This window comes from Mycobacterium sp. THU-M104 (assembly GCF_049197365.1).
Taxonomy (GTDB): Bacteria; Actinomycetota; Actinomycetes; order Mycobacteriales; family Mycobacteriaceae; genus Mycobacterium.
In genome coordinates this window covers 1-50,219 of record NZ_JBMIOP010000144.1, presented here as the reverse complement: position 1 = coordinate 50,219, position 50,219 = coordinate 1, and the positions used below count along the sequence as shown (strand labels likewise).

The 50,219-nt window shown below is 69.2% G+C and carries 49 protein-coding genes, 1 tRNA gene and 2 pseudogenes; 14 read left to right on the top strand and 38 right to left on the bottom strand.

Annotation, left to right across the window (positions count from 1 at the left end):
- Positions 1 to 1,790, bottom strand: a 1,790-nt coding sequence (gene uvrB, locus ACOJVU_RS12310; RefSeq protein WP_421530024.1) for an excinuclease ABC subunit UvrB, incomplete at its 3' end; no start/stop codon positions are given.
- Positions 1,791 to 1,971: 181 nt separating this feature from the next.
- Here uvrB and ACOJVU_RS12305 point away from each other — a divergent pair.
- A complete protein-coding gene (locus tag ACOJVU_RS12305; protein WP_421530034.1) occupies positions 1,972 to 2,418 on the top strand; it encodes a DUF402 domain-containing protein in 447 nt (148 codons plus the stop codon).
- Positions 2,419 to 2,445: 27 nt separating this feature from the next.
- On the opposite strand, the gene coaE is transcribed toward ACOJVU_RS12305, so the two are convergent.
- The 6 genes from coaE to polA form a co-directional block, all read right to left on the bottom strand.
- Entirely contained in the window at positions 2,446 to 3,690 is a 1,245-nt protein-coding gene (coaE, locus tag ACOJVU_RS12300; RefSeq protein ID WP_421530023.1) for a dephospho-CoA kinase, read from the bottom strand.
- Positions 3,691 to 3,702: 12 nt separating this feature from the next.
- Positions 3,703 to 5,148, bottom strand: a complete 1,446-nt coding sequence (rpsA, locus tag ACOJVU_RS12295; protein WP_421530033.1) for a 30S ribosomal protein S1 — start codon at positions 5,146 to 5,148, stop codon at positions 3,703 to 3,705.
- A 333-nt stretch (positions 5,149 to 5,481) separates the two neighbouring features.
- Complete coding sequence (locus tag ACOJVU_RS12290) at positions 5,482 to 5,874, bottom strand: PIN domain-containing protein (protein WP_421530032.1); 393 nt, start codon at positions 5,872 to 5,874, stop codon at positions 5,482 to 5,484.
- Positions 5,871 to 6,098: a type II toxin-antitoxin system VapB family antitoxin gene (locus tag ACOJVU_RS12285; protein ID WP_421530022.1), complete on the bottom strand. Its 228-nt coding sequence runs from the start codon at positions 6,096 to 6,098 to the stop codon at positions 5,871 to 5,873. Before ACOJVU_RS12285 ends, ACOJVU_RS12290 begins: the two co-directional genes overlap by 4 nt.
- 246 nt (positions 6,099 to 6,344) lie before the next feature.
- Positions 6,345 to 6,776, bottom strand: a complete 432-nt coding sequence (locus ACOJVU_RS12280; RefSeq protein ID WP_421530021.1) for a DMT family transporter — start codon at positions 6,774 to 6,776, stop codon at positions 6,345 to 6,347.
- A gap of 22 nt (positions 6,777 to 6,798) precedes the next feature.
- The gene (gene polA / locus ACOJVU_RS12275) at positions 6,799 to 9,474 is read right to left on the bottom strand and encodes a DNA polymerase I (protein ID WP_421530031.1); all 2,676 of its coding nucleotides are present in this window, start codon (positions 9,472 to 9,474) and stop codon (positions 6,799 to 6,801) included.
- A gap of 135 nt (positions 9,475 to 9,609) precedes the next feature.
- On the opposite strand from polA, the gene ACOJVU_RS12270 reads away from it, so the two are divergent.
- On the top strand, positions 9,610 to 10,068 hold the full coding sequence (locus ACOJVU_RS12270) for a Zn-ribbon domain-containing OB-fold protein (protein ID WP_421530020.1): 459 nt from the start codon (positions 9,610 to 9,612) through the stop codon (positions 10,066 to 10,068).
- Entirely contained in the window at positions 10,065 to 11,267 is a 1,203-nt protein-coding gene (locus ACOJVU_RS12265; protein ID WP_421530019.1) for a lipid-transfer protein, read from the top strand. Before ACOJVU_RS12270 ends, ACOJVU_RS12265 begins: the two co-directional genes overlap by 4 nt.
- 34 nt (positions 11,268 to 11,301) lie before the next feature.
- Here the strand turns inward: ACOJVU_RS12265 and ACOJVU_RS12260 are convergent, their stop codons facing one another.
- On the bottom strand, positions 11,302 to 11,913 hold the full coding sequence (locus ACOJVU_RS12260; protein ID WP_421530018.1) for an ANTAR domain-containing response regulator: 612 nt from the start codon (positions 11,911 to 11,913) through the stop codon (positions 11,302 to 11,304).
- 126 nt (positions 11,914 to 12,039) lie between these two features.
- On the opposite strand from ACOJVU_RS12260, the gene ACOJVU_RS12255 reads away from it, so the two are divergent.
- From ACOJVU_RS12255 to cydC, 7 genes are all read left to right on the top strand, one after another.
- Positions 12,040 to 12,113 (top strand) — tRNA-Leu (locus ACOJVU_RS12255).
- A gap of 59 nt (positions 12,114 to 12,172) precedes the next feature.
- A complete protein-coding gene (locus tag ACOJVU_RS12250) occupies positions 12,173 to 13,504 on the top strand; it encodes an adenylate/guanylate cyclase domain-containing protein (protein ID WP_421530017.1) in 1,332 nt (443 codons plus the stop codon).
- 29 nt (positions 13,505 to 13,533) lie between these two features.
- Positions 13,534 to 14,136: an HdeD family acid-resistance protein gene (locus ACOJVU_RS12245; RefSeq protein WP_421530030.1), complete on the top strand. Its 603-nt coding sequence runs from the start codon at positions 13,534 to 13,536 to the stop codon at positions 14,134 to 14,136.
- 94 nt (positions 14,137 to 14,230) lie between these two features.
- Complete coding sequence (locus tag ACOJVU_RS12240) at positions 14,231 to 15,703, top strand: cytochrome ubiquinol oxidase subunit I (RefSeq protein ID WP_421530016.1); 1,473 nt, start codon at positions 14,231 to 14,233, stop codon at positions 15,701 to 15,703.
- A gap of 47 nt (positions 15,704 to 15,750) precedes the next feature.
- Entirely contained in the window at positions 15,751 to 16,791 is a 1,041-nt protein-coding gene (gene cydB / locus ACOJVU_RS12235; protein WP_421530015.1) for a cytochrome d ubiquinol oxidase subunit II, read from the top strand.
- A gap of 101 nt (positions 16,792 to 16,892) precedes the next feature.
- A complete protein-coding gene (gene cydD / locus ACOJVU_RS12230) occupies positions 16,893 to 18,482 on the top strand; it encodes a thiol reductant ABC exporter subunit CydD (RefSeq protein ID WP_421530029.1) in 1,590 nt (529 codons plus the stop codon).
- Complete coding sequence (gene cydC / locus ACOJVU_RS12225; RefSeq protein WP_421530014.1) at positions 18,469 to 20,124, top strand: thiol reductant ABC exporter subunit CydC; 1,656 nt, start codon at positions 18,469 to 18,471, stop codon at positions 20,122 to 20,124. Before cydD ends, cydC begins: the two co-directional genes overlap by 14 nt.
- A 21-nt stretch (positions 20,125 to 20,145) precedes the next feature.
- On the opposite strand, the gene ACOJVU_RS12220 is transcribed toward cydC, so the two are convergent.
- From ACOJVU_RS12220 to ACOJVU_RS12175, 10 genes and pseudogenes are all read right to left on the bottom strand, one after another.
- Entirely contained in the window at positions 20,146 to 20,991 is an 846-nt protein-coding gene (locus ACOJVU_RS12220) for an acyl-CoA thioesterase II (RefSeq protein WP_421530028.1), read from the bottom strand.
- A 201-nt stretch (positions 20,992 to 21,192) separates the two neighbouring features.
- Positions 21,193 to 22,611 (bottom strand): pyruvate kinase, encoded by a 1,419-nt coding sequence (gene pyk, locus ACOJVU_RS12215; RefSeq protein WP_421530013.1) that lies wholly within the window; start codon positions 22,609 to 22,611, stop codon positions 21,193 to 21,195.
- An 89-nt stretch (positions 22,612 to 22,700) separates the two neighbouring features.
- Positions 22,701 to 23,069 (bottom strand): DUF2752 domain-containing protein, encoded by a 369-nt coding sequence (locus ACOJVU_RS12210; protein WP_421530012.1) that lies wholly within the window; start codon positions 23,067 to 23,069, stop codon positions 22,701 to 22,703.
- 61 nt (positions 23,070 to 23,130) lie between these two features.
- A pseudogene (locus tag ACOJVU_RS12205) lies at positions 23,131 to 23,571 on the bottom strand (NINE protein).
- A 240-nt stretch (positions 23,572 to 23,811) separates the two neighbouring features.
- Complete coding sequence (locus ACOJVU_RS12200) at positions 23,812 to 24,876, bottom strand: prolipoprotein diacylglyceryl transferase (RefSeq protein ID WP_421530011.1); 1,065 nt, start codon at positions 24,874 to 24,876, stop codon at positions 23,812 to 23,814.
- On the bottom strand, positions 24,873 to 25,685 hold the full coding sequence (gene trpA / locus ACOJVU_RS12195) for a tryptophan synthase subunit alpha (protein WP_421530010.1): 813 nt from the start codon (positions 25,683 to 25,685) through the stop codon (positions 24,873 to 24,875). The genes ACOJVU_RS12200 and trpA overlap by 4 nt, the downstream gene beginning before the upstream one ends.
- The gene (gene trpB / locus ACOJVU_RS12190; protein ID WP_421530027.1) at positions 25,682 to 26,944 is read right to left on the bottom strand and encodes a tryptophan synthase subunit beta; all 1,263 of its coding nucleotides are present in this window, start codon (positions 26,942 to 26,944) and stop codon (positions 25,682 to 25,684) included. The genes trpA and trpB overlap by 4 nt, the downstream gene beginning before the upstream one ends.
- Before the next feature lie 44 nt (positions 26,945 to 26,988).
- On the bottom strand, positions 26,989 to 27,807 hold the full coding sequence (gene trpC / locus ACOJVU_RS12185; protein WP_421530009.1) for an indole-3-glycerol phosphate synthase TrpC: 819 nt from the start codon (positions 27,805 to 27,807) through the stop codon (positions 26,989 to 26,991).
- Between the two features lie 100 nt (positions 27,808 to 27,907).
- Positions 27,908 to 28,576, bottom strand: coding sequence for a TIGR02234 family membrane protein (locus ACOJVU_RS12180; protein ID WP_421530008.1), 669 nt, complete (start codon positions 28,574 to 28,576; stop codon positions 27,908 to 27,910).
- Entirely contained in the window at positions 28,573 to 30,102 is a 1,530-nt protein-coding gene (locus ACOJVU_RS12175) for an anthranilate synthase component I (protein WP_421530007.1), read from the bottom strand. Before ACOJVU_RS12175 ends, ACOJVU_RS12180 begins: the two co-directional genes overlap by 4 nt.
- A 111-nt stretch (positions 30,103 to 30,213) precedes the next feature.
- On the opposite strand from ACOJVU_RS12175, the gene ACOJVU_RS12170 reads away from it, so the two are divergent.
- The gene (locus ACOJVU_RS12170) at positions 30,214 to 30,672 is read left to right on the top strand and encodes a peroxiredoxin (RefSeq protein ID WP_421530006.1); all 459 of its coding nucleotides are present in this window, start codon (positions 30,214 to 30,216) and stop codon (positions 30,670 to 30,672) included.
- A 28-nt stretch (positions 30,673 to 30,700) separates the two neighbouring features.
- Here the strand turns inward: ACOJVU_RS12170 and ACOJVU_RS12165 are convergent, their stop codons facing one another.
- The 10 genes from ACOJVU_RS12165 to hisD form a co-directional block, all read right to left on the bottom strand.
- On the bottom strand, positions 30,701 to 31,798 hold the full coding sequence (locus tag ACOJVU_RS12165; RefSeq protein WP_421530005.1) for a calcium:proton antiporter: 1,098 nt from the start codon (positions 31,796 to 31,798) through the stop codon (positions 30,701 to 30,703).
- 62 nt (positions 31,799 to 31,860) lie between these two features.
- Positions 31,861 to 32,466, bottom strand: a complete 606-nt coding sequence (locus tag ACOJVU_RS12160) for a class I SAM-dependent methyltransferase (protein WP_421530004.1) — start codon at positions 32,464 to 32,466, stop codon at positions 31,861 to 31,863.
- Positions 32,467 to 32,560: 94 nt separating this feature from the next.
- On the bottom strand, positions 32,561 to 32,908 hold the full coding sequence (gene hisI, locus ACOJVU_RS12155) for a phosphoribosyl-AMP cyclohydrolase (protein ID WP_421530003.1): 348 nt from the start codon (positions 32,906 to 32,908) through the stop codon (positions 32,561 to 32,563).
- A complete protein-coding gene (hisF, locus tag ACOJVU_RS12150; RefSeq protein ID WP_421530002.1) occupies positions 32,905 to 33,690 on the bottom strand; it encodes an imidazole glycerol phosphate synthase subunit HisF in 786 nt (261 codons plus the stop codon). The genes hisI and hisF overlap by 4 nt, the downstream gene beginning before the upstream one ends.
- A 1-nt stretch (position 33,691) precedes the next feature.
- Positions 33,692 to 34,492, bottom strand: coding sequence for an inositol monophosphatase family protein (locus ACOJVU_RS12145; protein WP_421530001.1), 801 nt, complete (start codon positions 34,490 to 34,492; stop codon positions 33,692 to 33,694).
- A gap of 8 nt (positions 34,493 to 34,500) precedes the next feature.
- A complete protein-coding gene (gene priA, locus ACOJVU_RS12140; protein ID WP_421530000.1) occupies positions 34,501 to 35,235 on the bottom strand; it encodes a bifunctional 1-(5-phosphoribosyl)-5-((5-phosphoribosylamino)methylideneamino)imidazole-4-carboxamide isomerase/phosphoribosylanthranilate isomerase PriA in 735 nt (244 codons plus the stop codon).
- Positions 35,236 to 35,237: 2 nt separating this feature from the next.
- Entirely contained in the window at positions 35,238 to 35,858 is a 621-nt protein-coding gene (gene hisH / locus ACOJVU_RS12135) for an imidazole glycerol phosphate synthase subunit HisH (protein WP_421529999.1), read from the bottom strand.
- On the bottom strand, positions 35,855 to 36,487 hold the full coding sequence (gene hisB / locus ACOJVU_RS12130) for an imidazoleglycerol-phosphate dehydratase HisB (protein ID WP_421529998.1): 633 nt from the start codon (positions 36,485 to 36,487) through the stop codon (positions 35,855 to 35,857). The genes hisH and hisB overlap by 4 nt, the downstream gene beginning before the upstream one ends.
- Positions 36,484 to 37,617, bottom strand: a complete 1,134-nt coding sequence (locus tag ACOJVU_RS12125; protein ID WP_421529997.1) for a histidinol-phosphate transaminase — start codon at positions 37,615 to 37,617, stop codon at positions 36,484 to 36,486. The genes hisB and ACOJVU_RS12125 overlap by 4 nt, the downstream gene beginning before the upstream one ends.
- Positions 37,614 to 38,930, bottom strand: coding sequence for a histidinol dehydrogenase (hisD, locus tag ACOJVU_RS12120; RefSeq protein ID WP_421530026.1), 1,317 nt, complete (start codon positions 38,928 to 38,930; stop codon positions 37,614 to 37,616). The genes ACOJVU_RS12125 and hisD overlap by 4 nt, the downstream gene beginning before the upstream one ends.
- 104 nt (positions 38,931 to 39,034) lie before the next feature.
- Between hisD and ACOJVU_RS12115 the strand changes: the two genes are divergently transcribed.
- Positions 39,035 to 39,457 carry a nitroreductase family deazaflavin-dependent oxidoreductase gene (locus ACOJVU_RS12115; protein WP_421530025.1) on the top strand — a complete coding sequence of 141 codons (423 nt, stop codon included), beginning with the start codon at positions 39,035 to 39,037 and terminating at the stop codon, positions 39,455 to 39,457.
- Positions 39,458 to 39,576: 119 nt separating this feature from the next.
- Here the strand turns inward: ACOJVU_RS12115 and nadC are convergent, their stop codons facing one another.
- Genes nadC through nadA form a run of 3 tightly spaced genes read right to left on the bottom strand, consistent with a single transcriptional unit; the run spans position 39,577 to position 43,069 of the window.
- Positions 39,577 to 40,437, bottom strand: a complete 861-nt coding sequence (nadC, locus tag ACOJVU_RS12110; RefSeq protein ID WP_421529996.1) for a carboxylating nicotinate-nucleotide diphosphorylase — start codon at positions 40,435 to 40,437, stop codon at positions 39,577 to 39,579.
- A complete protein-coding gene (locus ACOJVU_RS12105) occupies positions 40,434 to 42,023 on the bottom strand; it encodes an L-aspartate oxidase (RefSeq protein ID WP_421529995.1) in 1,590 nt (529 codons plus the stop codon). Before ACOJVU_RS12105 ends, nadC begins: the two co-directional genes overlap by 4 nt.
- Entirely contained in the window at positions 42,020 to 43,069 is a 1,050-nt protein-coding gene (nadA, locus tag ACOJVU_RS12100) for a quinolinate synthase NadA (protein ID WP_421529994.1), read from the bottom strand. Before nadA ends, ACOJVU_RS12105 begins: the two co-directional genes overlap by 4 nt.
- Positions 43,070 to 43,114: 45 nt before the next feature.
- Here nadA and ACOJVU_RS12095 point away from each other — a divergent pair, with 45 nt between their 5' ends.
- A complete protein-coding gene (locus ACOJVU_RS12095) occupies positions 43,115 to 43,840 on the top strand; it encodes an NUDIX hydrolase (RefSeq protein WP_421529993.1) in 726 nt (241 codons plus the stop codon).
- Between the two features lie 100 nt (positions 43,841 to 43,940).
- Positions 43,941 to 45,281, top strand: a complete 1,341-nt coding sequence (locus ACOJVU_RS12090; protein WP_421529992.1) for a lipase family protein — start codon at positions 43,941 to 43,943, stop codon at positions 45,279 to 45,281.
- Here the strand turns inward: ACOJVU_RS12090 and ACOJVU_RS12085 are convergent.
- The 7 genes and pseudogenes from ACOJVU_RS12085 to ACOJVU_RS12055 all read right to left on the bottom strand — a co-directional run.
- Positions 45,276 to 45,890 carry a DUF2567 domain-containing protein gene (locus ACOJVU_RS12085; protein ID WP_421529991.1) on the bottom strand — a complete coding sequence of 205 codons (615 nt, stop codon included), beginning with the start codon at positions 45,888 to 45,890 and terminating at the stop codon, positions 45,276 to 45,278. The two genes, ACOJVU_RS12090 and ACOJVU_RS12085, sit on opposite strands and share 6 nt — an antisense overlap.
- Entirely contained in the window at positions 45,887 to 46,114 is a 228-nt protein-coding gene (locus ACOJVU_RS12080) for a hypothetical protein (protein WP_421529990.1), read from the bottom strand. The genes ACOJVU_RS12085 and ACOJVU_RS12080 overlap by 4 nt, the downstream gene beginning before the upstream one ends.
- 12 nt (positions 46,115 to 46,126) lie before the next feature.
- Entirely contained in the window at positions 46,127 to 47,173 is a 1,047-nt protein-coding gene (gene bioB, locus ACOJVU_RS12075) for a biotin synthase BioB (protein WP_421529989.1), read from the bottom strand.
- Between the two features lie 72 nt (positions 47,174 to 47,245).
- Positions 47,246 to 47,755: a 2'-5' RNA ligase family protein gene (locus ACOJVU_RS12070; protein WP_421529988.1), complete on the bottom strand. Its 510-nt coding sequence runs from the start codon at positions 47,753 to 47,755 to the stop codon at positions 47,246 to 47,248.
- Positions 47,755 to 48,435, bottom strand: a complete 681-nt coding sequence (gene bioD / locus ACOJVU_RS12065) for a dethiobiotin synthase (RefSeq protein ID WP_421529987.1) — start codon at positions 48,433 to 48,435, stop codon at positions 47,755 to 47,757. Before bioD ends, ACOJVU_RS12070 begins: the two co-directional genes overlap by 1 nt.
- Positions 48,432 to 49,592, bottom strand: a complete 1,161-nt coding sequence (locus ACOJVU_RS12060; RefSeq protein WP_421529986.1) for an 8-amino-7-oxononanoate synthase — start codon at positions 49,590 to 49,592, stop codon at positions 48,432 to 48,434. The genes bioD and ACOJVU_RS12060 overlap by 4 nt, the downstream gene beginning before the upstream one ends.
- 157 nt (positions 49,593 to 49,749) lie before the next feature.
- Positions 49,750 to 50,219 (bottom strand): annotated as a pseudogene (locus ACOJVU_RS12055) (PE-PGRS family protein); the annotation flags it as partial.

Genomic DNA, 50,219 nt, shown 5'->3' with positions numbered 1-50,219 from the left:
TGTTTGGCCCGCCGCCGCTCGGTCTCGTCGATGGCCTCTTTCATCGAATCGGTGATGGTGTCGGCATACATGTGCACTTCCCCGGAGACGTTGCGGGCGGCGCGCCCGATCGTCTGGATCAGGCTGCGCGACGAGCGCAGAAACCCCTCCTTGTCGGCGTCGAGGATCGCCACCAGCGCCACCTCCGGCAGGTCCAGGCCCTCGCGGAGAAGGTTGATGCCCACCAGCACGTCGTATTCGCCCAACCGCAGCTGGCGCAGCAGTTCGACGCGGCGCAACGTGTCGACCTCGGAGTGCAGGTAGCGCACCCGGATGCCCATCTCGAGCAGATAATCGGTGAGGTCCTCGGCCATCTTTTTGGTCAGGGTGGTCACCAGCACCCGCTGGTCGGCGTCGGTGCGTTTGCGGATCTCGCCGATGAGGTCGTCGATCTGGCCCTTGGTCGGCTTGACCACCACCTTGGGGTCCACCAGGCCGGTGGGGCGGATCACCTGCTCGACGAACTCGCCGCCGGACTGACTCAGCTCGTAGGGGCCGGGCGTCGCCGACAGGTACACCGTCTGCCCGATCCGGCCGGCGAACTCCTCCCAGGTCAGCGGTCGATTGTCGACTGCGGAGGGCAACCGGAACCCGTATTCCACCAGATTTCGCTTGCGGGACATGTCGCCCTCGTACATGCCGCCGATCTGCGGCACGGTGACGTGCGACTCGTCGATGACGAGCAGGAAGTCCTCCGGGAAGTAGTCCAGTAGCGTCGCCGGCGCCGAACCCGCCGGCCGGCCGTCGATATGGCGGGAGTAGTTCTCGATTCCGGAGCAGAAACCGACCTGGCGCATCATCTCGATGTCGTAGTTGGTGCGCATCCGCAGCCGCTGGGCCTCCAGCAGCTTGCCCTGCCCTTCCAGCTCGGCGAGCCGCTCGGCGAGCTCCTCCTCGATGGTGCGGATCGCCTGGGACATCCGCTCGGGACCGGCCACATAGTGGGTGGCCGGGAAGATGCGCAACGAGTCGACCTGGCGGATCACCTCACCGGTCAGCGGATGCAGGTAGTACAGCGCCTCGATCTCGTCGCCGAAGAATTCGACCCGGACCGCCAGCTCCTCGTAGGACGGGATGATCTCCATCGTGTCGCCCCGCACCCGGAACGAGCCACGGGTGAACGACAGGTCGTTGCGGGTGTACTGGACGTCGACCAGCAGCCGCAGCAGGGCGTCGCGGGCCACCTCGGTGCCGACCTCCAGTTCCACGGAGCGGTCCAGGTAGGACTGCGGCGTCCCCAGGCCATAGATGCACGACACCGACGCCACCACCACCACGTCGCGTCGCGACAGCAGCGACGACGTCGCGGAGTGCCGCAACCGCTCGACGTCGTCGTTGATGGAGCTGTCCTTCTCGATGTAGGTGTCGGTCTGCGCGATGTAGGCCTCCGGCTGGTAGTAGTCGTAGTACGACACAAAGTACTCGACAGCGTTGTGCGGAAACATCTCTCGCAGCTCGTTGGCGAGCTGCGCGGCCAGCGTCTTGTTCGGCGCCATCACCAGGGTGGGCCGCTGCAGCCGCTCGATGAGCCAGGCGGTGGTTGCCGATTTACCCGTGCCGGTGGCGCCGAGCAGCACCACGTCGCGTTCGCCGGCCCGGATGCGCCGTTCCAGCTCGTTGATGGCCGCCGGCTGATCGCCGGCCGGTTCATGCGGACTGACCACCTCGAAGCGCGCCCCGCTGCGCACCACGTCCTCGACCGCACGGTATTGCGAGTGCGCGACGACCGGGTGCTCGGTAGCAAAAGCCATATGACCAGGGTAGAGCGACCCACCGACATCTGGCCGCCGCGATCCGCGGACCGGCTGTCCCGTCGCTGGTCCGGTCCAATGATCAGCTCGTGCCGCGGACCGTTAGGGTCAAACCATCCACGCGCCCAAGCACGAGACGTTCGACCTGATCGCCCGCACCAACACCGACCCCAAGGGCATGGTGCGGGCCGTCGACGAGTACGCGGTGCACCCGTGGGGCCTGTATGTCGCCCGGCCCACCCCGGGCCGGGCCCAGTTCTCCTACCTGGAGTCATGGCTGCTGCCGTCACTGGGGCTGCGCGCCACCGTGTTCCACTTCAATCCCGGCTACGAACGCGACCAGGACTACTACCTCGACGTGGGCGACTGCGTCCCCGGCCCGCAGGTGTGGCATTGCGAGGACCACTACCTCGACATCGAGGTCCGCACCGGGGCGCGGGCCGCGCTGCTCGATGTCGACGAACTGCTCGACGCGGTCCGCCATGGCCTGCTGAGCCCGGAGGCCGCCGAGCGGGCGGTGCGACACGCGGTGGACGCAGTCGACGGGCTGGCCCGCAACGGCTATGACCTGTCCCGCTGGGTGGCCGGCAAAGGCATGCGCCTCACCTGGCGCGGGCGTTCACGATGACTTCTCCGCGCAGCACCGCCAGGACCACTAGCGCCCGGATCGAGGCCGCCAGCCGACACCCTCGGCCCACTCCCATGCCCGCGGGTAGGCGTCGAAGAGCCAGGGCTGCATGGCGTCGGCGTAGCGCGCGACGTCCCCGTGCGCGCTGTTGTCGGCCGCACGCGTGACGCCCAGGTACTCCTCGCGCACCCCGGGGTCGGCCACCAGCCAGTCGGCGAACAGCAGGGCGAACTGCTGTCCAGGCCAGCCGTCCACCCGGATGTGCACGGTGGTCGGCCGGCCGGGATCGGCCGAGGCGTGAATCCGCTTCTGCCACAACGCCGGATCGTCGCTGTGATCGAAACACTCCATGGTGCTGCGGGCCTCGGCCCGCGGAACGTCGCCGGTGATGTCCTCGATGCGCGGGTAGCCGGCAGACAACAACGGCACGGCGAGCTCGTCGGCCACCGCGAGCGACTCGACGGTGATCTGCATGTCGATGACGTCCGTGGCGTACCAGGCGGGATCCCCGGACAACACCGTGGACCCGACGTGGTCGACCCGCAACGCCTTGTGGCCGCACGTGGTCTTCAGGCGGTTGGCGATCCGCCGAGCCTGTTCCGGCCACGTCGGGTCGGCCGGTACCAACCGCGCGGGGGCGCGCACGGTTCGGCGCGCGGTCAGGTTGTGGGCGAACGGCAGGATCCGGTCATTCCAGACGTCGCGAGCCCGTCGCTTCAGGTCCGCCGGATTGCCGGAGTTGTCCAGCCAGACATCGGCGACCGCGCGGCGCTGCTCGTCGTCGGCCTGCGCGGCGATCCGGGCGCGGGCGTCCTGTTCGGCCATGCCGCGCTGCTCCACCAGCCGCCGCACCCGCACCTCGACGTCCGCGTGCACCACGACGACCAGCGGGAACAGCGGGGCCATCCCGGATTCCACCAGCAGCGGTATGTCCTCGATGACAACAACGTCACCGGAAGCATCCGCCACCCCCGCAATGATCTCCGCGCGCCGCCTGGCGACCAGCGGGTGCACGATCCCGTTGAGTGTCGTGCGCGCGTCGTCGTCACGAAAAGCCTTGGCAGCTAAGGCCGGGCGGTCCAGTGCGCCGTCGGGCAGCAGGATGTCCGCCCCGAATGCGGCGACGAGGTCGGCCAGGCCTTCGGTGCCAGGTTCGACCACCTCGCGCGCGATCACGTCCCCGTCGACGATGACCGCGCCGCACTGGGCGAACGTGGCGGACAGCGCCGACTTGCCGGCGCCGATGCCGCCAGTCAACCCGATGCGCAGCATCAGCGAGCGCTGTCAGGCGTTGCCGGCGAGCTTTTCCCGCAGGGCGGCCAACTGGGCGTCGCTGGCCAGCGACCCGCCAGCGGACTTCGCCGAGGACGTATCGGTGCCCGGCGACTGGTCGCCACCGGCGTGACCGGCCTCCTCGGCCGCGGCGAACTTCTCCATCTGCGCGGTGTGCATCTTGTGCTGGCGCTCGGCCTCGGCGTAGCGGGCCTCCCACTCGGCGCGTTGCTTGTCGAATCCCTCGAGCCACTCGTTGGTGTCGGCGTCGAAGCCCTCCGGGAAGATGTAGTTGCCCTGCTCGTCGTAGCTGTCGGCCATGCCGTACTTCGCCGGGTCGAATTCCTCGGTGTAATCCTCGTTGGCCTGTTTGAGCGACAACGAGATCCGACGGCGGTCCAGGTCGATGTCGATGACCTTGACCATCGCGTCGTCGCCGACGGAGACCACCTGGTCGGGCACCTCGACATGGCGCTCGGCCAGCTCGGAGATGTGCACCAGGCCCTCGATGCCCTCCTCGACGCGGACGAACGCGCCGAACGGCACCAGCTTGGTGACCTTGCCCGGCACGATCTGACCGATGGCGTGGGTGCGGGCGAAGTGGCGCCACGGGTCTTCTTGGGTCGCCTTGAGCGACAACGAAACCCGCTCGCGGTCCATGTCGACGTCGAGCACCTCGACGGTGACCTCGTCGCCGACCTGGACCACCTCCGACGGGTGGTCGATGTGCTTCCAGGACAGTTCGGAGACGTGCACCAGACCGTCGACACCGCCGAGGTCGACGAACGCGCCGAAGTTGACGATGGAAGAGACCACACCCTTGCGGATGGTGCCCTTCTGCAGCGCGTTGAGGAATTCGCTGCGCACCTCGGACTGGGTCTGCTCGAGCCAGGCCCGCCGCGACAGCACCACGTTGTTGCGGTTCTTGTCCAGCTCGATGATCTTGGCCTCGATCTCCTTGCCGATGTAGGGCTGCAGATCGCGGACTCGGCGCATCTCGACCAGCGAGGCGGGCAGGAAGCCGCGCAGCCCGATGTCGAGGATCAGGCCGCCCTTGACGACCTCGATGACGGTGCCCTTGACGGCCTCGTCCTTCTCCTTTAGCGCCTCGATGGTGCCCCAGGCGCGCTCGTACTGCGCGCGCTTCTTGGACAGGATCAGCCGGCCCTCTTTGTCCTCCTTGGTGAGAACCAGGGCCTCGACCTCGTCGCCGACGGAAACGACCTCGCTGGGGTCGACGTCGTGCTTGATGGAGAGCTCGCGGGCGGGGATCACGCCCTCGGTCTTGTAGCCGATGTCGAGGAGGACCTCGTCCCGGTCAACTTTGACAATGGTGCCTTCGACGATGTCGCCATCGTTGAAGTACTTGATCGTTTTGTCGATGGCGGCGAGAAAATCCTCGCTGGAGCCTATGTCGTTGACGGCTACTTGCGGCGAGGTGACGGCGGGACTCGGCATGTGGTGGGTTGCTCCGGACAGGTTGGGTCGTAGGGACAAAATCGCAATTTTACCTCCACGAGGCTACTCGACAGGGCGCACGCTGGACAAACCGGTTAGTGCCCGCATTAGGTCAGGGGCGCATCTGGTGCCGTCCTCTTGGCAGTGATCCCCCGGGCGCTACATCGAGTCGCTGATCAGCGGCGGTACTTGCCCGCCCCGTGCAGGGCTCCTGATACGACGTGGCGGCCGCCGCCCCGCGCTGGCAGGGCGAAAGCTGGCAAGCAATTGACGCTCGACGCGGTAGGTGATGCGCGGCACGATGGCCTTGAGGATTCAATCCTGCTTGGCAAGTCACGACAGCTCCAGTACTTGGAAGCCTGGCCGAACAGCCGCTATCCGCTTGTAGTCGCGGTCCCGGTGCAACACGCCGACCTCGTGGTGGATTGCAGTTTCGGCGATAAAGAGGTCGGGGATCGGCGTTCGGTGCCACATGCCGCGGTGGTGGGCTAGGTCGCGCTGAAGCCGGCGAACTCGCTCGAAGATGTCCGCGGGCGCGCGAAGCACATGGTAGGCACGCAACGACGTCTGCTGGTTGTCGTAGTCTGTCGCCGACCGGGCCGAATACAACCATTCGAGTTCACCGATATCACAGATAGCGAGGTCGGCTAGATCAATGCCCGCTGGTGGCGTCTCGCCGGCGAGGAGTCGCACGTGAGCACTCTTGTCGAGAATCCACGTCGTCATCGCCATGCCTCATCCGACAGCAGCACATCGACGTCTATGTGCTTGCCGGCGTGCGCGATGTGCTCGACGATCCGTCCGCGCCTCGCCGCCGCGGACTCCTCGGCCCGGGTCACCAATTGACGGAGTGCGCGCTCGACAGTTGCCCGCAAGGTTTCCCCGGTGATGGCCTGGGCGGCTTCTACGAGATCTTCGTCAAGCTCGATTGTGGTCCTTTTTACCGACATAATGTACATATTATCAAATCATATGTACATATAGCGGTGATCCCCGTCAGACTTCAGGCTCCGTCCGGCGTGGGACACCGCGGGCCCGCACGCCCCGATCTGGACCCAACGGCCATCCTTCACCGGTGGTGCACCTCCTCGTCGCTGTGAGCCGGTCAACTGTGAGCAGTATCGGCTACGACACCGACAATTTTGCCGGCGAGTTCGGTGCGGGTGAATACCCGCACCACGACTGCGCGATCCTCGTCAGAACCTGGCGATCAGGACGACCCCGCACACCATGAGCGCGCCCCCGACAGCCCGCCAGAGGTTGATGGGGTGGGGATCGAGCCGCAGCCAGCCGAAATGGTCGACAACCAAGGACATGATGAGCGCCGACGTGACCGTGATGCCCATGAACGTTCCGGCCCCGACCCTGTTGACCAGCGTGAGGCCCGCGTAGACCTGGACGGCACCGACGAGCCCGCCGATGACCGCCCACCAGGGCATCGACGCGACGTCCTCGGCGCTCGGCAGCGGCCTGCGCATGATCAGGAACGCCGCCACGAAGAAGACCGTGATCACCGCGAACGACACCGCCGAGGCCAGCCACGGGTTGATGAGATGCTTGAAAAGCTGCCCGTTCATGGCGGCGCCGCAGGTCTGCAACGCGCCGCCGAGAACGATGAGCGGAATCATCCAGATCGGGTTCAGGGGGCTCCTAATGCGCGGCGGCATCCCACGAGCGACCGTAGCCCACCGACACCTCCAGGGGGACGTCCAGCGGGTAGGCGCCGCCCATGTGCTCGCGCGCCAGCGCCTCGACCCGTTCGCGCTCGCCGGGGGCGATCTCGAACAGCAGCTCGTCGTGTACCTGCAGCAGCATCCGCGACGACAGGCCGGCCTCCTTGAGCGCCTTGTCCATGCGGATCATCGCCACTTTGATGATGTCGGCCGCGCTGCCCTGGATCGGCGCGTTCAGCGCGGCGCGTTCGGCGGCCTCCCGCACCTGACGATTGCTGCTGTCCAGTTCGGGCAGGTAGCGCCGGCGGCCGAACACGGTGGAGGTGTAGCCGTCCTTGCGGGCTTGTTCGACGACGGCATGCAGGTAGTCGCGCACCCCGCCGAAGCGGGCGAAGTACTGGTCCATCTGGACCTTCGCCTCCTCGGTGGAGATTTTGAGCTGAGCGGACAGCCCGTAGGCGCTCAGCCCGTAGGCCAGCCCGTAGGACATGGCCTTGACCCGGCGGCGCAACTCGGCGGTGACCTCCTCGATCGGCACGCCGAACGCGCGGGAGGCCACGAACGAATGCAGGTCCTCACCGGTGTTGAACGCCTCGATCAGTCCCTCGTCGCGGGACAGGTGCGCCATGATCCGCATCTCGATCTGGCTGTAGTCGGCGGTCATCAGTTCGGCGAACGGCCCGTCCGGGCCGTTCCCGACGACGAACGCCTCACGGATCTGGCGGCCGGCGTCGGTGCGGATCGGGATGTTCTGCAGGTTGGGTTCGGTCGATGACAGCCGGCCGGTCGCCGCGATCGTCTGGTTGAACGTGGTATGGATCCGCCCATCGGCGGCCACCGCATTCAGCAGCCCGTCGACCGTCACCTTCAGCCGGGTGACGTCCCGGTGGGCCAGCAGGTGCTGCAGGAACGGGTGGCCGGTCTTTTCGAAAAGACCCTGCACAGCGTCCGCATCCGTGGTGTAGCCGGTCTTGGTCCGCTTGGTCTTGGGCATGCCCAGCTCGTCGAACAGCACGACCTGCAGCTGTTTGGGCGAGCCCAGGTTGATCTGCTTGCCGATCACGGCGTAGGCAGCCTCGGCGGCGCCGCGGATCTGGTCACCGAACCGGCTTTGCAAATCGTGCAGCATGTCCAGGTCCACGGCGATGCCGGCGCGTTCCATCTCCGCGAGCACCTGCTGCACCGGCAACTCCATGCCGGCCAGCAGTGTGATGGAGTCGATGCGTTCCAGCTCGGCGTCCAGCGCGTCGGCGAGGTCCATCACCGCCCGGGCGCGCACGATCAGGGCCTCAACGGCCTGCTCGTCGACGGCCTCGACGTCATCGAGAAGTGACAGTTGCTGCTGCTCAGCGGTTTCCGAGCGCAACTCACGCCGCAGGTAGCGAAGCGAGAGGTCGTCCAGGGTGAAGCTGCGCTGTCCCGGGCGTACCAGGTAGGCCGCCAGCGCGGTGTCGGAGGTGACACCGCGCAACGTCCACCCCCGGCCCACGAGGTCGTGCAGGGCCAGTTTCGCCTCGTGCAGCGCCTTGGGCTGGGCCGGGTCTGCCAGCCAGGCCGCCAGCGCGGCGTCGTCCTCGGGGGTCACCGCCGTGGTGTCGATGAAGCAGCCTTCCCCGTCGGCGGCGGCGATCGCCAGCGCGGTGGCGTCCCCGCCGTGCGGAAGATGGGTGCCTGCGACGGCCAGCCCGGCCCGACGCCCATCGTGGGCGTGCCCGGCCAGCCACCGCCCCACCGTGCCGGGCTCCAGCGCGCCGCCGTGCACGTCGAAACCCTCGTCGACTTCGGGCTCGACCGCGGCCAGGGTGTCGAACAGCCGGTCCCGCAGCACCCGGAACTCGAGGTCGTCGAAGAGCCGGTGGATGTGGTCGCGATCCCATGGCTGCAGCCGTAGCGTGTCCGGCGTCTGGGCCAGCGGTACGTCGCGCACCAGCTCGGTGAGTTCGCGGTTGCGCACCACGGAGGCCAGGTTGGCCCGCAGCGCGTCGCCCACCTTGCCGCGCACCGCATCGACGTTGTCGACCAGGCCCTGCAGCGAGCTGTATTCGGTGATCCACTTGGTGGCGGTCTTCTCCCCCACCCCGGGAATGCCGGGCAGGTTGTCGCTGGGGTCGCCGCGCAGCGCGGCGAAGTCGGGATACTGCGCGGGTGTGAGCCCGTACTTCTCGACGACGGCCGCGGGCGTGAAGCGGGTCAGTTCGCTGACCCCCTTGCGCGGGTACAGAACGGTCACGTCGTCGGTGACCAGCTGCAGGGAGTCACGGTCCCCGGTGACCACCAACACCCGGTAGCCCTCGTCAGCCGCCTGGGTGGCCAGCGTCGCGATGAGGTCGTCGGCCTCGAACCCGGGCTCGGCGACGACTGTGATGCCCAGCGCCCCCAGCACTTCCTTGGTGATGTCGATCTGGCCCCGGAATTCGTCGGGGGTCGCCGAGCGGTTGGCCTTGTATTCGGGATAGCGCTCGGACCGGAACGTCTCCCGGGACACGTCGAACGCCGCGGCGATATGCGTCGGCGCCTCGGCGCGCAGCAGGTTGATCAGCATGGCGGTGAAGCCGTACACCGCGTTGGTGGTGAGCCCGCCGCGGGTTTTGAAGTTCTCGGCGGGCAGCGCGTAGAACGCCCGGTACGCCAGCGAATTGCCGTCGAGCAACATCAGCGTCGGCCTGGTCGTGTCCTCGCCGACGGTACTCACGGCTCACACTCTAGGCATCCGGGGTGACGCGGCCCCGCCCCGCCGCAGAACTGCAACACGTTTCAGTTTCATGCCCGCCCTGGGTACGCTGGCACGGTGTCAGAGGTCATCCGCCAAGAACCGGCGATCGATGGATGGTTTGCCACCGACAGCTCCGGCAACGCCTATCTGATCGGCTCCCGGTGCCCCGACTGCGGCACCTACGTCTTCCCGCCTGCCCCATCGGAGGGCCGGACCGACAACTGCCCCAACCCGGCGTGCACCGGCGACACGCTGGAGTCGGTCGCGCTGTCGAGGCGGGGAACGCTGTGGAGCTACACCGAGAACCGGTATGCCCCGCCCCCGCCCTATCCCGCCACGGACCCCTTCGAGCCGTTCGCCATCGCCGCGGTGCAGCTGGCCGACGAGGGACTGATCGTGCTGGGCAAGGTCGTCGAGGGCACACTGGCGGCCAACCTGAAGGTCGGCATGGAGATGGAGCTGACCACGATGCCGCTTTACGTTGACGACAACGGCGTCGAGCGCGTCGTGCACGCGTGGAAGGTCGGCTTGTGACTACGCCCGAACCCGTCTACATCCTGGGCGCCGGGATGCACCCCTGGGGCAAATGGGGCCGCGACTTCACCGAATACGGGGTGCTCGCCGCTCGGGCCGCTCTCGGCGAAGCGGGCCTGGACTGGCGCCAGATCCAGCTGGTGGCCGGCGCGGACACCATTCGCAACGGCTACCCGGGCTTCATCGCCGGGTCGACGTTCGCGCAGAAGCTGGGGTGGACCGGGATCCCGGTCAGCTCCAGCTACGCCGCGTGTGCCAGCGGCTCGCAGGCCCTGCAGAGCGCCCGCGCCCACATCTTGGCCGGCTTCTGCGACGTCGCGCTGGTGATCGGCGCCGACACCACCCCCAAGGGCGCGTTCGCCCCGGTCGGCGGGGAACGCAGGAACGACCCCGACTGGCAGCGTTTTCACCTGATCGGGGCGAGCAACCCGGTGTATTTCGCGCTGCTCGCGCGGCGACGCATGGACGTTTACGGCGCCACGCTCGAGGACTTCGCGCAGGTGAAGGTCAAGAACTCCCGGCACGGACTGCAGAACCCCAACGCCCGGTACCGCAAAGAGGTGTCGGTCGAGGAGGTGCTGGCCAGCGCGGTGGTCGCCGACCCGCTGCGGCTGCTGGACATCTGCGCGACCTCCGACGGCGCCGCAGCCCTGGTCGTGGCCGGCGCCGACTTCGCGCGCAAGCACCTCGGCTCGCTCGACGGCGTGCCGTCGGTGCGCGCGGTCAGCACGGTGACCCCGCGCTACCCCCAGCATCTGCCCGAATTGCCCGACATCGCAACGGATTCCACGGCGGTAGCGCCGGCTCCGGAGCGGGTGTTCAAAGACCAGATCCTCGATGCGGCCTACGCCGAAGCGGGCATCGGCCCCCAGGACGTCAGCCTGGCCGAGGTCTACGACCTGTCCACCGCGCTGGAGCTCGACTGGTACGAGCACTTGGGGTTGTGCCCTCGAGGTGAAGCCGAGGCACTGCTGCGTAGCGGCGCGACGACCCTCGGCGGCAGGGTCCCGGTCAACCCCTCAGGCGGCCTGGCCTGCTTCGGTGAAGCCATCCCCGCCCAGGCGATCGCGCAGGTCTGCGAGCTGACCTGGCAGCTGCGGGGTCAGGCGACGGGCCGGCAGGTGGAGAACGCCACGGTCGGCATCACCGCCAACCAGGGGCTGTTCGGGCACGGCTCCTCGGTGATCGTGGCCCGCTGACCTTCGCTCGCCGAAAGAAGTTCGCCGGCGGAAACTAGTCCTGGGTGTCGAGGGTTTCCAGCACCACTTCGGCGACCCGCTTCATCGTCGTGCGCCGGTCCATGGCGGCACGCTGGATCCACTTGAACGCCTCGGGCTCGGTCATGCCCTGCTTGGCCTGGAGCAGGCCCTTGGCACGCTCCACGAGCTTGCGCGTCTCCAGCCGGTCGGACAAGGACGCCACTTCGGTTTCCAGCGCGGTGATCTCGCCGAACCGGCTGACGGCCAATTCGATGGCCGGAACCAGGTCGCTGGCGGTGAACGGCTTCACCAGGTAGGCCATGGCCCCGGCGTCGCGGGCCCGCTCGACGAGGTCGCGCTGGCTGAACGCGGTCAGCACCACGATGGGGGCGATGCGCTTGCTGGCGATCTCCGACGCCGCGTCGATGCCGTCGCGCCGCGGCATCTTGACGTCCATGATGACCAGGTCGGGCTTGCACCGTTCGGCCAGTTCGACGGCCTCCTGGCCGTCGCCTGCCTCGCCGGCGATCTCGTAACCCTCCTCCCGCAACATCTCGGACAGGTCCATCCGGATGAGCGCCTCGTCTTCGGCGATCAGCACCCGGCGCGGCACTGCGGCGTGGTGGTCGGTCGTGCGGCCTGTCATGACCGTCATTCTGTCGCGGCCTGCTGTGCTCACCGACGTCGGGGGCGTCGAGAACCTGGGGCGGCACCGATCCTCTAGGGTGAGACGCTCCCTTAAGGTAGAACACGGATCTTCGCTGAACGACACGCCCTCGTATCCCAACTGGCAGAGGAAACGGACTCAAAACCCGTCCAGTGTGGGTTCGAATCCCACCGAGGGCACTCGGGCCTCGAAGGCTCGGCCCTGGGCTTTTGCCCGCTACGACGGCTAGGCTTCGAACGTGGTGCCCAAGAAATGCGGCGCCCCACGGCCGTCGGATGGGACGTCGCGACGCCCGGACTGTGTGGCCGCAGTGCGGGCCAAGAACCGCGACCGCAGCCGGCACTACGCCGACAGCGCCGCGCGACGGGCGCGGGTGCTCAAGATCACCGCCGCGCTGGCTGTGCTGGTCAGCGCGAGCTTCGCCCTCGTGCAAGTGCTCAGCGGGACCTGGAGCTGGCAGGTCAGCGGCATCAACCTCGCCGCCGCCGCCGTGTTCGCGTTCGTGCCGTGGTTGCACCGCTTCGGCGACGTGGTTGCACCGCTCACCTTTATCGGCGCGGCCTACGTGTCGGTCTTCGCCACGTGCTGGGACGTGGGCACCGGTTCGGGGTCCCAACTGTTCTTCCTGGTCGGCGCCTGTCTGGTGGTGTTGATGCTGGGCATCGAGCACATCGTCCTGGCCTCGGGCGTGGCCGCGGTCTCCGCCGGCCTGATCATCGCCCTGGAGTTCCTCGTCCCGGACGACACCGGGTTGCAGCCCGAATGGGTGCAGTCGATGGGCTTCGTCGTCACGTCCGTCGCCGCCGTGGTGATGGTGGTGGTGACCGTCTGGTTCGCCTTGCGTGACACCGCACGTGCCGAGGTCGCCATGGAAGCCGAGTACGAGCGCTCCGAGGCCCTGCTGGCCAACATGCTGCCGGCCAGCATCGCCGACCGGCTCAAAGAGTCCGGGCACGGCGTCATCGCCGACAAGTACGACGACGCCACGGTCCTGTTCGCGGACATCGTCGGCTTCACCGAACGCGCAAGTAGCACCGCGCCGGCCGACCTGGTGCGCTTCCTGGACCGTCTGTACAGCGCCTTCGACGCGCTGGTGGACAAGCACGGGCTGGAAAAGATCAAAGTCAGCGGCGACTCCTACATGGTGGTGAGCGGCGTCCCGCGGCCTCGGCCCGATCACGTTCGGGCGCTGGCGGATTGCGCGCTCGAGATGTCCGGTGTCGCCGCCGGGATGAAGGATCCGCACGGCATGCCGGTGCCGCTGCGGATGGGCCTGGCGTGCGGCCCCGTGGTCGCCGGGGTGGTGGGTTCGCGGCGGTTCTTCTATGACGTGTGGGGTGACGCGGTCAACGTCGCCTCCCGGATGGAGTCCACCGATCCGGTGGGAAGGATTCAGGTGCCCGAATCGATCTACGCCCGACTCAAGGACGAGTTCGTGCTCTACGAGCGCGGGCACGTCGACGTCAAGGGCAAGGGCGTCATGCGCACCTGGTATCTCAGCGGGCGCAAGGCGACTGCCGACAATTCCGGCAATCGTCTTGCGGAGGAAACACACTCGGCACGGGTGTAGGCCGGGTTACCCTATCCTCGAACGGGCGTCTGTGTCAGACTGCGGCCATGCAAACTACTCCTGGAACCGCCGCCGTTCCGAGCTTGTTGCCGCATCTGTGGAAATCGACGCTGACATCGGGAATTCTGTCGCTGGTCCTGGGCGGCCTGATCCTGGCGTGGCCGGGCAGAACGGTATTCTTGGCCGCCATTCTCTTCGGCATCTATCTGCTGGTCACCGGCATCGCCCAGGTGATCTTCGCGTTCAGCCTGCACGTGTCGGCGGGGAGCCGTGTTTTGCTGTTCATCAGCGGGACGGCGTCGCTGATCCTCGCGGTGCTGGCGTTCCGTCACTTCGGAAAAGACGATCTGACCGCGATCTGGTTGCTGGCCATCTGGATTGGCATAGGTTTCATCTTCCGCGGTGTCGCCACGTCGATTTCGGCGATCAGCGATCCGAATCTGCCGGGACGGGCATGGTCGATCTTCATCGGTGTGATCAGCCTGCTGGCCGGCATCGTCGTGCTGGCTTCGCCGTTCGCGTCGATCGTCACCCTGGCGCTCGTTGTCGGTGTCTGGTTCGTGGTCATCGGCGTGTTCGAGATCGTGTCGTCGTTCGGCATCCGTAAGGCGTCGAAAAACCTCAGCTCGTGAGAGCCGGCCTACGTGCAGGTAGCCCCGGCGCTGTCCAACTACTACACTTTGTCGTAACCGGCTGACCGGCCCTAGACCCTCTGGGAGATGACCCATGAATGTCGTCGACATTTCGCGGTGGCAGTTCGGTATCGTCACCGTCTACCACTTCATCTTCGTGCCGCTCACCATCGGACTGGCCCCGTTGATCGCCGTGATGCAGACGGTGTGGGTGGCGACCGGTAACACTGCGTGGTATCGCCTCACCAAGTTCTTCGGCAAGTTGTTCCTGATCAACTTCGCCATCGGCGTGGCGACCGGGATCGTGCAGGAATTCCAGTTCGGCATGAACTGGTCGGAGTACTCGCGTTTCGTCGGCGACATCTTCGGAGCTCCGCTGGCGATGGAAGGCCTGTTCGCGTTCTTCTTCGAGTCCACCTTCATCGGGTTGTGGATCTTCGGATGGAACCGGCTGCCCAAACTGGTCCACCTGGCCTGCATCTGGATCGTCGCGTTCGGCGTCAACGCGTCCGCGTTCTTCATCCTTGTCGCGAATTCGTTCATGCAGCATCCGGTCGGCGCGCACTACAACCCGGTGACCAAACGCGCCGAACTCGACAGTATCTCTGCGCTGTTGTCCAACAACACGGCGCGCGTGGCGTTCACCCACGTGGTCACCGGTTCACTGCTGACCGCCGGCACGTTCGTTGCCGCCGTCAGCATGTGGTGGCTGATCCGTTCGCGCAGCGGGGCGTCCACCGGCACGGACACCTCGGCGGACCGCGCCGCCATGTTCCGTCCGGCCGCGATCCTCGGGGCCTGGGTGGTGCTCGTCACCTCGGCCGGCCTGTTCCTCACCGGGGACAGCTCGGGCAAACTGATGTTCGTCCAGCAGCCGATGAAGATGGCCTCGGCGGAATCGTTGTGCGACACCGAAACCGACCCCGACTTCTCCATCCTGACGGTGGGCAGACACAACAACTGCGACGCTATCAAGGGCGTGATCGAGGTGCCTTACCTGCTGCCGATCCTGGCCCAGGGCCGGGCCGAGGGCGTCACCCTGCAGGGCGTGCGCAACATCCAGCAGGACTACCAGCACCGGTTCGGGCCAAACGACTACCGGCCCAACATGTTCGTCACGTACTGGGCGTTCCGCGCGATGATCGGGCTGCTGGCGATCCCGGTGCTGTTCGCGCTGGCGGTGCTGTGGTTCACCCGCGGCGGCCGCAATCCCGATCAGCGCTGGCTCTCGCGGCTGGCGCTGGTGACGATTCCCGCGCCGTTCCTGGCCAACACGGCGGGGTGGGTGTTCACCGAGATGGGGCGCCAGCCGTGGATCGTCGCACCGAATCCGAGCGGTGACCAGCAGGTGCGGTTCACCGTCAGCCAGGCGGTCTCCCATCACGCCCCTGCGATGGTGGTCACCTCCCTGGTGACGTTCACGCTGGTCTACGCCGTGCTCGCGGTGGGCTGGTTCTGGCTGCTGAAACGCTACGTCACCGAGGGGCCGCTCGAGCACGACGCGGAACCGGCACCACCCCCGCCACCCGGCAAGGACGAGGTCGCACCGCTGTCATTTGCCTATTAGGCGCCTGTTGGGCGCCTCATAGGCCCGGTCCGGAAGGGAGCCCAGTGATGGGACTGCAAGAGTTGTGGTTCGGCGCCATCGCCGCGTTGTTTCTCGGTTTCTTCATCCTGGAGGGCTTCGACTTCGGGGTCGGCATGTTGATGGAGCCGTTCGCCCGCGTCGGTGTCGGTGACCGCGAACCACACCGCCGCGCGGCCCTGAACACCATCGGGCCGGTCTGGGACGGCAACGAGGTGTGGCTGATCACCGGCGGCGCGGCCATGTTCGCCGCTTTCCCGGGGTGGTACGCCACCTTGTTCTCGACGCTGTACCTGCCGCTGCTGGCCATCCTGTTCGGCATGATCGTGCGCTCGGTCGCCATCGAGTGGCGCGGCAAGATCGACGACACACGATGGCGGGTCTGGGCCGATGCCGCCATCGCGGCCGGATCCTGGCTGCCCGCCGTGTTGTGGGGCGTGGCATTTGCGGTCCTGGTGCGCGGTCTTCCGGTGGACGCCGCCGGCCGGATAAATCTGTCGATCACCGACGTGCTCAACGCCTACACGTTGTCCGGTGGGCTGGCGACGGCCGGACTGTTCCTGTTCTACGGGGCGGTGTTCGTCGCCTTGAAGACCTCCGGCGCGATCCGCGACGACGCCGATCGATTCGCTAGGTTGCTGTCGATCCCGGTGACCGCACTGGTCGGGGGTTTCGGGCTGTGGACCCAAGTGGCCTACGGCAAGAGCTGGACGTGGCTGGTCCTGGCGGTCGCGGTGGTCGCCCAACTGGCGGCGGTGGGCCTGGTGTGGCGCCGGGTCTCGGACGGCTGGGCGTTTTCCTGCGTCGCGGTGGTCGTCGCCGCGGTGGTAGTCCTGTTGTTCGGCGCTCTGTACCCGAATCTGGTGCCCTCGACGCTGAACGCGCAATGGAGCGTGACGATCTACAACGCCTCGTCGACCCCGTACACCCTCAAGATCATGACGTGGGTGACGGTGTTCATGCTGCCTCTGACCCTGATCTACCAAGCATGGACGTATTGGGTTTTCCGGCAACGGATTTCGGCCGAGCGGATACCCGCCTCCGCCGGCCTGGCGAGGCATGGCTCCTGAGCGCGAACGACGCTAAAGCCGCTAAGGGAGCCTCGAGGGGGCCGCTGGACCCGCGACTGTGGCGGGCATCGGGCGCAGTGCGTCGCTATCTGGTCGCGACGGTGGGCTGCGGGGTGGTGATCGCCGGCTGCGCGATCGGCTCGGCGATCGTTCTGGCGCACCTCGTCGCGCGCGCGGTGGCCCATCCCCCGATGACGGCCCCGCGTGGCTGGTTGGGTCCGGTCTCGATCCTGGCCGCGCTCTGGGGGGTGCGCGCGGTGACCCACTGGCTGCAGGCCCGGCTGGGGCAACGCGGGGCCAGCGCGGTCATCGCCGACCTCAGCGGCCAGGTGCTCGCGGCAGTGACCGCCCGCCAGCCGGCCGAGCTCGCCGTGCAGCGCGACGCCGCCGCGGTGGTGGTCACGCGTGGCCTCGACCGGGTGCGCCCGTACTTCACCGCGTACCTGCCAACCCTGGTGCTGGCCGCCCTCCTGACCCCGGCCACCGTGGCCGTGATCGCCTGCTATGACCTGAAATCGACGATCATCGTGGTGATCACCCTGCCCCTGATCCCGGTGTTCATGGTGTTGATCGGGCTGGCGACCGCGGACCGGTCCGCGGCGGCGCTGAGGGACATGACGACGCTGCAGGCGCGGCTGCTGGACCTGATCGCCGGGATCCCCACCTTGAAGGCTCTGGGCCGCGCCTCGGGCCCCGAACACCGGGTCGCCGAACTGGCCGCGGCGCATCGGCGTTCGGCGATGGCAACACTGCGCATCGCGTTCCTCTCGGCGCTGGTGCTCGAACTGCTGGCGACGCTGGGAGTGGCGCTGATCGCCGTCGGGATCGGCCTGCGCCTGGTGTTCGGCGAGATGTCGCTGGCGACGGGGCTGACGGTGCTGCTGCTGGCACCCGACGTCTACTGGCCGCTGCGTCGCATCGGCGTGGAATTCCATGCCGCACAGGACGGCAGAGCCGCCGCGGATGCGGCGTTCGCGCTCATCGGCGAAGCGGCCACCCCGGCGCCGCGAACCAGGACCGTGACCGCCCGCGGCGCCGAGATCCGCGTGCAGAACCTCAGCGTCGTCGGCCGCGACGGCCGCGCGCCGTGCGAGCTGACCGCGGTGCTCGAGCCCGGCCGGGTGACAGTGCTGACGGGACGCAATGGGGCCGGCAAGAGCACCACGCTGCAGGCGATCGCCGGTCTTACGGTGCCGTCGTCGGGCCGGGTCACCGTCGCCGGAGTCGACGTGGCCGACCTCGAACCGGGTGCGTGGTGGCGGCAGTTGTCCTGGCTGCCACAGCGCCCGGTGCTGGTCCCGGGCACCGTCGCCGACAACCTGGCGCTGTTCGGGCCACTACAGGATAGCGAATCAGCTTGCACTACAGCGGCGTTCGATGCCGTTCTGGAAGAGCTGCCCGACGGGATGGACACGACGCTCGGGCGTGGCGGCGTCGGGTTGTCCCTGGGTCAGCGGCAGCGACTGGGCCTCGCGCGAGCACTCGGGTCGGCGGCGGCGGTCCTGCTGCTCGACGAGCCCACGGCGCATCTGGACGCCCGCACCGAGGAGCGCGTGTTGCGCGCCATCGTCGAGCGGGCGCGTGCCGGGGCAACCGTGGTGGTCGTCGGCCACCGCGAGCCCGTGGTGGCCATCGGGGACCTGATCGTCGACGTCACCGCCGAGGCCGGGAGGCGCTGTGCGGAGGTCTGATCCGCTCCGCATCGCGCTGGGTCTGCTGCGCCCGCGACTACCCCGCGTGCTGGCGGCGATCACGCTGGGCGTGCTCTCGTTGGGCAGCGCACTGGCTCTGGCCGGTGTTTCGGCGTGGCTGATCACCCGGGCCTGGCAGATGCCGCCGGTGCTGGACCTGTCCGTCGCGGTCGTCGCGGTGCGCACGTTGGCGATCTCGCGGGGCGTCCTGCACTACTTCGAGCGGCTGGCCACCCACGACACGGCTCTGCGCGCGGCGGGCACCGTGCGGACGCAGATCTATCGCCGGCTCGCCGGCGGGCCGGCCGCGGCCGCCACCCGGTGGCACAGCGGCGAGCTGGTGGCGCGCGTGGGCGCCGATGTCGACGAACTGGCCGACGTGCTGGTGCGAGCGCTGGTGCCGATCGGCGTCGCGGCGGTGCTGGCGGTGGCCGCGACCGCGGTGGTCGCGGCGATCTCCCCGCCGGCGGCCGCGGTGCTGGCGATTGGTCTGCTGGTCGCGGGCGTGGTGGCGCCCCGGCTGGCCGGCCGGGCCGCCGCCACCCAGGAGGAGATCGCCCGCCGGCACCATGCCCGGCGTGACGCGTCGGCGATGCTGGCGCTGGAGCATGCGCCCGAACTTCGTGTCGCCGGCGCGCTCGGCGGGGTGATCGTGGAATCGCAGCGCCGCCAGCGCGCCTGGGGTGCGGCCCTCGACGCCGCGGCCAGACCGGCCGCCGTGGCCGAGGCGATGCCCACCGTGGCGATCGGGGCCAGTGTGCTCGGGGCGGTGGCGGCCGGGATCGGGCTGGCCCCGTCGGTTGCGCCGACAACGCTGGCAGTGTTGATGTTGTTGCCGCTGTCAGCCTTCGAGGCGACGACGCCGCTGCCGGCCGCTGCCGTCCAGTTGACGCGGTCGCGGATCGCCGCGCGGCGCCTCCTCGATCTGATTCCCCCGGAGCGCCCGAACGAGTGCGAGCGGCCGGCCGCGGCGCTCCCCGTCGGCACTCCCCGGCTGTACGCCGCAGTCCGGTGCGGTCACTCGGCCACGGCGCCGTCGGTCTCGGTGCAGCTCGACCTCTCGCCGGGTGAGCGCGTGGCGGTCACCGGCCCCAGCGGTTCGGGGAAGACGACGCTGCTGATGACACTCGCGGGGCTGCTGGCCCCGCTTCAGGGGCGGGTCATGCTGGGCGGAACGGAGCTGGCCGAGTTCGACGAGAGCCGGCTGCCCGGGGTGGTCGGATTCTTCGCCGAGGATGCGCACGTCTTCGCCACCACGGTCCGGGACAACCTGCTGGTGGCCCGCGGCGACTGCCGCGACGACGAGCTGATGGTCGCGCTGGATGCGGTCGGGCTCGGCGCGTGGCTGGCCCGATTGCCCGACGGCTTGTCCACGGTGCTGACCGGGGGCGCCGCGGCGCTCTCGGCGGGTCAGCGCCGCAGGCTGCTGCTGGCGCGGGCGGTGCTCTCACCCGCGCGCATCGTGCTGCTCGACGAGCCGACCGAACACCTCGACGCAATCGACGCCGATGGGATCCTGGAAAACCTGTTGAGCCGCCGTCCGGGCCTGTTCGACACCGACCGGACGGTTGTGGTGGCCACCCACCACCTCCCGGCGGGCGTCCGGTGCCGCCGCGTGGAGGTGACGCCGGCGGGGGCTTGAGATCAGGTAGCCGCGAACCGTCTATCGGCCGGCGGACGGGAAATACAACAGGACGCCCTCCTGCACCACCGTGGCGACGACCTGCCCCGAGCGGTCGAAGAAATGCCCGGTGCCCAGGCCGCGGGAGTCGGCGGCCACCGGCGAGGACGTCGAATACAGCACCCAGTCGTTGAAGTTCACCTGCCGGTGAAACCAGATCGAGTGGTTGGCCGAGGCGGCGAAGATGCGATCGTAACCCCAGGACAGGCCATGAGTGGTGATGACCGAGTCGAGCACCGTGGTGTCCGACGAGTAGACCAGTGCCGCAGTATGCAGCACCGGGTCGTCGGGCAGCCTGCCCAGCGCCTTCTGCCACACGCGGTTGTGGGCAAGGCGCTCACCTTTGTCGCGCATCACCCACGAGGGATCGTTGGTGAAGCGCCATTCGATCGGGTGCAGGGCGTTGACGAAGTGCGGAAGGGTTTCTTCGTAGCCCCGCAGCAGCGTGCTGAGCGGCGGCAGCGCGTCGGGTGGCGGCACCTGCGGTGCACTGACGCCGTGCTCGAGCCCCTGTCCGCCGGACATGTAGGAGATCAGCGCCGACGACAGCAGCACGCCGTCCTGCACCGCGTCGACGCGCTGATTGGCGAAGCGCCGCTCGTCGCGCAGCCGCGTCACGCGGAACTCGATGTCCCGGGCGGTGTCGCCCCCGTTGATGAACTGCACCGCGAGCGCGCTGGGCGGCAGGTCTGGCGAGGGCAGCGTGCGGCTGCCGGCGACCAACGACTGGGCCATGAGCTGCCCGCCGAACGTCCGCATCGGGTTCTTGCTGGGATGCGAACCGACGAACACGTCGTCGGAAACGCGGTTCAGGTCGAGGACCGCCATCAGTTCCTTGAAATCGGGCGCATCGTTCGTCGCATCGCCGGCCGGCACGGGCTCTCCTTCTGGCTCGACATCCCTGTGGGTAGGGATGGATTCCATTGCCCACCTCCTCCTCGGGCCGCTACGCGGCCCGCATCGTCGGCGGGCTAGATTCCATTGCCCACCTCCTCCTCGGGCCGCTACGCGGCCCGCATCGTCGGCGGGCTAGACGTCATCCTCCCCGATCCTGTGCACATGAATCAGGTTGGTCGAACCTACCGTGCCAGGCGGGGCGCCGGCGACGATCACCACCAGGTCTCCGCGCTTGTAGCGGCCGAGGTCGAGCAGTGATCTGTCGACCTCGCGAATCATGCCGTCGGTGGACTTCATCATCGGGACGATGAACGTCTCGGTGCCCCACGTCATGGCGAGCTGGCTGCGCACCTCGGGCCACGCCGTGAAGGCCAGCAACGGCAGCGGGGTGTGCAGGCGTGCCAGGCGCCGCACGGTGTCACCGGACTGCGTGAACGCGACAAGCGCCTTGGCGTCGAGGCGCTCGCCGATGTCGCGCGCCGCATAGGAGATCACCCCGCGCTTGGTCCGCGGCACATGAGTCAGCGGCGGGGCGGCCGTGGAATTCTCCTCGACGGCGCACACGATGCGCGACATCGTGCGCACAGCCTCCAGCGGGTGTTTGCCCACCGATGTCTCTCCGGACAGCATCAGCGCGTCGGCACCGTCGAGCACGGCGTTGGCGACGTCGGAGGCCTCGGCCCTCGTCGGGCGCGAATTCTCGATCATCGAGTCCAGCATCTGGGTTGCAACGATGACGGGTTTGGCGTTCTCCCTGGCCATCTGAATGGCCCGCTTCTGCACCAGGGGGACCTCTTCCAACGGCAACTCGACCCCCAGGTCACCACGGGCGACCATGATGCCGTCGAACGCCAGCACGATCGCTTCGAGGTTGTCGATGCCTTCGGGCTTTTCCAGCTTGGCGATCACCGGCACCCGCCGGCCGAGCCGATCCATCACCTCGTGCACCAGCTCGATGTCCGACGGCGAGCGCACGAAAGACAGCGCGACGATGTCCACGCCGAGGCTCACCGCAAAGGTGAGGTCCTCGATGTCCTTTTCCGAAAGGGGCGGCGCGGACACGCTCATGCCGGGCAGCGACATGCCCTTGTTGTTGCTGACCGGGCCGCCCTCGACGACCGTGCAGACCACGTCGTCGCCCTCGATCGTGTCAACCATCAGGCCGACCTTGCCGTCGTCGACCAGCACTCGGTCGCCGACCGCGGCGTCCTTGGCCAGTCTCTTGTAGGTGGTCGACACCCGGTCGTGGCTTCCATCGCAGTCGGCCACGGTGATCCGCACCGTTTCCCCTGCGGCCCAGTAGGTGGGCCCGGCGGCAAAGCGTCCCAGCCGGATCTTCGGGCCCTGCAGGTCGGCGAGCACGCCGACCGCGCGGCCGGTGGCGTCCGAGGCGGCCCGCACCCGTTCGTAGGCGGCTTTGTGATCCGCGTAGTCGCCGTGGCTGAAGTTCAAACGGGCGACGTCCATTCCGGCTTGGACCAGCGCGAGAATCATCTCGTCGGATTGGGTTGCAGGGCCAAGGGTGCAGACGATCTTCCCGCGTCTACTCACGCCGACACAGCATAGTCGCGCCGATGACAGCGAAGTTGACCGCACGGTGGCGGCCGGCCGGCCACCCGGGAAATTCCGGCACCGCGCCCCTAACCGCCGACAACGCCGGGAATCAGCGGGAATCCGGGAAGGTTTCGCACCACCGTCCATACCGCCGTGATGAGCGTGATGGTCATCACGGCGGGTACCGGCAGTGGCTCCCTGCGGTGCCGGCGACGGAGCACGATCCATGCGGCCAGCACCGGGATACCGATGAGCGCGAAGGCGTTGTCGTGGAGGCCGGCCACGAGGTCGCCGTGCAGCACGTCGTGCGTCATCCGCAGCCCGCCGCACAGGGGACAGTTCCAGCCGGTCAGCGATTTGAACAGGCACGGCGGGTAGAGCGAATGCGCGTGGTGCGGGTCGACGAGCCCGACGTAACCTAGTGCGCCGGCGAGGACCGCGGCGGCGCCTGTCATGGTGTACGGGCGCACTCGGCACGGGCCGTGCCCACGACACGTACCCGCCCGCGTCCCCGAATCAGGTGCCGTCACGCAACGGCCGGCCCTGCGGATCGCTGACGTTGCCGGTCAACATCAGTACCGCATCGACGATGCCCCGGATGACAGCGCCAAGCCCGCGCATTGCCAGGCCGACGATCATCTGTGCGATCCCCAACCGCGTCTGTCCGAGGTAGATGCGGCCGATCCCGACGAAGCCGAGCAGTCCCAGCAGCCGAAGCAGGCCTGCCACGACTTTCGATTTGTCCGGTCATGGGGTGTCCGGTCAGGGGGTGTCCGGTCAGGGGGCGTCCGGTCAGGGGGTGTCCGGTCAGGGGGTGACGCCCGAAGCGCGCCGACGGGTCGAAGTAGGGTCCCGTCGCCGGGCAGCTCTGGCAGGGCGCATAGGGCGGCGGGCACCCGGGCGGTGGCGCCTCGGAGCCCGGGTCGCGCCACGACGGATCGGTCACATGTGCAGCATGCCAGATGCGACGGGCCGAGGGGCGCCGTTCACATCCGTCACTCGGGTACCTGGCAGGAGCCGGCGCACTTTTTGCCCGCCTCGCAGCGACAGCGTGCAACCGGCTTGGGCTTTGTCGCTCGAAGGCGGGCACAACGAACACCACCTGGCTCCGGTGACGGATGCGACTGGTGTGACGACAGCTGTCGCGGCGCAGGGCGAGATCCGCGGCCTGCCGGCCTTTCGGTGGCGTCGCCGTCGCTATCGGGCGGAACGCCGGACCCGGGGGCGAAGCGCCCACCTCCGCCGCGTTTCCCCGGCGGGCTCGCCGGCCGCAGGCGCCTCGACGGGCGTTTCGGTCGGTGGTTCCTCTGTTTCGCCTGCGGCAGCCAGCTCTTCCGCGTCGGCTTCGGCCTGCGGGGCTTCGGGTTCCTCGGCGTCCGGTTCCTCGGCCGCGAAATCCCTGCCGCCCAGGCTGGCTGGATCCTCGCGGCCCTTCGGTGCCAGCATGATGTAGACGACGGCACCGACGAAAACGAACGTCGAGGTGAACGAATTGATCCGGATGCCCGCGATGTGAGTGGCCGGGTCGTCACGCAACAGCTCGACGCAGAAGCGACCGACGCAGTAACCCGCCACATAAAGTGCAAACAGCCGGCCGTGACCAAGCCTGAACCATCGATCCACATAGATCAGTGCCACGAAAACTACGAGGTTCCAGAGCAATTCGTACAGGAACGTCGGCTGCACGACCAGGGCCACCTGGCCCGTCGAGACTCCATCGAGCGAATGGGTGTCGATGTATCCCGACGGTTCGCGACGGTAGAAAATCTCCAGTCCCCACGGCAGCGTGGTTTCCCGGCCGTAGAGCTCCTGGTTGAAATAGTTGCCCAGCCGGCCGATTGCCTGCGCCAGGACGATTCCCGGGGCAAGCGCGTCGCCGAAGGCCGGCAACGGAATTCGGTGACGCCGGCATCCGATCCAGGCACCGACGCCGCCGAGCGCAACCGCACCCCAGATGCCCAAACCGCCGTCCCAGATCCGCAACGCCGCCCCGGACCCGGCGCCGCCGGGTCCCCAATAGGTCCGCCAGTCGGTGACCAGGTGGTAGAGCCTGCCGCCGACCAATCCGAACGGCACCGCCCACAGTGCGATGTCGTAGACCACACCGCGCTCGCCGCCCCGGGCCGCCCAACGCCGGTCGCCGATCAGCAGCGCGGCCACGATGCCGGCGATGATGCAAAGCGCGTAGGCCCGCAGGGGCAGCGGCCCCAGATGCCAGACGCCCTGCGGGGGGCTGGGGAGGAATTCGGGCAGCATCGTCATGACCGAGGCGCCCTCGTTCTGACACCGGCGGCGAGCTCTTCGGTCAACGCGCGCAACGCAGGCAGACCGTCAGCGAGCGCTGACACCAGCGCTGAGCCGACGATGACGCCGTCGGCGTAGCTGCCGATCTGGGCGGCCTGTTCCCGTGCCCGCACCCCCAGGCCCACGCCTACGGGTATGTCCGACACTGCCTTCACCCTGTTCACCAGCTCGGGTGCGGCGTGCGAAACCGCGTCCCGGGCCCCGGTCACGCCCATCGTCGAAGCCGCGTAGACGAATCCGCGCGACGCCGCCACCGTGGTCACCAACCGCTCCGACGTCGACGACGGCGCAACAAGGAATATGCGATCCAATCGATGCTCCTCGGACGCCGCCATCCACTGCCCGGATTCGTCGGGAATTAGGTCGGGAGTGATGAGACCATATCCGCCGGCCGAGGCCAGATCGCGCGCGAACGAGTCAATCCCATAGCGCAGCACCGGGTTCCAGTAGGTCATCACCACGGCGTGCCCGCCGGCCCTGCTGATCGCCTCGACCGCCGCCAAGGTGTCCCGCACCCGCACTCCCCCGCGCAGGGCGGCCTCGGTGGCCCGCGCGATCGTCGGGCCGTCCATACCAGGATCGGAGTACGGTACCCCCACTTCGATGATGTCGCAACCGGATTCGACCAGCGCGATCATCGCGGTCACGGACCCCGGCACGTCGGGATAACCGGTGGGCAGATAACCGATCAGCGCGGCACGGGCGTCCGCGCGGCACGCGTCGAAGATCGGCCCCAGCTTGCTCGTTTCGCGTTGTTCCATGGTCATTGCTCGCCGGGTTCCAACAGGCCGAACCATTTCGCGGCCGCCTCGACGTCCTTGTCACCGCGACCCGACAGATTGACGACGATGACTGCGCCCGAACCCAACTCGGGTCCCACTTGCAACGCACCCGCCACCGCGTGTGCGGATTCGATGGCCGGGATGATGCCTTCGGTGCGGCACAGCAACCGGAACGCCTGCATCGCCTCGGAGTCGGTGATGGGCCGGTATTCGGCACGCCCGGTCTCCTTGAGATACGCGTGCTCGGGGCCCACGCCCGGGTAGTCCAGACCCGCCGAGATCGAGTGGGATTCGACGGTCTGCCCGTCTTCGTCCTGCAACAGGTAGGAGAACGATCCCTGGAATGCCCCGGGCGAACCTCCGGTGAATGTCGCTGCGTGCCTGCCGGTTTCGATTCCCTCACCGGCCGCTTCGAAACCGATCAACCGCACACCCGGGTCGTCGATGAAGGGGTGGAAGATGCCGATCGCATTGGATCCGCCCCCCACGCAGGCCACCACCGCATCCGGCAGCCGACCAGCCTGTTGCTGAATCTGCACGCGCGCCTCCATGCCGATGATCCGCTGGAAGTCACGCACCATCATCGGGAACGGGTGCGGCCCGGCCGCGGTGCCAAAACAGTAGTACGTGTCGTCGGCGTTGGTGACCCAGTCCCGGAACGCCTCGTTGATGGCGTCCTTGAGTGTCCGGGAACCGGTTTCAACCGAGACGACCTCGGCGCCCAGCAAGCGCATCCGGGCCACGTTGAGTGCCTGACGCGCGGTGTCGACGGCCCCCATGTAGATCACACACTCCAGCCCCAGCAGCGCGCATGCAGTGGCCGTCGCAACCCCGTGCTGCCCTGCGCCGGTTTCGGCGATCACCCGGCCCTTACCCATCCTGCGGGCGAGCAGGGCTTGGCCCAGCACGTTGTTGATCTTGTGAGATCCGGTGTGGTTCAGGTCTTCCCGCTTGAGAAAGATGCGCGCCGCGCCGGCATGCTCGGACAGGCGAACGGCCTCGTACAACGGTGATGGCCGGCCGGTGTAATGCGCCTGAAGGTCATCCAGGGTGTCCAGGAAGTCGGGGTTGACGCGTTCTTTTTCATAAGCCGCGGTGACCTCTTCGATGACGGCCATCAACGCCTCGGGCAGGTATCGGCCTCCGTAAACGCCGAAATGCCCGCCCGGGTCGGGATCGTGCCGGGTGGTTTCACAGATTGCCGCACTCATCAAAGGTAGGTCCGGCCTGGGCATACCGGCCATCACCAGGGCTCGACGCGCGGATGGTTCATCGCCGTTCAACGTGTCTAGCGAGCCGGTTTCGGACAGGACGGATGGGTGCCCGCGGTGACCAGGTCGGCAACCGCGGCGCGCGGGTCACCGCTTTTGACCAGACCTTCGCCGACCAACACCGCATCGGCACCCGCGCCGGCATAGGCCAACAGATCCCCGGTGCCGCGCACACCGGACTCGGCGACCCTGATCACGTCGCTGGGCAGCCCGGGCGCAATGCGGGCGAAGCAATCCCGGTCCACCTCCAGCGTGGTGAGGTCGCGGGCGTTGACACCGATCACCTTGGCCCCGGCCGTCAACGCGCGGTCGGCTTCTTCCTCGGTGTGCACCTCCACGAGCGCCGTCATACCAAGGGATTCGGTACGGTCCAGCATCGAGACGAGCGCCGACTGGTCCAGCGCAGCCACGATGAGCAGGAGCATGTCGGCGCCGTGAGCCCGCGCCTCGTGGATCTGATAGGGCTGTATCACAAAGTCTTTGCGCAGGATCGGCACCGAGACGGCGGCCCGCACCGCGTCGAGGTCGTCGAGTGAGCCGGCGAAGCGCCGCTCCTCGGTCAGCACGCTGATGATGCGCGCGCCGCCGTCCTCGTAAGCCCGGGCCAGTTTCGCCGGATCGGCAATGGTCGCCAGGGTGCCCGCCGAAGGGCTGGCGCGCTTCACCTCGGCGATGACGCCAATGCCGGGCTGACGCAAAGCGGCCATCACGTCGAGCGGCGGCGCCGCCGCCGCGGCGGCGGCTTTGATCTCCGACAGGCCGATCAGGGCTTCTCGCGCGGCAACGTCGGCCCGGACTCCCTCGAGGATGGAGTCGAGCACGGTTGCCGGACTCATGCCTGTCGTTTCCTTCCCACTGTCATCCGGCTGTTCATGACGGCGACCAGCCGATTCCGACGACGTCCATGAAGGGTAGCGGCCGTGCACGTGCGGTACATCACCGCCCCTCGCTGTCCGAGCCGCGGGCGCGTGCCGTGGGGTCACGGCCCTCGTCAAGCGCATCCCAGATCATCCTTTCCGACATCTCCGGTGTGTCCGGCCCCTCCGACGTCGCCCCTTCGGCACCCTCGCTGCGCGCCAGCGACCGTCGCGTCGCGGGCGCCGCGTATTTCGTTGCGCTCGAACGGATCGATCCCGAACCCACGGCCGACCGCATCAGCAAAGCCGAGGCGATCAGCGTGCACACGGCGGCCCCCACCGCGACCGCCGCGCCCCCGTACTGCCGCTGGCTCCCGACCAGGGCCATCGTCGGGATGTGCGCCAGATCGGCACCGCGCACCGCGACGTCCGGGACGACCCACAGGCTGACACCGAGGTAGCCGACCGCCAGGCTGACCGCGGCCAGCAGCGCCGCCAACACGCGCAGCACCCACCCGCGCACCGCGAGCACGGCGACGGCCGCCGCCAGCATCAGCAGCGCCAGCGGCAGCAGTGCCGTCGACCACACCGCGCCGGTCAGGATTACTTGCTTGGGTGGGCCCAGGTCGTCGAACGAGCGGACCTCCACCCAGGGCAGCCGCGACGCCGCCCACAGCGCGCCGGCCGCGACCACCAGCAGCAGCTGCGCGATCCGGAGCGCCAACCGGCCCCGCCGGTCACCGGTCATGTCGCATCGGGAGCGGTCAGCGTCTCGGCGGCGGCGATCGCATTGAGCACCGCGCGCGCCTTGTTGGACGCCTCGGTGTACTCATAGGGCCCGTTGGAGTCGGCCACCACCCCGCCGCCGGCCTGCACGTAGGCGGTGCCGTCGCGCATCAGCGTGGTGCGGATCGCGATCGCGAAGTCGGCGTTGCCCGCGAAGTCGAGGTAGCCGACCACTCCGCCGTACAAGCCGCGGCGCGTCTTCTCGACCTCCTCGATGAGTTCCATCGCCCGCACCTTCGGCGCCCCGGACAACGTGCCCGCCGGGAAGCAGGCCGTCACCGCGTCCAAGGCGGTCCGGTGTTCGTCGAGCATGCCGGTCACCGTCGAGACCAGGTGCATCACATGGCTGTAGCGCTCGATGTGGCTGTAGTCATCGACCCGCACGGTGCCCGGGACGCAGACCCTGCCGAGGTCGTTGCGGCCGAGGTCGACCAGCATCAGGTGCTCGGCGCGTTCCTTGTCGTCGGCCAGCAGCTCCTTTTCCAGCAGCTGGTCTTCTTCCTCGTTGTCGCCCCGCCACCGCGTCCCGGCGATCGGATGCGTTGTCGCCCGGCCCTCCGCGACGGTGACCAATGCTTCGGGGCTGGATCCGACGATCGAAAAATCCGTTGCACCATCGCTGTTCGGGACATGCATCAGGTACATGTAGGGACTGGGGTTGGTGGCTCGCAGCATCCGGTAGACGTCGACGGGATCGACGCCGGTGTCCATCTCGAAGCGCTGGGAGGGCACCACCTGGAATGCCTCTCCGGCCGCGATCTGCTCGACGAGGTAATCGACGATCTTGCCGTATTCCTCGACGGTGCGCTGCGCACGGAACCGCGGTTGGGGCCTGCCGAACGTGGCGACCGTCGACGGCAGCGCCTGGCCCAGCGCCTTCGTCATCACGTCGAGCCGGCCCACCGCGTCGTCGTAGGCCTCGTCGACGTGCTCGTCGGTGCCGTTCCAGTTCACCGCGTTGGCGATCAGCGTGATGGTGCCCTCGTGGTGGTCGACCGCGGCCACATCGGTGGCCAACAGCAACAACATGTCGGGCAGGTTCAGATCGTCGGCGGCCAACTCGGGCAGCCGTTCCAGGCGCCGCACCAGGTCGTAGGCGAAGAAGCCGACCATGCCGCCCGACAGCGGCGGCAATCCGGGCAGTGCGCCGGTGGCCAGCAACCCGAGCGTGGTCCGCAGCGCCTGCAGCGGGTCGCCGCCGGTGGGTGCGTCCCTGGGCACCGCGCCCAGCCACACCGCTTCGCCGTCGCGCACGGTCAGCGCCGACGGCGCCCCCGCCCCGATGAACGACCACCGCGACCACGAGCGCCCATTCTCGGCGGATTCCAGCAGGAAGGTGCCCGGTCGGTTGGCGGCGAGTTTGCGGTAGGCCGACAGCGGCGTCTCGCTGTCGGCCAGGACCTTGCGGGTCACCGGAACCACGCGGTGTTCTGCCGCCAACCGGCGGAAATCCCCCCGTGAGGTGGTGGCGGCGAGGTGGTCGTGCACCGGACTATCCTCCCAGATGGGTTGCGGGCGGCCCGCGAGCGTAACGCCACGGCGCTCCGCGGCCCGATTTTTCGCCGTGCCGTTACGCTCGCGGGCGGTAGCGTCACGAGCATGAAACCTGGTGACACCGTGGCGGACTTCGAACTTCCCGACCAGACGGGAACGCCGCGCAAGCTCAGCGCCCTACTTTCCGACGGACCGGTGGTGTTGTTCTTCTACCCTGCCGCGATGACGCCCGGCTGCACCAAGGAAGCTTGCCATTTCCGTGATCTTGCCGCCGAGTTCGCCGCGACCGGGGCCTGCCGCGTCGGCATCAGCGCCGATCCCGTCCACAAGCAGGCCAAGTTCGCCGAGATGCAGCAGTTCGACTATCCACTGCTGTCCGACGTCGACGGCACGGTGGCCGCGCAGTTCGGCGTCAAGCGCGGTCTGCTGGGCAAGTTGATGCCGGTCAAGCGCACCACCTTCGTCATCGACACCGATCGCACGGTGCTCGACGTGATCGCCAGCGAGTTCCGCATGGACACCCACGCCGACAAGGCGCTGCAGACGCTGCGGTCGCGGTCGTAGCCCCGGTGGCGCGAGGAGACGCAAAAACTCAGGGGATGATCGACAGGAACACATAGGCGGCCAGCAACACCAGGTGCACCTCACCCTGCAGCCGGGTGGCCCGCCCAGGCACCACCGTGAGCACGCTGATCACCACCGTCAGCGCGAGCAGCACCAACTGGGTGGCGCCCAACCCCAAGAGCAGCGGCCCCTGCAGCCAGATCGACGCCAGCGCGATGGCCGGGATGGTGAGCCCGATGCTGGCCAGCGACGAGCCATAGGCCAGGTTCAGACTGGTCTGGATGCGGCCCTGCCGCGCCGCCCGCGCCGCCGCGAGCGTTTCGGGGAGCAGGACCAGGGCGGCGATCACCACCCCGACGAACGACTGCGGGAAGCCGGCCGCCGACACCAGGTGCTCGATGGTCGACGACTCTTCTTCGGCCAGCCCCACCACCGCGACCAGCGCCACCAGCAACAGACCCAGGCTGCGCAACGCGGCCGCGGTGCTCGGCGGCTCGGCATGACTCTCGTCCTCGAAGAAGCTCTTCTGGCCTTTTTGGGTGACCGGCAGGAAGAAGTCACGGTGCCGCACATTCTGCGTGAACACGAAGAGCAGGTAGAGCCCCAGGGAGGCGACCGCAGCGAACGCCAACTGGCCGGGAGAGAACGCCTGTCCGCCCCGGGTGATGGTGAACGAGGGCAGTGCCAGACTCAGCGTCGCCAGTGTGGTGAGCGTGGCCAGCGCCGCGCCGCTGCCCTCGGCGTGGAACAAGGTCACGCCATAGCGGCGCGAGCCGAGCAACAGCGACAGGCCGGCGATCCCATTCGTGGTGATCATCAACGCGGCGAACACGGTGTCGCGGGCCAGCGTCGACGTCTCGTGCCCGCCGGAAGCCATCAGCGTGATGATGAGCGCCAGCTCGATGGTCGTCACCGCCGCGGCCAACACCAGCGAGCCGAACGGCTCGCCGACGCTGTGCGCGACCACCTCCGCATGGTTGACGGCGGCCAGCACGGTACCGATCAGGAACACCGCCAGCAGCGAAGCAAGCAACGGCCCGATTTCCGCGCCCCAGCTCAGCGCGAGCGCGAGCGCGACGACGGAAAGTACGGGTACGACCACCGTCCACGACACGCGTTTCGACATCGCCCGTCATTGTCGTCGAAATTGGCCCGGAATGGGCGCGCTGCCGCCCTCGGCGCGGTCGTCTACGCCGGTCGAAGCACCGCGACGAGGAAGTCCGAGTCTTCGCTGAAGGGCCGCAGATCCCAGGTGGACAGCAACAGGTCGGGAGTGAGCCCGGCAGCCGCCGCGTCGTCGAGGAACTGGCCGAACGCGTAGTCGCGCCCGGCGCCGAAGCCGATCACGGCGCGGCCGTCACACCCGAGGTGGGCGCGCACCCGGCTCAGCACCCGGACGCGGGTACCCGGGGCCAAAAATGCCATGACGTTGCCGGCCATGACGATGGCGTCGAACGGCTCGGCGATGCCGCGCGCGGGCAGGTCGAGTTCGGCGAGGTCGCCGACCAGATAACGGGGCCCGGGATGATCCTGCTCGGCCGCCGCGATGAGCACCGGGTCCACGTCGACGCCGACGACGTGGTGGCCGGCGGCGGCCAGGTACCCGCCGAGTCGCCCGGGTCCGCAGCCGGCGTCCAGGATGCGGGCGCCGCGGGGCACCATCGCATCGACGAACCGGGCCTCGCCGGCCAGATCCTCGCCGGCGCGGGCCATCGAACGGAAACGTTCCACGTACCAGTGGGAGTGTTCGGGGTTGGCTGCGACCTTGCGCATCCAGATGCTTTGCTCGCCCATACGGCCATTGTCGGCCATTGTCGCAACACGGACCCGGAAGGCGAACGCCCGTTGCCGCGATCACCGCGCCCAACGGACTCGACCCCGTGCCGCGTCAGCCCTCGGGCTCCAGCAGCACGTCGGCGTCGAAACAGCTGTGGTCGCCGGTGTGGCAGGCGCCGCCTTCCTGGTCGACCGTCAGCAGCACGGTGTCGCCGTCGCAGTCCAGGCGCACCGCGTGCACATGCTGCGTGTGGCCCGAGGTCGCGCCTTTGACCCACTGCTGGGCGCGGGAGCGCGAATAATAGGTGGCCTCGCGGGTTTCCAGAGTGCGCGCCAGCGCCGCGTCGTCCATCCAGGCGACCATCAGTACCTCGCCGCTGCCGCGCTCCTGCACGACGGCGGCGAAAAGGCCCTCGGCGTTGCGTTTCAGGCGTGCCGCGATCCCGGGGTCCAGCGTCATCGCACGACCACGCCCGCAGCGGCCATCGCCGCCTTCACCTGGCCGATCGTCAGCTCGCGGAAGTGAAAGACGCTGGCCGCCAAAACCGCATCCGCGCCAGCCGCGACCGCGGGCGCGAAATGCTCGGCCGTGCCGGCCCCGCCGCTGGCGATCACCGGCACGGTGACCGCCGACCGGACCGCGCGCAGCATCGCCAGGTCGAACCCGGCCTTGGTGCCGTCGGCGTCCATCGAGTTCAGCAGGATCTCCCCCACCCCCAGATCCGCCCCGCGCGACGCCCACTCGACGGCATCGATACCGGTACCGCGGCGGCCCCCGTGAGTGGTGACCTCCCAGCCCGACGGGGTGGGCACCGCTCCCGGCGGTACCGTGCGGGCGTCGACCGACAGCACGATGCACTGCGAGCCGAACTGCCTTGCCATCTCTTCCAGCAGGTCGGGCCGGGCGATCGCGGCAGTGTTCACCGAGACCTTGTCGGCACCCGCGCGCAGCAGGGTGTCGACGTCCCCGACCGCACGCACCCCGCCGCCGACCGTCAGTGGAATGAACACCTGCTCGGCGGTGCGGCGCACCACGTCCAGCATCGTCGCCCTGCCCGACGACGACGCGGTCACGTCCAGGAAGGTCAGTTCGTCGGCGCCTTCGGCGTCGTAGGCCGCCGCCAACTCCACCGGATCGCCGGCGTCGCGCAGGTTCTCGAAGTTGACACCCTTGACGACACGTCCGGCGTCGACATCCAGGCACGGGATCACCCGCACGGCAAGGCCGGTACCCGCGTCCATCTCAGTAATCCTCCGGTGTGCCGGTGGCGCGCAGGATCTCGAGTATCTCGCCGTGCACGCCCGGCGCCGCGGCCAGCGCCGACCGCGCCGCAGGTGTCCACGCCTCACCGGCGAGGCTGGTGACGATGCCACCGGCGGCCCGCACCAACGCCACGCCGGCGGCGTGGTCCCAGATGTGGTCCCCGAAACTTATTGCCCCACCGAGAATCCCGTCGGCCACGTAGACGAGGTCGATGCCGGTGGAGCCGTGCATGCGCAGCCGCGACGAAACCCGGCTGAGGTTCTCCAGCACGGCCATCCGATACCGTCCGGGGAAACGCCCCCGCGCATCGGCACTGAACGTGCCCACCCCGACCAGGCTGTGGACCAGTTTGGTGTCGACCAGCAGAGGCTGCGGCACACCGTTTTTCAGCAACGGACCCCCGGCGACGGCGGTGTAGCGATCGTCGACGAAAGGCAGCCAGGTCAGGCCCGCCACCGGTTCCCCATCGTGCAGCAGGGCCAGCAGGATGGCAGCCATCGGTGACCCCGCGGCGTAGTTGAAGGTGCCGTCGATCGGGTCCAGCACCCACACCCACGGCTCGTCGAGGTCGGCGCCGCCGAACTCCTCGCCGTGCACCCCGATCCCAGTGGTCTCGACCAGCGCAGCGACCACCTGCCGCTCGATCGCCAGGTCGATCTCGGTGGCGAAGTCGTTGCCCTTCTTGGCAACCGCCGAATCGGCCCGGTGACCCTCCAGAAACTGCGGCACGGCGGCGTCGAGGATCACCGACGCCTGTGCGACCAGCGCGGTGAGATCCATCGCAGACCCTAGCCTCGCACCGCGGCCAGCGCCTGAGGCAACGTGAAACGCCCGGCGTAGAGGGCCTTGCCCACGATGGCGCCCTCGACGCCGCGACCGGTCAGGGTGGCGATCGCGCGCAGGTCGTCCACGCTGGACACGCCACCGGAGGCGATCACCGGGGCCTCGGTGTGCTCGGCGACGCGGGCCAGCAGGTCCAGGTTGGGCCCGCCCAGCGTGCCGTCCTTGGTGACGTCAGTGACGACATAGCGTGAACATCCTTCGCCGTCGAGGCGTTCCAACACTTCCCACAGATCGCCACCGTCGGTCTCCCAGCCGCGACCGCGCAGCCGGTGCCGTCCGTCCTCGATCTGCACGTCGAGCCCCACGGCCACCTTGTCGCCGTGCTCGGCAATCGCGCGGGCGCACCACTTCGGGTTCTCCAGCGCCGCCGTGCCCAGGTTCACCCGGGCGCAGCCGGTGGCCAGGGCCGCGGCCAGCGAGTCGTCGTCGCGGATACCGCCCGAGAGCTCCACCCGAACGTCGAGCTTGCCCACCACCTGTGCGAGCAGGTCGCGGTTGGAGCCCCGGCCGAAGGCGGCGTCCAGATCCACCAGGTGAATCCATTCGGCGCCGTCGCGCTGCCAGTTCAGCGCCGCGTCCAGCGCCGAGCCGTACTCGGTTTCACTGCCCGCCCTGCCCTGCACCAGGCGAACGGCACGGCCGTCGACCACGTCGACGGCGGGTAACAAAATCAGCGGCATCTCTACAACCCCTCAACCCAATTGCTCAGCACGGCCGCGCCGGCATCCCCGCTCTTCTCGGGGTGAAACTGGGTGGCGCACAGCGCACCGTCCTCGACCGCGGCCAGAAAAGGCGCCCCGTGGGTGGCCCAGGTCGGCACCGCATCCCGGGTCCCCTCCCAGCGTTGTGCCGCGTAGGAGTGGACGAAGTAGAACCGGGTGTCGGCGTCCAGGCCCTGGAACAGCGCACTGCCCGGCGCGGCATTCACCACGTTCCAGCCCATGTGCGGGATCACCGGGGCGCGCAGCCGGATGACCTCCCCCGGCCATTGCCCGCAGCCCTTCGTCTGGACCCCGAACTCGATGCCGCGGGCGAATAGGATCTGCATGCCGACGCACACCCCCAGCACCGGACGGCCGCCCGCGACCCGCTCGGCGATGATGCGCCGGCCGCCGATCCTGCCCAGGCCGTTCATGCACGCCTCGAAGGCACCGACGCCGGGCACAACCAGCCCGTCGGCCGCCGCGGCGGCACCCGCGTCGGAAGTCACCTCGACCGACGCGCCGACCCGCTGCAGCGCGCGTTGCGCCGACCGCAGATTGCCCGAGCCGTAGTCCAGGACCACAACAGATGGCTTCGTCACAGAACGCCTTTGGTGGACGGCACACCCGACACCCGGGGATCGGGCTCGACGGCCTGGCGCAACGCGCGGGCAACGGCCTTGTACTGCGCCTCGGTGATGTGATGCGGGTCGCGCCCGTAGAGGACACGCACGTGCAGCGCGATGCGGGCGTTGGCGGCCAGCGACTCGAACACGTGCCGGTTGGCCACGGTGTGGTAGGGCACCGAGCTGCCCGCAATGGTGGTGCGCAACAGGTGATCCGGCTCCCCGGTGTGCACGCAGTAGGGCCGCCCGGACACGTCGACCGCGGCGTGGGCCAGCGTCTCGTCCATCGGGATGAACGCGTCCCCGAAGCGGCGGATGCCCCTCTTGTCGCCGAGCGCTTCGCGCAGCGCCTGGCCCAGCGCGATCGCGGTGTCCTCGATGGTGTGGTGCCCTTCGATCTCGACGTCGCCCTTGGTGCGCACGGTCAGGTCGAAGCTGGCGTGGCTGCCCAGCGCCGTGAGCATGTGGTCGTAGAACGGGACACCGGTGTCGACGTGGACCACACCGGTGCCGTCGAGGTCCAGTTCGATGACGATGTCGGATTCGCGGGTGCGACGCTCGATGCGCGCGCGGCGGGTTTTCCCAGCGTTCTCGGTCGCGGTCACGGTGCTCCTACGGGGGTGACGGGCGCCAGTTCGGTGGCGGCGATGTGGGCACTGGCCCGCAGAAACGCGTCGTTCTCCTCGGTAAGGCCCGTGGTGGCGCGCAGGTAGCCGGCGATGCCGACGTCGCGGATCAGCACGCCGGCGTCCAGGTAGCGCTGCCAGGCGCCCGGTGCGTCGGCGAACTCCCCGAACAGCACGAAGTTCGCGTCGCTCGGTATGACGCGGAAACCCATGGTGCGCAACGCTTTCGCCACACGCTCTCGCTCGGCGATCAGCGCCGCGACGCTGGCCAGCGTGTCGTCGGCGTGCCGCAGCGCGGCCCTCGCCGCGGCCTGGGTGACCGAGGACAGGTGGTAGGGCAACCGCACCAGCAGCAGCGCGTCGATCACCGCCGGTGTGGCGACCAGGTAGCCGAGCCTGCCGCCGGCGAAGGCGAACGCCTTGCTCATGGTGCGGGTGACGACCAGCCGCGTCGGGTACTCGGCGACCAGCGACACCGCGCTGGGCTGGGCGGAGAATTCACCGTAGGCCTCGTCGAGGATCAGGATGCCCGGCACCACGTCGAGCAGCCGCCGCAGGTCGCGCAGCGAGATGCTCTGTCCCGAAGGGTTGTTGGGGCTGGCGACGAACACCACGTCGGGTTTGTTCTCGGCGATCGCGGCGACCGCCGTGTCCAGGTCGAGGCTGAAGTCGTCGGCGCGGGGGGCCTCGATCCATTCGGTCTGCGTGCGGTGCGAGATGATCGGGTGCATCGAGTAGGAGGGGACGAACCCGATCGCGGCCCGGCCCGGCCCGCCGAAAGCCTGCAGCAGCTGCTGCAGGATCTCGTTGGAACCATTTGCCGCCCAGACGTTTTCGACCCCAAGCCGGATACCGGTCTGGGCGGTGAGATAACCGGCCAGGTCGCGGCGCAGCGCCACCGCGTCGCGGTCGGGGTAGCGGTGCAGTGCGGCGGCCGCCGCACCCACCGACCGCGTGACGTCCTCGACGAGCGCGGAGGTGGGCGGGTGCGGGTTCTCGTTGGTGTTGAGCCGCACCGGCACCTCCAATTGCGGCGCGCCGTAGGGCGATTTGCCCCGCAGGTCCTCGCGCAACGGCAGGTCCGCCAGGGTCGGTTGCCGCGCAGTCATCGCTCGAACCTCCGCCGTACCGCCACACCGTGCGCGGGCAGGTCCTCGGACTTGGCCAGCGTGACCACGTGCCCGGACACGTCCTTGAGGGCCGCCTCGGTGTAGTCGACGACATGGATGCCGCGCAGGAACGTCTGCACCGACAGGCCGCTGGAGTGCCGCGCACTGCCCGCCGTCGGCAGCACGTGGTTGGACCCGGCGCAGTAGTCGCCGAGGCTCACCGGCGCGTACGGACCCACGAAGATGGCCCCGGCCGAACGGATCCGCTCAGCCACCCGGGCCGCGTCGGCGGTCTGGATCTCCAGGTGTTCGGCGGCGTAGGCGTTGACGACGTCGACCCCGGCGTCCAGGTCGTCGACCAGGATGATCGCCGACTGGGGTCCGCCGAGGGCGGTCGTGACGCGGTGGCGGTGCACCGTGGTTTGCAGCTGGACGGCCAGTTCGGCGTCGGTGGCGTCGGCCAGGCCGGCGCTGGGGGTGACCAGCACGCTGGCGGCCATCTCGTCGTGTTCGGCCTGGCTGATCAGGTCGGCCGCCACGTGCGCCGGGTCAGCGGTGTGGTCGGCGAGGATGGCGATCTCGGTCGGCCCGGCTTCCGCGTCGATGCCCACCTGGGAGCGGCAGAGCCGCTTGGCGGCGGTGACATAGATGTTGCCGGGCCCGGTGATCATGTCCACCGGCGCCAGCTCGGACCCATCCGTGTCGGTGCCGCCGTAGGCCAGCAGCGCGACCGCCTGCGCGCCGCCCACGGCCCACACTTCGTCGACGCCCAGCAGCGCGGCCGCGGCCAGGATCGTCGGGTGCGGCAGGCCGTCAAAACGTACCTGCGGCGGGCTGGCGACGACCAGGGAGGCGACGCCGGCGGCCTGTGCGGGCACCACGTTCATCACCACGCTCGACGGGTATACCGCGTTGCCGCCGGGCACGTACAGGCCCACCCGCTCGACCGGGACCCACCGCTCGGTGACCGTCGCGCCCGGCCCCAGCGTGGTGGTCACGTCAGGGCGGCGCTGGTCGGCGTGCACGGCGCGGGTGCGCTCGATCATCACCGCCAGCGCGTCGCGGACCTCGGGCTCCAGGCCGGACAGCGCCGCCTCGAGCGCGGCGGCGGGCACCCGGACCGCCGCAGGCCGCACGTGGTCGAACGACGCTCCGTAGTCCAGCGCCGCCTGCGCGCCGCGCTCGGCGACGGTCGCCACGATCGGGCGAACCGTCGGAAGAACGGACTCCACGTCGGCGCCGCCGCGCGGCAGCGCCGCCCGCAGCCGGGCAGCCGTCAACTCCGTGCCCCGCAAGTCGATGCGGGCGATCACAGGTGCCGGCGTGGAAGTCACATCGCCCATTGTCCCAGAGCAACTCAAGTCGTTATCCGGCCGGTACAGTGCCGGTGAACACCCGCTTCGGAAAGGGAGCCGTAATGTCCGCAAAGGATCATCCCAACAACGCGCCGGGCGTCCCGATGGTGTTCCCGCCCTGGTTCGAGCGCTTCCAGATCAAATACTTCAACCCGGCGGTCAAGCCGTTCGCACGTTTTCTGCCCGCAACGGCGACCATCACGCATCGCGGGCGCACGTCCGGCAAGCCCTATGAGACCATCATCACGCCCTATCGCAAGGGAAACGTGCTGGCGATCGCGCTCGGCCACGGCAAGACCAACTGGGTCAAGAACGTGCTTGCCGCCGGCGAGGCCGACGTGCGGTTCAGCCGCAACCGCGTGGTGCACCTCACCAATACGCGGATCCTGCCGGCCGGTTACGAGGGGCCCGACGTCGAAAAGCTGCCGCGGATGGCGCGCATGCAGTTACGCCGGATCGGGGTGTTCGTCGGCGATATCGCCTAAGGCCGTGGGCTTTCCGCGCGTCGAAATATAAGCCAGCGCGAGGCGCATCGGCGTGTCGTGTGCGTGGTGTATGTGTCGCGACAGAGCGAGCGGGGCGGGACGGGGCCTGGGCGCGAGCCCTACATGTCCAGCCCGACGTCGAGCACGCGCACCGAATGGGTCAGCGCCCCGACTGCCAGGTAGTCCACCCCGGTCGCGGCGTAGGTCGCCGCGCTGTCGAGGCGCAGCCCCCCGGAGGACTCGAGCAACACCGTGGGCGCGCGGGAGTCGCGGCGCTGCACGGCCATCTGCGTCTGCCACACCGGGAAGTTGTCCAGCAGCACCAGCTCGGGCTTTTCGGCCAGCACCGCGTCGAGCTGCTCGAGCGAGTCCACTTCGACCTCGCAGGGCAGGTCGGGGGCCGCTGCTTGCACCGCGCGCAGCGCCTTGACCACCGATCCGGCGGCCACCACGTGGTTGTCCTTGATCAATGCGGCGTCGCCGAGGCCGAGCCGATGGTTGACGCCCCCGCCGGCCCGCACCGCGTATTTCTGCAGCAGCCGCAGGCCGGGCAGCGTTTTGCGGGTGTCGCGGATCTTGGCCTTGGTGCCTTCCACGGCCGCCACCCAGGCCGCGGTCGCGGTGGCGATCCCCGACAGGTGACAGATCAGGTTCAGCATGGTGCGCTCGGCGGTCAGCAGCCCACGGGTGGGCGCCCGCACGGTCAACAGCGCCTCCCCCGGCTGCACGCGGGCTCCGTCCTCGACGCGGTGCACCACCTCGTGGCCGCCGGCGCCGAGCACCTCGTCGAGCACCAGCAACGCGACGTCCACCCCGGCGAGCACGCCGGGCTCGCGGGTCACCATCGATGCGGTGGCCACCGCGTCGCCGGGAACCGTCGCCAGCGTCGTCACGTCGGGCCCGTAGCACAGATCCTCGTCGAGACCGCGCCGGACGATGTCCAAAGCGGCGGCCCGTTCGGCGTCGGACAGCATCGTCATCCCACCGTCGCCAGCGTTTCGACCAGCACCGACGTGCGATCTTCGGCCAGCCGCAGGACGCTGGAGCGGGCCCGCTCCGGCGTCGCGTCGGGGTATTCGGCGCGATGGTGGCAACCCCGGCTCTCGGTGCGGGCCAGGGCCGCGGCGGTGACCGCGCGGGCCGTCATCGTCAGTGCGGCGTCCTCGAAATCACGCCGACCCGCGATCCGACGCACCGGCGCCCCCGCCAAGATCTCGGACAGCCGCTGCAGCCCGGCCGCATCGCGCACGACCGCCGCGTCCCGGCTCATCGCGCACTGCAGGTCCTCGCGCCGCGGCGCGGCGTAGGTCAGCGGCTCCACCGCCGCAGCGCGAACCCGCCCGGCCGCCGACGCGTGCGTGGCCGCGGCCTTGCCGGCGCGGCCGCCGACCACCAGCCCTTCCAGCAGGCTGTTGGACGCCAACCGGTTGGCGCCGTGCATCCCGGTGCGGGCCACCTCGCCGGCCGCGAACAGCCCCGGCAACTCGGTCCGGCCGGACACGTCGGTGACGATCCCACCGCAGCTGTAGTGCGCCCCCGGGACGACCGGCATGGGCTGGCGGACCGGGTCGATGCCCGCGGCCCGGCACGCGGCGCTGACGGTCGGGAACCGGGCCTCGAAGCTCTCGATGCTGCGGGCGTCGAGTAGGACGTACGGGTCGCCGGTGGCCTTCATCCGGGCGTCTATGGCCGCCGCGACGATGTCGCGCGGTGCCAAATCCGCCATCGGGTGGACACCGGCCATGATCGCATTGCCCTGCCGGTCAAGCAGTGTCGCGCCCTCACCGCGGATGGCCTCGGTGACCAGCGGACGGCGCCCGCCCGTGCCGCCCCGGAACAGCATCGTCGGGTGGAACTGGATGAACTCGACGTCACTGACCGCGACCCCGGCCCACAACGCCAACGCGATCCCGTCGCCGGTCGACACGCTCGGGTTGGTGGTGGCGCCGTAGAGATGCCCGAGCCCGCCGCAGGCCAGGATCACCGACGGCGCGCTGATGATCCCGTGACCGTCCGGATTGCCCACCAACACCCCGGTGACCGCTTCTTCGCCCAGGGCGCCGTCGTGCAGCACGCGCAGGGCCACGTGGCCGGTGCGGATGTCCAGCACGGCCGCGGCGTGGTCGAGCGCGCGCTGCACCTCGGCGCCCGTGGCGTCGCCACCGGCGTGCACGATCCGGCGCCGGGAGTGCCCGCCCTCGCGTGTGAGCGCCCACCGGCCGGGGGCCGCTTCGTCGAATCGCGCTCCCTCACCGACCAATTCGGTCACGGCGCGGTAGCCGTCGGCCACGATCGAGGTGACCGCGTCGGGGTCGCACAGGCCGGCACCCGCGACCAGGGTGTCGGCGACGTGGGCGTCGATCGAATCGTCGTTGTCGGGCAGCACCACCGCGATGCCACCCTGGGCGTAGTGCGTCGCGGTCGTGCCGTGCGTCTGGTCGGCCTTGGACAGCACCACGACGCGGCGCCCGGAGCGCTGGGCGGCCAGGGCCGCGGCCAATCCGCCGACGCCGGTGCCGATGACGACGACGTCGGCGCTGTCCGTCCACGCCGCAGCGGCGGTCATTCCCCGCCGCCCGGCTGCCCGATTTCGATCATGCGCTGCACGCTGCGCCGCGCCGCCGCGGCGATGTCGGGGTCGACATCGACCTCGTCGGCACCCTCCACCAGGCAGCGCAACACGGCCGCGGGGGTGATCATCTTCATGTAGCGGCACGATGCGCGGTCGTTGACCGCCTGGAAGTCCACGTGCGGTGCCGCCCGGCGCAGTTGGTAGAGCATGCCGACCTCGGTGGCGACCAGCACCTTGCGGGCCCGCGTGACATTGGCGGCATCCAGCATGCCGCCGGTGGACAAGATCTTCACCCGGTCCGCGGGAAAAGCACCCTCACCCGCGAGGTACAACGCCGATGTCGCGCAACCGCATTCGGGATGCACGTACAGCTCGGCGTCGGGGTTCGCGCGGGCCCTCTCGGCCAGTTCGTCGCCGTTGATGCCGGCGTGCACGTGGCACTCGCCGGCCCACACGTGCAGGTTGGTTCGCCCGGTGACGCGGCGGACGTGCGCGCCCAGGAATTGGTCGGGGCAGAACAGCACCTCGCGGTCGGGATCGATGGAGGCGACGACGTCGACGGCATTGGACGACGTGCAGCAGATGTCGGTGAGCGCCTTGACCGCCGCGCTGGCGTTGACGTAGGAGACGACGACGGCGCCGGGGTGTTCGTCCTTCCAGGCGCGCAGGTCGTCGGGGGTGATGGAGTCGGCCAGCGAGCACCCGGCCCGCTGGTCGGGAATGAGCACGGTCTTGTCCGGGCTGAGGATCTTGGCGGTCTCGGCCATGAAGTGCACGCCGCAGAACACGATGGTGTCCTCGGGCGCCTCGGCGGCGATCCGCGACAGTGCCAGCGAGTCGCCGACGTGGTCGGCCACGTCCTGGATGGCCGGCAGCTGATAGTTGTGCGCGAGGAGGGTGGCGTTGCGCGCCGTGGCCAGTCGGCGGATCTCGGCGGCCCACTGCTCGTCGGCGTCCACCCCGGTGTAGCCGGAGGGCGAATCGGTGACGCCGGTGGCCTGGTTTTCCGCGAACGTGTCCATGCCTTTCAGCACCGTCACGGCGGCTCCTTTCGGCTAGGAGGTTTTCGACTTAGAATCGAAAACATGTCCCATGGTAACACCGCGCACGAAGTGCTCGCCGTCGTGTTCCAGGTTCGCCCGGGGGCCGAGCCGGTGAAGGCGGGGGTTCGAAAAGAGAAACCGCAGCTTAACGTGCTGTTATGGCAGCGGGCCAAGGATCCGCAAAAAGGTGCCTGGTCGCTGCCGGGCGGGCGGCTGCGCAATGACGAGGACATGACGACCTCGGTCCGGCGCCAACTCGCCGAGAAGGTCGACCTGCGCGAGCTGGCACATCTCGAGCAGCTGGCGGTCTTCTCCGACCCGCACCGGGTGCCCGGTAACACCCGCAGGATCGCGTCGACGTACCTGGGCTTGGTTCCCCTCCCCGCCACTCCCGAGCTGCCCCCGGACACCCGCTGGCACCCCGTGAGTTCGCTGCCGCCGATGGCCTTCGACCACGGCCCGATGGTGACCCACGCCCGCACCCGGCTGGTGGCCAAGATGTCCTACACGAACATCGGGTTTGCCCTGGCGCCCACGGAGTTCGCGCTCTCGACGCTGCGCGACATCTACGGCGCCACCCTGGGCCACCCGGTAGACGCGACGAACCTGCAGCGGGTCCTGGTCCGGCGCGGGGTCATCACCCAGACAGGTTCCATCGCGCAGTCGGGGCGTAGCGGCGGGCGGCCCGCGTCCCTCTACCACTTCGTCGACTCCCGGCTCCGGATCACCGACGAGTTCGCCGCGTTCCGTCCGCCCGGCCAGCCGTGAAGGTTTAGTCCCGCGCGAGCCTGGTCACACTACGGCGGTTACGTTGTGGTTACCACCCGTTCATACGCGACAATGCCGGTTGGCCAAGAAGGGATCCCTCATGGTTGAACTCGGCAATCTGGCGGATGCACATGGCGCGGAGTGGATCGGCCGGCCGCCACACGAGGAATTGCAGCGCAACGTGCGCCCGCTGCTGCCCGCTGACGACCCCTTCTACCAGCCTCCACTGGGTTATCGGCATTCCCGGCCGGGCACCGTGCTGCGCTCACGCGACGTCGAGCTGGCGTTTCTGGGCCTGATCCCGCAGGCCGTCAAAGCCGTCCAGCTGCTCTACCGGACGACCGATCTGAACGGCGAGCCGGAGGCGACCGCGACCACCGTGATCGTGCCGGCCGAGCTCGCTCCCGGGCAGGCCTGCGCACTGCTGTCCTATCAATGTGCGATCGACGCCGTGTCGTCACGCTGCTTCCCGTCCTATGCGCTGCGGCGCCGGGCCAGGGCGCTCGGGTCCATCGGCCAGCTCGAACTGTTTCTGATCGCCGCCGCCGTCGCCGAGGGATGGGCGATTTCGGTGCCCGACCACGAGGGCCTCAAGGGCCGGTGGGGCGCGCCCTACGAACCCGGCTATCGCGTCCTGGACGGCATCAGGGCCGCACTGGGTTCGGACCGGCTCGGGCTGTCACCGGCCGCGCCGATCGGGCTGTGGGGCTACTCCGGCGGCGGACTGGCCAGCGCATGGGCCGCCGAGATGTGTGCCGAGTACGCACCTGAACTCGATATCGTCGGTGCGGTGCTGGGCTCACCCGTCGGCGATCTGGGCAACACCTTCCGCAGGCTCAACGGCAGCTTCCTGTCGGGCCTGCCCGCGCTGGTGGTGGCCGCGCTCGCCCACACCTATCCAGACCTGGACCGCGTCATCACCGAGCACGCCAGCACGGAAGGCCTCGCCGTGCTGGAGTCGCTCGAGAAGATGACGACGATGAAAGCCATCGTCGCGATGGCGGGCAAGGACATGGGCGACTACCTCGACAAACCACTCGAGGACGTCCTGTCGACTCCCGAGGTCAGCTACGTCTTCGACCAGATCAAGCTCGGCGCCGCGGTGCCGGCGCCGCCGGTGCTGCTGGTGCAGGCCGTGCATGACTACTTGATCGACGTCGAGGACATCGACGTGCTCGCCGACGCCTACTCCGCCGGCGGAGCCCGGGTCACCTACCACCGGGACGCGTTCAACGAGCACATGCTCCTGCACCCGCTGTCGGCCCCGATGACGCTGCGCTGGCTCACCGACCGGTTCAACGGCCGGCCGCTGACCGAGCACCTCATCCGGACGACGTGGCCGACGATGTTCAACCCGATGACCTATGTCGGAATGGCCCGGCTGGCCAGGATCGCCGCGAAGGTCGTCTTCGGCAGGAAGATCCACCGTCGTCCGCTATGACACGGCTGTGTCCGTGGATCCTCCCGCGCCCACCGGCAGCGGATCGGCGGGCCGGTGGGCCGCCGGCGAAGCGCCCAGGTCGTCGCGAGTGTGCGCCGCCGCCATCAGGGCGTAGACCAGTGTGGCGATGGCCGCGGGCCACAGCAGCGTCGCCGCCACCTGTAGCGGCCCGTGGGAGAAGAACACCGGCGGCGCCTCGACCACGTAGGCCACCGCCGGGCTCCCAGACAGCGGTATGGCGTCGAAGTCCATCTCTCCGTAGCGCAGTCTGACCAGCACTGCGCCCACGGCGCAGGCCACGGCCGCGGTGGCCAGCATCCCGACGAACAGCCCGACGACCATTCCCGGACCGCGCCGGCGGCGCCACTGCCACCCCAGCACGGCCGTCACGACCGCCAGCGCGGTCAGCAGGCCCAGTAGCAGGCACGGGTCGTCGAAGAAGTGCTCGGATTCGGTGCCCAGATACTCGTGGACGCGCTCGCCGGCCCGGGTCTTGGCCACCACCGCGTGGATGGGCGCGGCAATCCACGCCCACAGCGCGCCCAGCAACGTCCCGGTCAACGACAACGCCAGCGCCGCGCCGGCGAACACTCGCCCACGACCGTTCACCGCCGGCCCTCCAGGTTCGAGGAATCCACGTGTCCGTGCCGCGAGCAGTGTGCCCGCCAGCCGTCCGGACGGACCTGCACCACCATGCGGCGTCCGCACTCGGCGCAAAACCGTGGCGGCTCAAGGCCCTGCTGGGCCGCGGTCGGCACCACGGTCCCCCCTAACTCCCCGGTGTAGACGTTGTAGATGCCGCCGCTGACCGGCACGCCCAGATCCTCGGCCACAATTGCCTATTCCTACAGGCTGGCGTTGAGCGCCTTGATCGGCATCTGCAAGTCGCCGAGCAATTCCAGGTCGGCTTCGGCGGGACGGCCGAGGGTGGTCAGGTAGTTCCCGACGATCACGGCGTTGATACCGCCCAGGATGCCCTGCTTGGCGCCCAGGTCGCCCAAGGTGATCTCGCGGCCGCCGGCGAAGCGCAGGATGGTACGCGGCAAGGCCAGCCGGAAGGCGGCCACCGACTTCAGCGCCTCGCCGGCCGGCAGCACCTCCAAGTCCCCGAACGGCGTGCCGGGCCGGGGGTTGAGGAAGTTCAGCGGGACCTCGTCGGGATCCAGTTCGGCCAGTTCGGCGGCAAATTCGGCGCGCTGCTCGAGGGTTTCCCCCATGCCGAGGATGCCGCCGCAGCACACCTGGATGCCGGCGTCGCGCACCATCGACAACGTCTGCCAGCGTTCTTCCCAGGTATGGGTGGTGACGACGTTGGCGAAGAACGACCGCGCGGTCTCGAGGTTGTGGTTGTAGCGATGCACCCCCATCGCCTCGAGCTGCTCGACCTGCTCGGGGGTCAGCATCCCCAGCGAGCAGGCGATGTTGATCTCGACCTCGGCGCGGATCGCTTCGATGCCCGCGGCGACCTGCGCCATCAGGCGTTCGTCGGGTCCGCGGACCGCGGCGACGATGCAGAACTCGGTGGCACCCGACTTGGCGGTCTGTTTGGCCGCCTCGACCAGGCTGGGGATGTCGAGGCGGGCGCTGCGCACGGGCGATGCGAAGAGGCCCGACTGGGAGCAGAAGTGGCAGTCCTCGGGGCAGCCGCCGGTTTTCAGGCTGATGATGCCCTCTACCTCGACCTCCGGGCCGCACCAGCGCATCCGCACCGCGTGGGCCAGCGCCAGCAGCTCGTCGAGCCGGTCGTCAGGCAGCCGCAGCACCGCCAGCACCTGCTCACGGCTCAGCCCCTCACCGCGCTCCAGAACCTGCCGGCGGGCCTCCGCGAGAATGTCGGCCGGAATGTCGGTGTCCTGGCTTCCGGTGCTTGGCCGAGCCGCCGCCTGAGTCACCCAGTGCTCCTTTACGCCGTGTACGAGTCCGCGTTCACGTTAGGTTAGCGGCCTGCACCGACCAAACTGCGGTCAGCCGATCGGGTGTTCGGCGCGCTTGGCGCCGTCCCAGCGGCGCAGGCCCGCGAACTGGCCGTCGATCTGACGCGGCCGGCCCGCGATGCGCAGCGCCCGGCTCAGCTGGGCGCCGCCGACGCGGCGGGCCAGCGTGACGTGCGGGGTCCATTGGCCGGGCAGGCTGTTGGGCATCGGCGACGACGCCAGGTGCGGACCGCATAGCCGGTGTGCCTCGGCGTGCAGGGCCAGCAGTTCGCTCGTCGGCACCACGAGCCGCGCGAACACCACGTTGTCCCGGCCGAACAGCACCGGCGCCCCGATGGTGGCCGGCAGCGGCAGCCGCGCGACCAGCGGGCACAGCAGTTCGTCGACGTCGTTATCGATCCGTTCGGCGACGGCCAGCGTGACGTGCGGGCGGCTGGCCGGCGCCTGGCTGGGGATTTCCGCGGCGGCCAGCCGCTCCCAAATGCGACGGACGGCCGCCTCGGTATCGTGGTCGAAGACCAGCTCGATCGAGTGCACCATCAGCGGAGCAACCCGGTCACCCAGTCGCGGTCGAAGGCCGCCGCGCTCATCTCCGCGAACTGCGCGCGGTCCAGCTTGCCGGCCCCGGCGGGCAGCGCGGCGCGCACCGGGGCCATCCCGGCCAGCGCGGTACGGTTCGAGGCCTCCACCACGCCGGGCCGCGCCGGCCAGCTGCCGATCACCAGGCCGATACACGAAACTCCCTTGGCGGCAAGGGCTTCCAGGGTGAGCGCAGTGTGGTTGAGGGTGCCCAGCCCGGCTGCGACGGCGACCAGCGCCGCGGCGCCGAGGTCGACGGCCAGGTCGCGCACCGTGACGCCCCCCTCGGCGAGTTCGACCAGCAGCCCTCCCGCGCCCTCGACCAGGGTCAGCCCGCCGGGGCGGTCCAGGCCGCCGATCAGCTCGCGGAGTTGCGCACGGGTGGGCAGCGCCTTGCCGGCGGCCTCGGCGGCGGCGGCCGGCGCCAGCGGCTGCGGATAACTCGCGCCGCCGGCGACCTCGGTGACTCCCGACAGCCGCGCCGCCTCGGCGAGGTCGTCGTCGCCGCAGTCGGTGCCGGTCTGGACGGGCTTGCACACCGCCACCTCGATACCGGCCAAGCGGGCATGGCAGGCCAGCGCCGCGGTGACGATGGTCTTCCCGACGCCGGTGCCGGTACCGGTGACGAACAGGACGGTCAATGGCGGGCCACGGCGAGCACGTCGGTCAGCACGCGGCGCGCAAGCGCCAGCTCGTCGGCGTCCAGCGACGCGCGCGCGGTCAACCGCAGCCGCGACGTCCCGGCAGGGACGGTCGGAGGCCGGAAGCAGCCAACCTTCACGCCGGCGTCCAGGCTGGCCGCCGCGGCGGCCAGCGCCACCTCGGGCTCGCCCAGGATCACCGACACCACCGCCGATTGCGGCACCTCGGGCACCACGCAGATCCGGGCCAGTTCCCGGGCGTGCCGCAGCACCGCGTCCGGCCGCCACGGTTCGGCGCGCAACACGCGCAGCGCAGCCAGCGCGGCGCCCACGGCCGACGGTGCCAGGCCGGTGTCGAAGATGAACGTTCGCGCGGCGTCGACCAGATGAGCACGCACCGCCGGCGGCCCCAGCACCGCGCCGCCCTGGCTGCCCAGCGCCTTGGACAGCGTCGTGGTCATCACCACGTCGGGCGCGCCGGCCAGCCCGACTTCGTGCAGCAGCCCGCGACCCGCGTCGCGCACGCCCAGGCCGTGTGCCTCGTCGACGATGAGCAGCGCACCATGACGCCGGCACGCCCCGTGCAGCTCCCGGAGCGGGGCCAGCGCGCCGTCGGCGCTGAAGACCGATTCGGTGATGACAAGGGCCCGCTCCTCGTCGCGCGTTGCCAGGGCCGCGTCGACGGCGTCGACGTCGCGGTGCGGTGTCACCACCACCCGCGCGCGCGACAGCCGGCAGGCATCCACCAGCGACGCGTGCGAATAGGCGTCGGAGACCAGCAGCGAACCCGGCCCGGACAGGCCGACGACAGCGCCCAGATTGGCCGTGTATCCCGAAGAGAACACCAAACCAGCGGCGGCACCGACGTATTCGGCGAGTTCGGATTCGAATTGCTGATGGAGCTCAGTGTCTCCGGTGACCAGGCGCGAACCGGTCGCCCCCGCGCCCCACATGCGCAACGCTACGACACCGCCGTCGATCACGTCGGGATGCTGGGACAGCCCGAGATAATCGTTGGACGCCAGGTCGAGTTCAGTGACGACGGCCGCACGCGGCACCAGCGAGCGACGTAGCCCGGCCTCTCGGCGCTTTTGCTCCACCTCATCCAGCCAGGCCAGCGGAGAAGTCTCGATCGGTGCCTGCCGGCGGGCGTTCATGGACCTAGAGCCTACGAGACCGTCGGAGAGCCCGACCATCGTGGAGATGATCTGCGGAATTCCCGACGAAGCCCACCCCCCGGGAGTTGCCTGCCGCGATCGCCCGGCGGCTGGGCCGTGTTGCTCGACGGCCGACGGTCGCGCGCGAGCGACTCCGCTACGGTGAGATGAGCTCGCCGGAGCCGCCGGCGGTTCCGCCGGAGCCGCCTGCCGCGCCACCGCTCCCGACGGTGGCATTCCCCGCAGTGATCGCAAAGGCGTTGCCGCCAGTACCACCGTCGCCGCCGGTAGGACCGGTGCCGCCGGCGCCGCCGGCGCCGCCGTACGCGAGGCCGGTGCTCAAGAAGTTGTAGCCGGTCCCGCCCGTTCCCCCGGTACCGCCGACGGTGGCACCGCTGCCGCCCACACCGCCGACGCCGCCGGTCGTGGTCCCCCAGTCGGCGGGGTACTTCAACAGGCCGTCAAAGGTGTCAACGAAGTTGTAGGGCCCCATGACCGCGGTGCCGCCGTTCCCGCCGTTCCCGCCGGCGTCGACCGTGCCGGCGCCGCCCACTCCGCCGGCCCCGCCGGTGGCGGTTCCCCACCCCAGGTTGAACGCCACACCGCCGGCACCGCCGTCACCACCGG

Bases quoted from the DNA above. Each gene is read 5' to 3' on its own strand.
- hisF (WP_421530002.1), bottom strand. From the start codon at position 33,690: ATGGACGCGGGTACCGGCCTTGCCGTGCGGGTGATCCCGTGCCTGGAT.
- ACOJVU_RS12220 (WP_421530028.1), bottom strand. From the start codon at position 20,991: ATGGCGGTCCTCGACCTGAACCGCGTTTCCGACGACGTGTTCGTCGGT.
- ACOJVU_RS12095 (WP_421529993.1), top strand. From the start codon at position 43,115: ATGTCCCATGGTAACACCGCGCACGAAGTGCTCGCCGTCGTGTTCCAG.
- nadC (WP_421529996.1), bottom strand. From the start codon at position 40,437: ATGACGATGCTGTCCGACGCCGAACGGGCCGCCGCTTTGGACATCGTC.
- rpsA (WP_421530033.1), bottom strand. From the start codon at position 5,148: ATGCCGAGTCCCGCCGTCACCTCGCCGCAAGTAGCCGTCAACGACATA.
- ACOJVU_RS12285 (WP_421530022.1), bottom strand. From the start codon at position 6,098: ATGTCGGTAAAAAGGACCACAATCGAGCTTGACGAAGATCTCGTAGAA.
- cydB (WP_421530015.1), top strand. From the start codon at position 15,751: ATGGGACTGCAAGAGTTGTGGTTCGGCGCCATCGCCGCGTTGTTTCTC.
- ACOJVU_RS12165 (WP_421530005.1), bottom strand. From the start codon at position 31,798: ATGTCGAAACGCGTGTCGTGGACGGTGGTCGTACCCGTACTTTCCGTC.
- ACOJVU_RS12210 (WP_421530012.1), bottom strand. From the start codon at position 23,069: ATGACAGGCGCCGCCGCGGTCCTCGCCGGCGCACTAGGTTACGTCGGG.
- ACOJVU_RS12125 (WP_421529997.1), bottom strand. From the start codon at position 37,617: ATGACTGCGCGGCAACCGACCCTGGCGGACCTGCCGTTGCGCGAGGAC.
- ACOJVU_RS12160 (WP_421530004.1), bottom strand. From the start codon at position 32,466: ATGGGCGAGCAAAGCATCTGGATGCGCAAGGTCGCAGCCAACCCCGAA.
- ACOJVU_RS12105 (WP_421529995.1), bottom strand. From the start codon at position 42,023: ATGACCGCCGCTGCGGCGTGGACGGACAGCGCCGACGTCGTCGTCATC.
- hisI (WP_421530003.1), bottom strand. From the start codon at position 32,908: ATGACGCTGGACCCCGGGATCGCGGCACGCCTGAAACGCAACGCCGAG.
- trpC (WP_421530009.1), bottom strand. From the start codon at position 27,807: ATGAGTCCGGCAACCGTGCTCGACTCCATCCTCGAGGGAGTCCGGGCC.
- ACOJVU_RS12060 (WP_421529986.1), bottom strand. From the start codon at position 49,592: ATGAACGCCCGCCGGCAGGCACCGATCGAGACTTCTCCGCTGGCCTGG.
- ACOJVU_RS12145 (WP_421530001.1), bottom strand. From the start codon at position 34,492: ATGGATCTCACCGCGCTGGTCGCACAGGCGTCGGTGATCCTCGACGCC.
- ACOJVU_RS12115 (WP_421530025.1), top strand. From the start codon at position 39,035: ATGTCCGCAAAGGATCATCCCAACAACGCGCCGGGCGTCCCGATGGTG.
- ACOJVU_RS12290 (WP_421530032.1), bottom strand. From the start codon at position 5,874: ATGACGACGTGGATTCTCGACAAGAGTGCTCACGTGCGACTCCTCGCC.
- ACOJVU_RS12090 (WP_421529992.1), top strand. From the start codon at position 43,941: ATGGTTGAACTCGGCAATCTGGCGGATGCACATGGCGCGGAGTGGATC.
- trpB (WP_421530027.1), bottom strand. From the start codon at position 26,944: ATGGCCGGTATGCCCAGGCCGGACCTACCTTTGATGAGTGCGGCAATC.
- trpA (WP_421530010.1), bottom strand. From the start codon at position 25,685: ATGACCATGGAACAACGCGAAACGAGCAAGCTGGGGCCGATCTTCGAC.
- ACOJVU_RS12280 (WP_421530021.1), bottom strand. From the start codon at position 6,776: ATGATTCCGCTCATCGTTCTCGGCGGCGCGTTGCAGACCTGCGGCGCC.
- ACOJVU_RS12070 (WP_421529988.1), bottom strand. From the start codon at position 47,755: ATGGTGCACTCGATCGAGCTGGTCTTCGACCACGATACCGAGGCGGCC.
- ACOJVU_RS12260 (WP_421530018.1), bottom strand. From the start codon at position 11,913: ATGACAGGCCGCACGACCGACCACCACGCCGCAGTGCCGCGCCGGGTG.
- ACOJVU_RS12200 (WP_421530011.1), bottom strand. From the start codon at position 24,876: ATGACGATGCTGCCCGAATTCCTCCCCAGCCCCCCGCAGGGCGTCTGG.
- priA (WP_421530000.1), bottom strand. From the start codon at position 35,235: ATGCCGCTGATTTTGTTACCCGCCGTCGACGTGGTCGACGGCCGTGCC.
- coaE (WP_421530023.1), bottom strand. From the start codon at position 3,690: ATGCTGCGCATCGGGTTGACTGGCGGCATCGGCGCCGGCAAGTCGGCG.
- ACOJVU_RS12170 (WP_421530006.1), top strand. From the start codon at position 30,214: ATGAAACCTGGTGACACCGTGGCGGACTTCGAACTTCCCGACCAGACG.
- ACOJVU_RS12180 (WP_421530008.1), bottom strand. From the start codon at position 28,576: ATGACCGGTGACCGGCGGGGCCGGTTGGCGCTCCGGATCGCGCAGCTG.
- polA (WP_421530031.1), bottom strand. From the start codon at position 9,474: ATGTTGCTCGACGGCAATTCGCTGGCGTACCGGGCGTTCTACGCGCTG.
- ACOJVU_RS12240 (WP_421530016.1), top strand. From the start codon at position 14,231: ATGAATGTCGTCGACATTTCGCGGTGGCAGTTCGGTATCGTCACCGTC.